Annotated in this window: 50 protein-coding genes and 15 pseudogenes; 36 read left to right on the forward strand and 29 right to left on the reverse strand. The window is 69.1% G+C overall.

What is annotated here, in order from left to right; genetic code table 11:
• The first annotated feature begins 845 nt into the window (after positions 1-845).
• Together PH203_RS42215 and PH203_RS42220 are read left to right on the forward strand one after the other, a co-directional pair.
• The gene (locus PH203_RS42215; RefSeq protein ID WP_289927418.1) at positions 846-1,136 is read left to right on the forward strand and encodes a hypothetical protein; all 291 of its coding nucleotides are present in this window, start codon (positions 846-848) and stop codon (positions 1,134-1,136) included.
• Positions 1,137-1,399: 263 nt separating this feature from the next.
• Positions 1,400-2,410: a terpene synthase family protein gene (locus PH203_RS42220; RefSeq protein WP_289927420.1), complete on the forward strand. Its 1,011-nt coding sequence runs from the start codon at positions 1,400-1,402 to the stop codon at positions 2,408-2,410.
• Positions 2,411-2,569: 159 nt separating this feature from the next.
• Here the strand turns inward: PH203_RS42220 and PH203_RS42225 are convergent.
• Positions 2,570-3,018: pseudogene (locus PH203_RS42225) on the reverse strand (transposase); the annotation flags it as partial.
• Between the two features lie 419 nt (positions 3,019-3,437).
• Positions 3,438-4,022: a helix-turn-helix domain-containing protein gene (locus PH203_RS42230; protein ID WP_289927422.1), complete on the reverse strand. Its 585-nt coding sequence runs from the start codon at positions 4,020-4,022 to the stop codon at positions 3,438-3,440.
• 119 nt (positions 4,023-4,141) lie between these two features.
• On the opposite strand from PH203_RS42230, the gene PH203_RS42235 reads away from it, so the two are divergent.
• Positions 4,142-4,819: an NADPH-dependent F420 reductase gene (locus tag PH203_RS42235; protein WP_289927423.1), complete on the forward strand. Its 678-nt coding sequence runs from the start codon at positions 4,142-4,144 to the stop codon at positions 4,817-4,819.
• A complete protein-coding gene (locus PH203_RS42240) occupies positions 4,816-5,250 on the forward strand; it encodes an ester cyclase (protein WP_289927424.1) in 435 nt (144 codons plus the stop codon). Before PH203_RS42235 ends, PH203_RS42240 begins: the two co-directional genes overlap by 4 nt.
• 173 nt (positions 5,251-5,423) lie before the next feature.
• Here the strand turns inward: PH203_RS42240 and PH203_RS42245 are convergent.
• Positions 5,424-5,907, reverse strand: a pseudogene (locus PH203_RS42245) (IS701 family transposase); the annotation flags it as partial.
• A 295-nt stretch (positions 5,908-6,202) separates the two neighbouring features.
• Between PH203_RS42245 and PH203_RS42250 the strand changes: the two are divergent.
• Positions 6,203-7,475, forward strand: a pseudogene (locus tag PH203_RS42250) (IS110 family transposase).
• Between the two features lie 45 nt (positions 7,476-7,520).
• On the opposite strand, the gene PH203_RS42255 reads toward PH203_RS42250, so the two are convergent.
• The 3 genes from PH203_RS42255 to PH203_RS42265 all read right to left on the reverse strand — a co-directional run bounded on the left by PH203_RS42255 (position 7,521) and on the right by PH203_RS42265 (position 10,454).
• Complete coding sequence (locus PH203_RS42255; protein WP_289927425.1) at positions 7,521-8,567, reverse strand: hypothetical protein; 1,047 nt, start codon at positions 8,565-8,567, stop codon at positions 7,521-7,523.
• Between the two features lie 237 nt (positions 8,568-8,804).
• On the reverse strand, positions 8,805-9,854 hold the full coding sequence (locus PH203_RS42260; protein ID WP_289927426.1) for an aldo/keto reductase: 1,050 nt from the start codon (positions 9,852-9,854) through the stop codon (positions 8,805-8,807).
• Between the two features lie 213 nt (positions 9,855-10,067).
• Entirely contained in the window at positions 10,068-10,454 is a 387-nt protein-coding gene (locus PH203_RS42265; protein WP_289927427.1) for an Atu4866 domain-containing protein, read from the reverse strand.
• Positions 10,455-10,556: 102 nt separating this feature from the next.
• Between PH203_RS42265 and PH203_RS42270 the strand changes: the two genes are divergently transcribed.
• On the forward strand, positions 10,557-11,387 hold the full coding sequence (locus PH203_RS42270; protein ID WP_354671312.1) for a helix-turn-helix transcriptional regulator: 831 nt from the start codon (positions 10,557-10,559) through the stop codon (positions 11,385-11,387).
• Between the two features lie 139 nt (positions 11,388-11,526).
• Here the strand turns inward: PH203_RS42270 and PH203_RS42275 are convergent.
• Positions 11,527-11,673: pseudogene (locus PH203_RS42275) on the reverse strand (CoA-transferase); the annotation flags it as partial.
• A gap of 27 nt (positions 11,674-11,700) precedes the next feature.
• Between PH203_RS42275 and PH203_RS42280 the strand changes: the two are divergent.
• Positions 11,701-12,179 (forward strand): annotated as a pseudogene (locus PH203_RS42280) (IS5 family transposase); the annotation flags it as partial.
• 134 nt (positions 12,180-12,313) lie between these two features.
• The gene (locus PH203_RS42285) at positions 12,314-12,571 is read left to right on the forward strand and encodes a hypothetical protein (protein WP_289927428.1); all 258 of its coding nucleotides are present in this window, start codon (positions 12,314-12,316) and stop codon (positions 12,569-12,571) included.
• A gap of 260 nt (positions 12,572-12,831) precedes the next feature.
• On the opposite strand, the gene PH203_RS42290 is transcribed toward PH203_RS42285, so the two are convergent.
• Together PH203_RS42290 and PH203_RS42295 are read right to left on the reverse strand one after the other, a co-directional pair.
• Positions 12,832-13,314 (reverse strand): zinc-binding dehydrogenase, encoded by a 483-nt coding sequence (locus PH203_RS42290; RefSeq protein WP_289927429.1) that lies wholly within the window; start codon positions 13,312-13,314, stop codon positions 12,832-12,834.
• 71 nt (positions 13,315-13,385) lie between these two features.
• Positions 13,386-13,982, reverse strand: a complete 597-nt coding sequence (locus PH203_RS42295; protein WP_289927430.1) for a peptidase inhibitor family I36 protein — start codon at positions 13,980-13,982, stop codon at positions 13,386-13,388.
• A gap of 257 nt (positions 13,983-14,239) precedes the next feature.
• Here PH203_RS42295 and PH203_RS42300 point away from each other — a divergent pair, with 257 nt between their 5' ends.
• The 3 genes from PH203_RS42300 to PH203_RS42310 all read left to right on the forward strand — a co-directional run bounded on the left by PH203_RS42300 (position 14,240) and on the right by PH203_RS42310 (position 16,790).
• The gene (locus PH203_RS42300) at positions 14,240-15,616 is read left to right on the forward strand and encodes an NlpC/P60 family protein (RefSeq protein ID WP_289927432.1); all 1,377 of its coding nucleotides are present in this window, start codon (positions 14,240-14,242) and stop codon (positions 15,614-15,616) included.
• Between the two features lie 245 nt (positions 15,617-15,861).
• Positions 15,862-16,182 (forward strand): DUF6355 family natural product biosynthesis protein, encoded by a 321-nt coding sequence (locus PH203_RS42305; RefSeq protein ID WP_289927433.1) that lies wholly within the window; start codon positions 15,862-15,864, stop codon positions 16,180-16,182.
• Between the two features lie 368 nt (positions 16,183-16,550).
• Positions 16,551-16,790 (forward strand): hypothetical protein, encoded by a 240-nt coding sequence (locus PH203_RS42310; RefSeq protein WP_289927434.1) that lies wholly within the window; start codon positions 16,551-16,553, stop codon positions 16,788-16,790.
• Here the strand turns inward: PH203_RS42310 and PH203_RS42315 are convergent.
• Positions 16,776-17,582 carry a hypothetical protein gene (locus PH203_RS42315; RefSeq protein ID WP_289927435.1) on the reverse strand — a complete coding sequence of 269 codons (807 nt, stop codon included), beginning with the start codon at positions 17,580-17,582 and terminating at the stop codon, positions 16,776-16,778. The two genes, PH203_RS42310 and PH203_RS42315, sit on opposite strands and share 15 nt — an antisense overlap.
• Positions 17,583-17,741: 159 nt before the next feature.
• A pseudogene (locus tag PH203_RS49850) lies at positions 17,742-17,912 on the reverse strand (toll/interleukin-1 receptor domain-containing protein); the annotation flags it as partial.
• A 186-nt stretch (positions 17,913-18,098) separates the two neighbouring features.
• Between PH203_RS49850 and PH203_RS42320 the strand changes: the two are divergent.
• The 3 genes from PH203_RS42320 (at position 18,099) to PH203_RS42330 (ending at position 20,290) form a co-directional block, all read left to right on the forward strand.
• Positions 18,099-18,221, forward strand: a complete 123-nt coding sequence (locus PH203_RS42320) for a hypothetical protein (protein ID WP_289927436.1) — start codon at positions 18,099-18,101, stop codon at positions 18,219-18,221.
• A gap of 302 nt (positions 18,222-18,523) precedes the next feature.
• The gene (locus PH203_RS42325) at positions 18,524-19,264 is read left to right on the forward strand and encodes a TetR/AcrR family transcriptional regulator (protein ID WP_289927437.1); all 741 of its coding nucleotides are present in this window, start codon (positions 18,524-18,526) and stop codon (positions 19,262-19,264) included.
• 75 nt (positions 19,265-19,339) lie between these two features.
• Positions 19,340-20,290 (forward strand): alpha/beta hydrolase, encoded by a 951-nt coding sequence (locus tag PH203_RS42330; protein WP_289927438.1) that lies wholly within the window; start codon positions 19,340-19,342, stop codon positions 20,288-20,290.
• Between the two features lie 94 nt (positions 20,291-20,384).
• On the opposite strand, the pseudogene PH203_RS42335 reads toward PH203_RS42330, so the two are convergent.
• A pseudogene (locus PH203_RS42335) lies at positions 20,385-20,810 on the reverse strand (hypothetical protein); the annotation flags it as partial.
• Between PH203_RS42335 and PH203_RS42340 the strand changes: the two are divergent.
• Positions 20,797-21,134: pseudogene (locus PH203_RS42340) on the forward strand (transposase); the annotation flags it as partial. The pseudogenes PH203_RS42335 and PH203_RS42340 sit on opposite strands and share 14 nt — an antisense overlap.
• Positions 21,135-21,271: 137 nt before the next feature.
• On the opposite strand, the gene PH203_RS42345 reads toward PH203_RS42340, so the two are convergent.
• Positions 21,272-22,060 (reverse strand): SDR family oxidoreductase, encoded by a 789-nt coding sequence (locus PH203_RS42345; protein WP_289927440.1) that lies wholly within the window; start codon positions 22,058-22,060, stop codon positions 21,272-21,274.
• 36 nt (positions 22,061-22,096) lie between these two features.
• Positions 22,097-22,459: a nuclear transport factor 2 family protein gene (locus PH203_RS42350; protein WP_289927442.1), complete on the reverse strand. Its 363-nt coding sequence runs from the start codon at positions 22,457-22,459 to the stop codon at positions 22,097-22,099.
• A 78-nt stretch (positions 22,460-22,537) separates the two neighbouring features.
• On the opposite strand from PH203_RS42350, the gene PH203_RS42355 reads away from it, so the two are divergent.
• Positions 22,538-23,332, forward strand: a complete 795-nt coding sequence (locus tag PH203_RS42355) for a MerR family transcriptional regulator (protein WP_289927444.1) — start codon at positions 22,538-22,540, stop codon at positions 23,330-23,332.
• Between the two features lie 296 nt (positions 23,333-23,628).
• Here the strand turns inward: PH203_RS42355 and PH203_RS42360 are convergent, their stop codons facing one another.
• The gene (locus PH203_RS42360; protein ID WP_289927446.1) at positions 23,629-24,456 is read right to left on the reverse strand and encodes a class I SAM-dependent methyltransferase; all 828 of its coding nucleotides are present in this window, start codon (positions 24,454-24,456) and stop codon (positions 23,629-23,631) included.
• Between the two features lie 72 nt (positions 24,457-24,528).
• Between PH203_RS42360 and PH203_RS42365 the strand changes: the two genes are divergently transcribed.
• The 6 genes from PH203_RS42365 to PH203_RS42385 all read left to right on the forward strand — a co-directional run bounded on the left by PH203_RS42365 (position 24,529) and on the right by PH203_RS42385 (position 29,330).
• Entirely contained in the window at positions 24,529-25,131 is a 603-nt protein-coding gene (locus tag PH203_RS42365; protein ID WP_289927447.1) for a TetR/AcrR family transcriptional regulator, read from the forward strand.
• Positions 25,132-25,297: 166 nt separating this feature from the next.
• Positions 25,298-25,630, forward strand: coding sequence for a transposase (locus PH203_RS42370; RefSeq protein ID WP_289927448.1), 333 nt, complete (start codon positions 25,298-25,300; stop codon positions 25,628-25,630).
• Positions 25,630-26,181: an IS3 family transposase gene (locus PH203_RS49855; RefSeq protein ID WP_354671313.1), complete on the forward strand. Its 552-nt coding sequence runs from the start codon at positions 25,630-25,632 to the stop codon at positions 26,179-26,181. The genes PH203_RS42370 and PH203_RS49855 overlap by 1 nt, the downstream gene beginning before the upstream one ends.
• A gap of 35 nt (positions 26,182-26,216) precedes the next feature.
• The gene (locus tag PH203_RS42375; RefSeq protein ID WP_289927449.1) at positions 26,217-27,494 is read left to right on the forward strand and encodes a DUF418 domain-containing protein; all 1,278 of its coding nucleotides are present in this window, start codon (positions 26,217-26,219) and stop codon (positions 27,492-27,494) included.
• 13 nt (positions 27,495-27,507) lie between these two features.
• Positions 27,508-28,668: a histidine kinase gene (locus PH203_RS42380; RefSeq protein WP_289927450.1), complete on the forward strand. Its 1,161-nt coding sequence runs from the start codon at positions 27,508-27,510 to the stop codon at positions 28,666-28,668.
• A complete protein-coding gene (locus PH203_RS42385) occupies positions 28,656-29,330 on the forward strand; it encodes a response regulator transcription factor (protein ID WP_289927451.1) in 675 nt (224 codons plus the stop codon). The genes PH203_RS42380 and PH203_RS42385 overlap by 13 nt, the downstream gene beginning before the upstream one ends.
• Positions 29,331-29,966: 636 nt before the next feature.
• Here PH203_RS42385 and PH203_RS42390 read toward each other — a convergent pair.
• The 3 genes and pseudogenes from PH203_RS42390 to PH203_RS42400 form a co-directional block, all read right to left on the reverse strand.
• On the reverse strand, positions 29,967-30,257 hold the full coding sequence (locus PH203_RS42390; RefSeq protein WP_289927452.1) for a hypothetical protein: 291 nt from the start codon (positions 30,255-30,257) through the stop codon (positions 29,967-29,969).
• A gap of 212 nt (positions 30,258-30,469) precedes the next feature.
• A pseudogene (locus PH203_RS42395) lies at positions 30,470-31,099 on the reverse strand (helix-turn-helix domain-containing protein); the annotation flags it as partial.
• Between the two features lie 73 nt (positions 31,100-31,172).
• Positions 31,173-31,331: pseudogene (locus PH203_RS42400) on the reverse strand (DDE-type integrase/transposase/recombinase); the annotation flags it as partial.
• A 200-nt stretch (positions 31,332-31,531) separates the two neighbouring features.
• Between PH203_RS42400 and PH203_RS42405 the strand changes: the two are divergent.
• A pseudogene (locus tag PH203_RS42405) lies at positions 31,532-31,699 on the forward strand (ADP-ribosylglycohydrolase family protein); the annotation flags it as partial.
• A 106-nt stretch (positions 31,700-31,805) separates the two neighbouring features.
• Positions 31,806-31,928 carry a hypothetical protein gene (locus tag PH203_RS42410; RefSeq protein WP_289927453.1) on the forward strand — a complete coding sequence of 41 codons (123 nt, stop codon included), beginning with the start codon at positions 31,806-31,808 and terminating at the stop codon, positions 31,926-31,928.
• Positions 31,929-32,359: 431 nt separating this feature from the next.
• Here the strand turns inward: PH203_RS42410 and PH203_RS42415 are convergent, their stop codons facing one another.
• From PH203_RS42415 to PH203_RS42425, 3 genes are read right to left on the reverse strand one after another with little or no spacing between them, the layout of a single operon-like run.
• Positions 32,360-33,043 carry a TetR/AcrR family transcriptional regulator C-terminal domain-containing protein gene (locus tag PH203_RS42415; protein WP_289927454.1) on the reverse strand — a complete coding sequence of 228 codons (684 nt, stop codon included), beginning with the start codon at positions 33,041-33,043 and terminating at the stop codon, positions 32,360-32,362.
• 33 nt (positions 33,044-33,076) lie between these two features.
• Entirely contained in the window at positions 33,077-33,403 is a 327-nt protein-coding gene (locus PH203_RS42420) for an NUDIX domain-containing protein (RefSeq protein WP_289927455.1), read from the reverse strand.
• Between the two features lie 31 nt (positions 33,404-33,434).
• Entirely contained in the window at positions 33,435-33,923 is a 489-nt protein-coding gene (locus PH203_RS42425; RefSeq protein ID WP_354671314.1) for a carbamoyltransferase C-terminal domain-containing protein, read from the reverse strand.
• Between PH203_RS42425 and PH203_RS42430 the strand changes: the two are divergent.
• Positions 33,904-34,032, forward strand: a pseudogene (locus tag PH203_RS42430) (GntR family transcriptional regulator); the annotation flags it as partial. The gene PH203_RS42425 and the pseudogene PH203_RS42430 sit on opposite strands and share 20 nt — an antisense overlap.
• Positions 34,033-34,047: 15 nt before the next feature.
• Here PH203_RS42430 and PH203_RS42435 read toward each other — a convergent pair.
• Positions 34,048-34,419, reverse strand: a complete 372-nt coding sequence (locus PH203_RS42435; RefSeq protein ID WP_289927457.1) for a fic family toxin-antitoxin system, toxin component — start codon at positions 34,417-34,419, stop codon at positions 34,048-34,050.
• Positions 34,416-34,670 carry a hypothetical protein gene (locus PH203_RS42440; protein WP_289927458.1) on the reverse strand — a complete coding sequence of 85 codons (255 nt, stop codon included), beginning with the start codon at positions 34,668-34,670 and terminating at the stop codon, positions 34,416-34,418. The genes PH203_RS42435 and PH203_RS42440 overlap by 4 nt, the downstream gene beginning before the upstream one ends.
• A 35-nt stretch (positions 34,671-34,705) precedes the next feature.
• Here PH203_RS42440 and PH203_RS42445 point away from each other — a divergent pair, with 35 nt between their 5' ends.
• From PH203_RS42445 to PH203_RS42465, 5 genes are all read left to right on the forward strand, one after another.
• On the forward strand, positions 34,706-34,837 hold the full coding sequence (locus PH203_RS42445; RefSeq protein WP_289927459.1) for a hypothetical protein: 132 nt from the start codon (positions 34,706-34,708) through the stop codon (positions 34,835-34,837).
• Between the two features lie 82 nt (positions 34,838-34,919).
• Complete coding sequence (locus tag PH203_RS42450) at positions 34,920-35,276, forward strand: hypothetical protein (protein WP_289927460.1); 357 nt, start codon at positions 34,920-34,922, stop codon at positions 35,274-35,276.
• Between the two features lie 1,174 nt (positions 35,277-36,450).
• Positions 36,451-37,752 (forward strand): hypothetical protein, encoded by a 1,302-nt coding sequence (locus tag PH203_RS42455; RefSeq protein ID WP_289927461.1) that lies wholly within the window; start codon positions 36,451-36,453, stop codon positions 37,750-37,752.
• A 585-nt stretch (positions 37,753-38,337) separates the two neighbouring features.
• Positions 38,338-38,952, forward strand: coding sequence for a phosphotransferase (locus PH203_RS42460; protein ID WP_289927463.1), 615 nt, complete (start codon positions 38,338-38,340; stop codon positions 38,950-38,952).
• 35 nt (positions 38,953-38,987) lie between these two features.
• Positions 38,988-39,665, forward strand: coding sequence for a class I SAM-dependent methyltransferase (locus tag PH203_RS42465; RefSeq protein ID WP_289927464.1), 678 nt, complete (start codon positions 38,988-38,990; stop codon positions 39,663-39,665).
• A 199-nt stretch (positions 39,666-39,864) separates the two neighbouring features.
• Here the strand turns inward: PH203_RS42465 and PH203_RS42470 are convergent, their stop codons facing one another.
• On the reverse strand, positions 39,865-40,851 hold the full coding sequence (locus tag PH203_RS42470) for an alpha/beta hydrolase (RefSeq protein ID WP_289927465.1): 987 nt from the start codon (positions 40,849-40,851) through the stop codon (positions 39,865-39,867).
• Between the two features lie 143 nt (positions 40,852-40,994).
• Between PH203_RS42470 and PH203_RS42475 the strand changes: the two genes are divergently transcribed.
• The 4 genes and pseudogenes from PH203_RS42475 to PH203_RS42490 all read left to right on the forward strand — a co-directional run bounded on the left by PH203_RS42475 (position 40,995) and on the right by PH203_RS42490 (position 46,302).
• Positions 40,995-41,600: a helix-turn-helix transcriptional regulator gene (locus PH203_RS42475; RefSeq protein WP_289927498.1), complete on the forward strand. Its 606-nt coding sequence runs from the start codon at positions 40,995-40,997 to the stop codon at positions 41,598-41,600.
• A gap of 145 nt (positions 41,601-41,745) precedes the next feature.
• A pseudogene (locus PH203_RS42480) lies at positions 41,746-41,940 on the forward strand (calcium-binding protein); the annotation flags it as partial.
• 418 nt (positions 41,941-42,358) lie between these two features.
• A complete protein-coding gene (locus PH203_RS42485) occupies positions 42,359-42,679 on the forward strand; it encodes a trypco2 family protein (protein WP_289927466.1) in 321 nt (106 codons plus the stop codon).
• 38 nt (positions 42,680-42,717) lie between these two features.
• The gene (locus PH203_RS42490) at positions 42,718-46,302 is read left to right on the forward strand and encodes a tetratricopeptide repeat protein (RefSeq protein ID WP_289927467.1); all 3,585 of its coding nucleotides are present in this window, start codon (positions 42,718-42,720) and stop codon (positions 46,300-46,302) included.
• An 18-nt stretch (positions 46,303-46,320) separates the two neighbouring features.
• On the opposite strand, the pseudogene PH203_RS42495 reads toward PH203_RS42490, so the two are convergent.
• Positions 46,321-46,762, reverse strand: a pseudogene (locus PH203_RS42495) (ISAzo13 family transposase); the annotation flags it as partial.
• A 97-nt stretch (positions 46,763-46,859) separates the two neighbouring features.
• On the opposite strand from PH203_RS42495, the gene PH203_RS42500 reads away from it, so the two are divergent.
• Complete coding sequence (locus PH203_RS42500) at positions 46,860-48,269, forward strand: M4 family metallopeptidase (protein ID WP_289927468.1); 1,410 nt, start codon at positions 46,860-46,862, stop codon at positions 48,267-48,269.
• Between the two features lie 148 nt (positions 48,270-48,417).
• Here the strand turns inward: PH203_RS42500 and PH203_RS42505 are convergent, their stop codons facing one another.
• The gene (locus PH203_RS42505) at positions 48,418-49,104 is read right to left on the reverse strand and encodes a haloacid dehalogenase-like hydrolase (protein ID WP_289927469.1); all 687 of its coding nucleotides are present in this window, start codon (positions 49,102-49,104) and stop codon (positions 48,418-48,420) included.
• Positions 49,097-49,564 (reverse strand): ATP-binding protein, encoded by a 468-nt coding sequence (locus tag PH203_RS42510; RefSeq protein WP_289927470.1) that lies wholly within the window; start codon positions 49,562-49,564, stop codon positions 49,097-49,099. The genes PH203_RS42505 and PH203_RS42510 overlap by 8 nt, the downstream gene beginning before the upstream one ends.
• 987 nt (positions 49,565-50,551) lie before the next feature.
• On the opposite strand from PH203_RS42510, the gene PH203_RS42515 reads away from it, so the two are divergent.
• On the forward strand, positions 50,552-51,025 hold the full coding sequence (locus PH203_RS42515) for a pyridoxamine 5'-phosphate oxidase family protein (protein WP_289927500.1): 474 nt from the start codon (positions 50,552-50,554) through the stop codon (positions 51,023-51,025).
• 227 nt (positions 51,026-51,252) lie between these two features.
• Here PH203_RS42515 and PH203_RS42520 read toward each other — a convergent pair.
• Positions 51,253-53,024: pseudogene (locus PH203_RS42520) on the reverse strand (GAF domain-containing protein).
• Between the two features lie 249 nt (positions 53,025-53,273).
• Positions 53,274-54,614: a phosphoribosyltransferase family protein gene (locus tag PH203_RS42525; RefSeq protein WP_289927502.1), complete on the reverse strand. Its 1,341-nt coding sequence runs from the start codon at positions 54,612-54,614 to the stop codon at positions 53,274-53,276.
• Positions 54,615-54,680: the final 66 nt, after the last annotated feature.

Consider the following 54,680-nt stretch of genomic DNA (forward strand, 5'->3'; position numbering starts at 1 on the left):
GCCGGGACTTCGCCCGTGCTCCGTTGCTGTTCAGATGGCGCCGTACGTGGACGTGCGGGCCCTTCTCCTGGCAGCCGAAGGCCTGCGCGTCGGGCAACAGGTGCATGTCCTCCCGCCGCAGTCCGAGCGCCTCGCCGATCCGCATGCCCGTGCACCACAGCAGCAGGACCAGGAACGATCCCGAGCGTGGCGCGTAGCCTCGACCAGGCGCGCGATCTGGTCGACCGTCAGCCACTCGATCGCGGAGTCCACCGACGCGAACTTGGGCTGTCGCGAGCGGACCGTGAGGTGCTGGTTGTTCCCGCCCGGGTTGAAGCTGGGCGGCAGGTAGCGCAAGTACCGTGGCTCGGTGAGCTGGTCGGTCAGCTCGTGGTCGACCCAGCCCATCCGGCTGCCGAAGGTCAGGAACTCGCAGACCGTGCCGACGATCGCGTTCGCGGTGTTCGTATCGCGGAATCGTTCCGGCCGCCGTCCGCCCGGCTCCTCTCGACGGCAGCGGCTCTTCGACGGGCCAGTGCAGGAACCGGGCCAGCTGCCACACGGTCACCTGAGCCCACGAGAGCCTATGGAACGCGCAGTACGAGAGATAGAGCGCCGTCCGACCCGCGTACGTGCGCTCGGTGTTGTACGCGTTGCCGGCGCTGCGAGGAAGAGCGAGCCCTCGTCGTGGAGGACGAAGTCGTCCACGACGACCATCACCCACGCCGTACGGCCTTGCTCCAGCGTCGCCCGCTCAGCACGGAACGGCATGACAAACGTGCCTGAAATGCCGAACACCCCTTGGATACCGATGACCAAGCCATGCGGACGGGGGCGTCTCTGACATGGCTACTTACTAGATCATCGTGAAGATAAGGCCCGCCGTCCGTTTCGCCTACGGCCTGTTCGACATCACCGCGCACCCGACGGTCGAACCGGTCGGCGTGCTCGCCCTGGGCATCCCGACCCAGGTGGCCGTGCTCACCTCGGCGTTCCGGGAACTCACCCCGTACACCGACTCGCTGGAGTTGAACCCGTTGGTGCTGCGCGACGAGGTGCAGGCAAACGCCGAGACGTGGTTCCAGGCCGCCGCCTTCCGGCTGGCTGCCGCACGAGGTGTCCGCGGGGTCGTCGCGTACAGCGATCCAGAGCTGTGACATTCAGTGATAGTTGGCCATGCGCAGCAATAGTTGGCCAGGGTTAATGGCGCACACGTAAGGCAGCCCCCTGGAGGCGGGTGTATTGGGCGTGCGTCACGGGCAGAACACTCCCGAGCAGCCTGCGGCAGAGGCAGCCCGCCGAGCACGGCGCGCAGGGGCCTACCGAGCGCGAGAGACCAGCGACCACCTGTAGACGTTGGTGTCCGCGGCGTCGAATCCACCCCACTGGACACCCGCGTCGCTCCTGCCCAGGAGGCACCATGAGCAGGCCCCCGTTACGCAACGTCTTCATGCCGTTCCCGCCGGCAGGCTCCAACCCCCACGCCCCGCAGGCGGAAGCCGCCATGTGGGCTTGGCTGGAGACCTGCGGGCTCCTGCCGACCGAGGCGGCCCGGCTGCGTGTCGAACGAACCCGACCAGCATTGATGTACGCACGGTGGTGTCCGACGGCCGAGCCGGACGTGCTGGCGTTACTGACGCAGTATCTGGCCTGGGCATTCATCGTGGACGACGAGTTCGACATCCGGAGCCCTGACCCCGCTCGCTGCATCGCTACCGTTACCGCTCTGGACATGGTGTTCGATCCGCACCGTCGGGCGGTGGGAAACGGTCCCCTCGTCGACGCGTTCGCGGACCTGTGGAGGCGGCTGTCTCTGGGACGTTCCGAAGGATGGAGGAAGGCGTTCCGGTCCGAAGTGAGGGCGTGGCTGTGGACCTACTACCGAGAGGCCGTGGGGCACCTGACAGGGCACCTGCCGGATATCGACGCCTACAGGTCACACCGCAGAGACGGAGTTGCCCTTTACATGTTCATGGACATCAGTGAGATCGCGTCGGGTGTCGATCTCCCCGAGAGCGTGCGACAGCTGGCCGCCTTCCGGAACCTCAGGGACGCCGCCGAAGAGCACATGGGCCTGTACAACGACATCTGCTCGCTCGATTCGGACGAACGCGTGGGCTATCGCTACAACGCGGCGCTGCTCCTTCAGGACAACCAGGACTTCACGCGTGAGCAAGCGGTCGATGCCGTGAACGACATGCTCACCGCATGCCTGCAACGGTTTCACACCGCGATGGAACAGCTCCCCATCCAGATGGAAACCGCCGGGATCCAGGGCCAGACGTATGCCGATGCCGTGCGGACGGCAGAGGACTACGCCCGGTACGTACGAGCGAACTTCGACTATCACCAGCAGACTCCCCGCTACACCAGCGCGCCGGAAGTCGCCCTGGAGGGCATGCTCGGGCTCCACGCACTGGATGAGCAGTAGCTACGGGCCAACTATCGCTGAAGGTCACAGGAGCCCAGGACACGCCTCACCGCCCACGGCCCCGAGCTGGTCTTCCCTGGCCACTACGGGACGATCTATCAGGCCAAGGGGATGGAGTATCTGGGCAAAACTCCCCCGCGGAACATCGTGCCGCTGCCCGGCGGCCCGGCAACGGGCCGTGTCCTCGCTCCAGGAGCGCGGGACATACAGGCCCCGCTCGATCGCCGCGTGCCCGAGCGGGGTGGAGTAGGCCAGGTAGACACGGCGACCTGGGAGTTCTCGATGCGTCCGGCGGTGCCTGTGTACTGGCGCTGCACTCCCACCGTGGCGGCGCCCTTCTTCAGGTCGCCGGTCTCATCCACTACCAGCACCGCGTCCTGGTGGTGCAGGTGCTCCACGACGAAGCCGCGGATGTCGTCGCGTACCGCGTCGGCGTCCCACTTGGCCCGCGACAGCAAGTGCTGCAGACCGTACGGGGTCGCGTCTCCGGCATGCTCCGCAAGCATCCAGCAGTTCTTGCACGGCAGATCCGACAACCACCCGAGCACAAACGCCCGTGCCCGGCGCCGGGGTTCCACCCGGACGAACCGCCCCGCGATACGCCTCATCAGGATCTCGAACGCCTCCCGCCAGCGGGCAGGATCTATGCTGTGACCTGCGGCCACCCACTGATCTTCTGTCTTCACACACCGATGATCACCGGTGGCCGCACCCGTTCCAGGACGGGTCCCAACCAGCAAGATCACGAATCCGTCGTCTGCCGGCAACTCAATCCCGCCGCCGCCCTGCACGCCGTGACCACGTGCTGAGCTGGTCGCGATGGCGCCGCCGTCACTAGACACGTGCCCGACGCTGTCACTACACGCGGCGCGGGCACCCGTTGCTGGGACGACCTGTCCAAGCCCGTGCACTTCTCGCCGATCGCGGCTACGACCACGACATGTACCGGCGCCTGCTGTGGCAGCGCAGCAGGCACCGGTCATCGGCGAAAGAGGCGTGGCGCACGGCTCAGGCCTGCTCGCGCCCCTCACCCGTTGTTTTTGATGCCGTCCAGAGCCATGGCGAGCACGCGGTCCCGCTGTGCCTCCTGGACGAAGTTCGCTCCACTGACGCCGTTGACCAGGAAGAGCACGTCGTCGAAAGTCACGTCGGTGCGGGCCTTACCGGCGCGCTGGGCGCGTTCGAGAAGCGGCCGGCCGGCCGCGTGGATCATGTCGCGGCCGCTCACGAACATCTCCGCGCGGTGCGCGATGGCGTCGTAAATGGCCTTCTTGGTGGTCGCGTAACTGACGAACTGACGCAGCCAGTTCTCCAGAGCGTCCCAAGGCTCCAGACTTTCCAGCTCGGCCGCCATGCGGGCAAGGGCCTCGACCTCGTCCAGGTAGACGGTCTCGAACAGATGCTGGCGTGTGGGGAAGTTGCGGTAGAGCGTTGCGATGTTGACCCCTGCGCGCCGGGCGATCCCCTCCAGCGAGGCACTGGCCCCCTCTGCGGCGAACACCTCACGAGCGGCATCGAGCAGGGCATCGAAGTTGCGCCGCGCGTCGGCGCGCGAGGGCCTGCTCACGATGAAACCGGTGCCGGCTTCCCTCCCGGGCTCGCTGGTGGCCATCACAAACTCCTCCTGATCTGCCGGCCTTGCTAAACGAAGGGGGTACTGCGTTAAAGTCAAGGCATGCCTTCGATTATGTGCAGGCACCCCTTAGCTTATTCCGGACCCAGCAGGAGACCATGACCACCATCGGCTTCATCGGCAGCGGCAACGTCGGCAGCACGCTCGCCCGCCTCGCAATCGACGCCGGCCACGACGTCATCCTCAGCAACAGCCGCGCCCCGGAAACCCTGCAAGACCTGGCCACGCAGCTCGGCCCGCGCGCCCGCGCCGCGACCCCCGCCGAGGCTGCGGTCGCCGGCGACCTCGTCGTGGTGACCATTCCGATCAGGGCCTACCGGCAAGTCCCCGCCGAGCCCCTCCAGGGCAAGATCGTCATCGACACCCTCAACTACGACCCCGCCCGCCAGGGGCGCGTCCCCGAGATAGACGCGGACGACACCCCGGCCCACCTCCTGCTCCGGACGCACCTGCCCGGCTCACACATCGTCAAGGCATTCAGCAACATCTTCTTCAGACACCTGGCCACCCTGGGACGCCCGGCCGGAGCCCCCGACCGCAGCGCGCTGCCCATCGCCGGCGACGACATCGCTGCCAAGAGAACGGTCGCCACCCTGATCGATTCGCTCGGCTACGACACGTTCGACGTGGGCCCCCTGGCCGAGAGCCGCCGGTTCGCACCGGGCACGCCCGCCCAGCACGCCTACCTCGACCCGGACGGCATGTTCGCCGCGCCCGGCCGGCCCGCGTCCGCAGACCACCTCGCCAAGCTCCTCGCAACACAAGGAACGCCATGACCACCACGCACAACTCGCCCCGTGTCCTGGGAGCCACCGACCAGGAACGACGACTCGTCGAAACCCTCTACCGGGCGATCGGCGGTGAGCCCGACCTCCTCGACGACGTGCTGGCACCCGACTGGGAGGACATTCCCAGCATCCCCGACCAGCCGCCGGGCCCGGCGGGCATGAAGCCGCACATCTTCGCCTTCCACGAGGCATTCGCCGACGCGCGCGTGATCATTCACGACATCGTCGCCTCCTCGGGACTCGTGGCCGTACGCGGCGTCCTGGCCGGCACCCTGCGCAGCGAGTTCCTCGGCGTCACCCCGAACGGCAGGTACGACGAGATCACCATCCACGAGTTCCACGAGATCGACAACGGCCGCATCACACGCAGCTGGCACCTTGAGGACCTGCACGGCTGGATGGGCCGGATGAAGGCCTAGCCACGCACACCGGGGCCAGGCGCCCGCGGCACCCTGGCCCCGGTCATCCCTCGCTCCAGGACCGGCCCCTGACCAGCAAGATCACGATCTACAACTGGATTAGTACTCCAGTCGCAGTTCGCTATTCCTGCTGGTCAGGGGCATGTCCGACAGCGTACTTGGCTGACATGCCGTCAGGTGGCGGGAGTTCGTGACTTCGGGTGCGGCGGCGGTAGTGACAACGGCGTGCATTGGCCTGGTGACGGCGGCGCCAGCGGGACCAGTCCAGTGCGTGGCGGGTGCGCCGTATGCGCGTCAGCGTAGGGCGGCCAACGGCCAGGAGTCCCCGGATTTCCGCCACCGTGAGCGGAGCGAGATCGCCGGAACCGATTCTGTGGCCCCCCTTATCCCCGCCCCCGCGGCGGCGGCCATGGCGGCGAGGAAGGCGTGGGCGAGCATGACCAGGGTGATGTGCCGGTACCAGCCCGGATACCGACGGACCTCGTACTGATCCAGGCCGCACTCGTTCTTCGCGGCCTGGAATGCCTCCTCGATCGCCCAGCGCGTCCCGGCGATGCGTACCAGCTCGGCGACGGGAGTGCCGGCCGGCGCATAGGCGAGGTAATAGGCGATCTCGTCCGGGCGGGCCAGGCTGCGGCGAGCCAGCACCCACCGGTCGCGGGTGGGCGCATCGCCGTCGAAGTCGTCGATCGCGGGTAGCCTCGCTGCTGCCCAGTCGTAGAACACGCGGCCCTTTCGCGCCGGCCCGCAGGAGTGGCGTTCCCAGGCGTCCTCAGGTGCCTGAGTGATGCCGGTCAGCTCGCCCAACAGGATGGCGATGGGGATCCGTTACGGGACTTCGGTTTGCGCCATGTCCGGTTTCCGGCGGCCGGGAGCGCATGCGTCAGACTCAGCGACTTCCTCGGTCCCTCCGGGCGCTCGCTGGAACGAGCGCGTGCGGAAGGACCGATCGATGGCCAGACAGGATGTGAAGGACGAGGTTCTTTATCTTCGGGCAGCGGGACTGGACTTGGGCAAGAAGTGCCTGCTGGCCTGCGTGCGGACCCCGTGCGCGAAACGACCCGGAACGTGAACGCTGGAGACCGAACGATTCGAGACGACCGGAGCCGATCTCCGGCGGCTGATGGCCTGGCTGCTCGAGCGCCGGGGCGAGGTGGTGGTACTCGAAGCCACCTCGGACTACTGGCGCCATCTCTACTACACCCTGCAGCCACACATGAACCTGATGCTGGTCAACCCCGCCCACCTCAAGGGCATCCGGGGACGCAAGAGCGATCCCAGCGACGCCGCGTTCCGGGCCCGGGCCGGCGCCTCCGGGATGGTGAGGGGCTCTTTCGTGCCCGAACGGGAAATCCGCGAATTGCGGGATCTCACCCGTCGCCGCACCCAGCTGATCACAGCCCGCGGATGGAGGGCCCAGCGCCCGGAGAAGGAACTCGAGGACACCGGAATGAAGTTGTCCTCGGTACTCAGCGACATCACCGGGGCCAGCGGACGCGCCATCCTCAATGCCCTCATCACCGGCGAGCGGGACCCGCAGGCACTGGCCGAACTGGCCATCCGCCGGGCCCGCAGCAAGATCCCGGCCCTCATCCAAGCGCTGAACGGCACCTTCACCGAGCACCACGCGTGCATGTGTCAGCACTACCTGGACGAGATCGACCACCTCACTGCCGTGGCGGGCCAGTTGAATGCGCGGATCACCTCACTGCTGGCCCGCCTGGAACGGAACACGGATGTCGACAACCTCGACTCCATCCCCGGCATCGGCCCTGCGGCCACTCAGATCACCATCGCCGAGACCGGCGGCGACATGGCCCAGTTCGCTACCGCCGGGCACCCTGCCTCCCGGATCGGGGTCTGCCCGGGGACGAACGAATCCGCCGGCCTCGCCAAGTCCGGCCGCACTCGCCCAGGCAACAGCACCCTCAAACGGCTGCTGGGCATCGCCGCGATGTCGGTGAGCCGCAGCAACGACGGTTATCTCAGTGCCTATTACCGGCGGATCGCCGCCCGCCGCGGCCGACAGCGGGCCCTGGTCGCGGTGATGCACAAACTCGCTGTCGCGATCTGGCACATCCTCCGCGACAAGGCCCGCTACCAGGACCCTGGCGCCGACTACTTCACCCCGCCGCGACCCCGAACGCGCCATGCGCCGCATGACCAAGGAAGCCAACCGCCTCGGCCTCACCATCCGCTTCGAACCCATCACCGCGACGGCCTGACCAGCACACCCACTCAACTTTTCGTGTCAGAGTCACGACATTGCCCTAAAGGTCCTGCTCGGCGGGGACGGCTGCGTCCAGTGGCACGGCGGAGAGGGTGAAGGGGAGTACCTCGGGCGGGAGTCCGTTGATCCAGCGGTTGTACTGGCTGTTGACGACCAGTGCCCGGTCGCGCGCGAGAGAGATGGAGCTGGGGTGGTGGAAGCCGCCGGGTGCGAGCAGGCGGCTTGTGTAGCGGCCGTGTAACAGGTCGGGGGACATGGCGATGACGGTGACCTGGGCGGTGAGGCCGGGGATGTTGTTGATGTTGCCCTGGACCACGTACAGCCGCCCGTCGCGGTAGGCCAGCCCGTCGCCGTTGGGAAGTCGGTGGCCGCCGAGGTCGACCTGGAGTGCCTGCCGTGTCTGCCGGTCGATGCGCCACAGCTGTCCGGTGGTGCTGTTGACGGCCAGTAAGCGGCCACCGACGCAGGTGATGCCGTTGAGATTGTGCTTACCCTCGATCCATTCGACGGGGGTCGCGGTGACATCGAGCCAGCGTTCGAGTTGCGGACCGCTGCTGGAATCGGTGAGTCGGTAGACGACGGGCCGGAAGGAGTCGGTGACATACGCGCTGCCGTCCGGCGCGACGGCGATCTCGTTGACGAAGCCGCCGTCCACGCCGTGCAACAGGGCCAGCAGTGCGCCACGCTCGGTGTCGTACACCCGCAAGGTGCCGGTGTCCGCTCCGCCGACGATGAGTCGTCCGGCGGAATCGATCGCCATCCCGGACGTGGTGCTGCGGCCGTCGGTGCCGTCGGCCGACCACGGGCGCAACGCGGGCTTGGTCAGGTGACCGCGGTAGAGGGTGCCGTCCGCAGCGCTGCCGGCATAGAGGTGTCCGGTGCGCGCGTCGTAGGCATGTCCGCTGGGGAAGGCCCGGTCCCCGGGAAGAACGTACGACGCCGGCAGCCGTCCGGGACCGGGCGGCGCGCTGCCGCCGGCCTGCGCGGTGGTCGGCGCCGTCCGGGTCCAGGCCGTCGCGGACATCGCGGCCGCGGTGCCGAAAGCGGCGGTCAGCATCCTCCGCCGTGACACAAGGTGTTGTCCCATCAGATGCTCCGTCTCGTCGGGGCAGGGCACGGTCGTGGCCGGCCGGTGGGTGCCAGGTCGTCACGGCCCGGCGGGCGGCGGGGCTCCGACGCTCCGTCGTTCCAGGGGACTGACAGGAGAGTGAACGACATGTAGGTGAGGGAGATCGCTGAAGTTTCCCCGCGGCCGCGAACCCGATGCGTCGATGGTGTTGGCGAGGGCGCCGATGGCCGACGCCGGCAGTGCGACAGGCACGATTCACCCTGCATTTCGAGCCTTGGCCGGGCCGGTTCCCGCGCCGGTGGCGGTGATGGCGGCGCCGATCTCGTCCAGGTCGGCGACAGTCAGCTCCAGATCCCCCGCACCGATCCAACCGTCGACCTGGGAGGCCGTGCGCGCGCCCACGATGGCGCCGCTGATACCCGGCCAAGCCAGTACCCAGGCGATGGCGACCTCGGCCACGCTCACCCCGTGTCGCGCGGCAATCGGCTTCAGCGCGTCGGCGAGCTGGAGATTGGCGGCCAGCCCGGCGGTGAAGTCGGCATGCGTGGACCGCCAGTCGTCGGCGCCCAGCGACGCCGCCCGCTCGGCGGTGAACGCACCGCTCAGCAGTCCGGACTGCATCGGCGAGTAGGCGATCACGCCGGTGCCATTGGCGGCTGCCCACGCCACTTCGGCCGCGGCCGACCGGTTGATCGCCGAGAACGGCGGCTGGATCGCGTCCACGTGCGCGATCTTCTCGGCCGCCTCCAACTGCGCCACGTCGTGGTTGGACAGTCCGATCGCACCGACCTTGCCTTCGGCCTTCAGGTCGGCCATGACCTGCCAGTACTCCTCCAACGGAGTGGCGTTGGGTGACACCGTGCCGAAGCCGTCACCGGCGTACTCCAGGGACTCGCCGGTGTCGGGCCAGTGCACTTGATACAGGTCGATCCGCTCCACGCCCAGCCGCCGCAGCGAGTCCTCGACCTCGCGGCGCACGCTGGCGGGCTTCATGATCCGCCGGGGCGTGGCCGACGGGTTGTCCCGGTCCCACACCAGGCCGGCCTTGGTGAAGACGTACGGCTTCTCGGAAAGGTTCGCGATCGCCTTTCCGACCAACTCCTCCGCGTGGCCAAGGCCGTACACAGCGGCCGTGTCGATCCAGTTCACGCCCGAGGCGATCGCGTGCCGGACAGCCGCGATCGACTCGGTGTCGTCGGTGTCGCCCCAGCTGAACCTCCAGCCGGACCCGGCCACCACCCAGGATCCGAACCCCACCCGAGTGATCTCCATCCCGGTACGGCCCAGCGTTTGCTTGGCAAGCATGGCTCTCTCCTTCTCTTTTCATGGCAGTGGACGGCGGCGGGATTCCCGGCATGCCGGACGGCTTCCAGCGGGATCGGCCACATGACCTGGCGCGCGTTCTCGCGCCGCCTGGCGGATGAATGACACGTGGTTCCACCCCGGTTACGGCAAGGGCTCCGCCCTCAGCGCCGAGCGCCCGCATCTGGCCGGGTGGAAGGTGCGGCTGGCAGAGCGTCAGCGCCACAGCTGGTAGCCGCTGAGCTCCAGGTGATGAGCGTCGCCAACGATGCCGCCCTCGGCCTTGGCGCCGTTGTCGGCGCTCAGGTGGAAGCTCTTCTCGCGGACCACATAACTGCCCTTGTAGGCCGCCGGGGTGCCGTTGAGATCCTCCTCGAAGGTGCCGTCACGCTCGAGCCGCAGCACGAGGTCGCCGTCCTTGCTGGCCCAGGTGCCTACGAGCGCGGCGGGTATGCCCTCGCTCCCCGTCGTGCCCGAGGTGGTCTGTGTGCGCGTGTCTGCCGGCGCCGGGGGGCGGGTGGCCGCGCCCGTCGGGGTCCCGGTCTCGGCGCTGCAGGCCGTGAGGGCGATGTAGACGGCGATCACGATGGCTTTGTGCTTCATGCCGACCACTGTCGGCCGGGCCGCGCGCGCCGTACCAGGGCAGGTCCATCCTGGGGAAAAGCTCCCCACCCTGGCGGGGTGGTATCCGCCCATAATGAGGGTGTGGATCGACGGACAGAGCTGAGCATGTTCCTGCGCTCTCGGCGGGCCCGCGTGACGCCGCAGGAGGTCGGGCTGACCACACAAGGCCGGCGCCGGGTGCCGGGCCTGCGCAGAGAGGAACTCGCCCACCTCGCCGGGGTGAGCATCGATCACTACGTACGGCTGGAGCAGGGACGCAATCCCCACGTGTCCGAGCACGTGCTCGACGCGATCGCCCGGGCCCTGCGGCTCAGCGCCGACGAGACCCGCCACCTGTGCAACCTGGCCCGTCCCGAGTCCCGCCGCGTCCCACAGGAGCCGGTGGCCAGCGTACGTGCCTCGTTACGGATGCTCCTTGACACCCTGGCCGGACCGGCCTACATCGTGGGACCGCGCGCGGAGTTCCTCGCCTGGAACGACCTGGCCAGGGGCGTGTTCGCCGACTTCCCCACACTGCCGGCAGCCCAACGCAACGCCGCCCGGCTGATCTTCCTCGACCAGACCTTCCGCCAGCTGTTCGGGCAGAGCCTGCCGCGCAAGTGTGCCGACACCGTCGCCTACCTGCGCCTGAACGCCGGCCGGCACGCTGACGACCCGCAGCTCATCGAGCTCATCGGCACGTTGTCCATGCGCAGCCAGGAGTTCCGCCAGTTGTGGGCGCAGCAGGACGTCAACGACAAGTCGCACGGCCGCTACCGGCTCGACCATCCGCTGGTAGGACCGCTCGACCTGCACTACGAGGCCGTAGACGTGGCCGAGACGGCCGGCTGGAAGCTGATCGCCTACTCGGCCCAGCCCGGCTCCCCGTCCACCGACGCGCTGCGACTGGTCGGCAGCTGGATCTCCGGCTGATCCGCCCGCTATGTCTTTTGCGGTCCTGCAACGGGGCCGCTGGCCTCCGGGCCCGGCATGGTGTGGTCCCCCCTGTCCCAGATGACGTGGAGGCTGGTGTCACCGGGCGCGAGGATGTTCGTCACAGACGCTGATGAGAGGCGTCGGGCTCGCCGGTGTGCCAGTTGGCGAGGTCGCCGGTCACGGAGATCTGGAAGGCACCCATGCCGCACGCGTCGAGGTGCCCGCCACGCACCATGGCGAAGGAGTCGGCGTGGTGGAAGTAGGAGGTCGCTTCTTTTGGCATGATCGTTCGTTGAATCGTTCATGACGGATCTGGTTGAGCGGACTGGTGCCGGACGAGTTGTGGACGTTGTTCCGGCGGGTGGTTCCGCCGACGGAGGTGAAGCGTCCGCGGGGAGGCAGCCGGCGGCGGGCAGGTGACCGCGAGACCCTGGCGGCGATCATCTTCGTGGCCACTTCAGGCTGCTCCTGGCGGCAGCTGCCGCCAGTGTTCGGGCCAGCCTGGCCCACGGTCTACAGACGCTTCGCCCAGTGGAGCTGAGCCAGGGTCTGGGCCGGGCTCCACCGGGTCGCCTTCGACGAGCTCGGCGCTCGGGGTGAGTTGGACTGGTCGCGGTGCGCGATTGACTCCGTCAGTGTGAGAGCGGCAAAAGGGGGCCCTGACTGGACCGAATCCGAACCGACCGCGGCAAACCGGGATCGAAAATCCACTTGATCACCGACCGGAACGGATTGCTTGTCCTGGGCCTGCTCATCACCGTGATCGTGGTCGCGGCGAGCGTCCACGACCACGCCATCGACATCACCCTGCTGGACCAGGTCGCCGCGGACAATCCGTCCGTGACCAACGGTCGGGTGGAAACGCCGGCTTCAAGAACGCCGTCATCGACCACGGCGCCGCCCTGGGCCTCAACATCAAGGTGGTGCAGCGCGATCCGGGCACGAAAGGGTTCACGCCGGCGCCGAAGCGGTGGATCGTCGAGCAGACCTTCGGCACGCTGCTGCTGCACCGCCGTCCGGCCCGTGACTACGAGACTCTCCCGGCCGGTGCGGCCTCATGGTTCCGCTGGTCGATGACGGATGTGATGACTCGCCGGCTCACCGGCCGCCCCGCGCTGACATGGCGCGATCCGCCGCCGATCGGCGCCAAGGCCCCGACCGGCGAGGCGGCGCATGCGTGAACTCCTGGCCCAGATCGACGAACGACAGGCCGCCGGCCGCGAGGGCAGTTCAGATCGCGTAGCGGCTGGGGCGGCATCAACGACGGTGAAACTTAGACACCATTTCAGTTGGCGTGATCTTGCGGCAGTCTGGGGTGATGGCTGCTCCTGCACGGTCAGCAGCGGCGCTCCCACCTCGACGACCTCACCCGCTTGGCGATGACGGTCGGCCATGCCCTCGACATCTCAGTCCCCAAGATCCCCGCGCTCGTCACCAGCGATCAGCTCTGCGTCTCCTCGCGGCGTCCAATAGCGGCCGCATCGGGTACGACGAGCAGCTTGCCGGTGGTACGCCGAGCCTCCAGATCGCTGTGGGCCTGGGCGGCCTCGGACAATGCGTAGCGGCCCGTTACGGTGACCCCAAGCGCCTTGGAGCGCACCCACTCGAACACATCGGCGGCCCGACGGAGCAGTTCGGACCGATCGGCGATGAAGTCCCCGAGGCTGGGCCGGATCAGGGTCAGCGAACCGCCGTGGGCGAGCCGAATCGGATCAAACGGCGGCACGGCACCACTTGCCGGGCCGAAGAGCACGAGATGGCCGCGGGTTCGCAGGCTGGCGAGGCTCGCCCGAGCAGGAGGTTGCGGGGCGGCCGGAAGGCGGTGGTGACGCACGACGCGGCGCCGCACCGTGTCGTGCCGGTGCGGCGCCGCGTCGTTCAGGCCGGTGGTGCGGTGGGGTTGTCCGGCCCGGGGGGCTGACAAGTCAGGCCCCGTGGCCGTGGTGCGATCGCCGGCCGGCGGCACAGGCGGCTTCAGGCGTTGCGGGCCCCGGGCTACGCGTACAGCTCGATCACATCGGCCCGGTCATTGTTGTCCACGCCCACATTGGACTGGGAGGACCGACCCGGCCCGCCGAAGATCCGTACCAGTTCGCCGCTGCCGCCCTCGGAGATCCAGTCCTTGGCGACCATCCAGGCACCCCCGGTCTGGTTGTTGAAGAAAGAAGTGATGTTGTCCCGCCAGCCGACACCGTCCGGCATCGAGTAGCCACCCAGGTCATAGGTGCCGTAGTAGTAGAAGTCCAGGCGATAGCCGTTGTACTGGTCGTGCTGCCACACACACGCGTAACCGTCCCGGCAGTCACTCATACCGGCAGCCGCGCGGGCCGACGCCAGGACGGTCATCTCCACGCCCGGCTCCAGGCGCACCCGGTCCTTCCCCACCCGCTCAGCACCCTCGTTGTGCCGCAGCAGACCCGCAATCTGCCGCTCCAACCTGACATCCGCCGCCTGCACGGACGAGGCCGCAGGGGCCGACGCCGCGACCGACGGCGAAGCCACCGCCGTGGTCAACACCGACACGGCCACCAGCCCCAGTGCCAGCGAGGCACAGCGCATCCGCAACGACTTCCGCGAGTTCAGTGGGTTCATGGCTCTCTCCCTTGAGTGGGCCCACGGGCGGGGCCAAGGCCGTCGTTCCTGCGACACCCTCATGGCGAGTGGCGTTCCCGACCCGCACCCGGCGTTTCGAACACGGCCGAACACCACCGGTCAACCGGTCACTTGCGCGACCAGGGACACGACCTCGGCGCGCACGCACTTGGTTGCAGTGGGGTCACTGAGAGACCACAACTGACCTTGGGACAAGGCCGTGTTGCCCCCTGCCCGGGTGAGGCAGGTCCTGACAGATGTCAGGATCCGGCGCGCGGCGAGGGCGCGTACGTTCGCGGGAGACCACCGAGACCAGGGGGATTGCCGTGGACACAGGACACAGACCTTGGAGAACGGGAAGACCGGGGCAAAGCGAGCGGTCATGGGGGCGCCGGGTACGGCTGTGGCTGGCAGCGCTTGTGGCGGTGGTGAGTATCGGCCTGCCGGTCGCCTCAGCCACTCCGGCGGCCGCCGCCACGGGATGCGCGCCGCTGCAGTCCGGGGCGAGCCAGGCAGCATATGCAGCCGTCCAGGTCGCATGCCGTTATGTCGGGCAGCAGTACGCCTGGGGCGGCGGTCACGCACAGGGGATGCCCGGTCCCAGTCAAGGCATTTACGACCGCTTCTACCCGGAGACCGCCGCGGACCCGCAGTACTGGAGCTTCGACTGCATCGGCCTGGTGCGCTGGGCCTGGTACAAGGCGACCGGGCGGGACATCATCTCTGAGCGCACGACACAGGCGACCTTCGCGGAGCCGGGGTACGCGCACACGAAGCTCCACAAAGCGCAAGGGTCGGCCGCGCTGCTGCCCGGCGACATCATGTACTTCGGCCGTGACGGCGCCGGGCCCACTCACGTCGCGCTCTACCTCGGCAACGGAATGATGGTCGAGGCACCGGAATCCGGCGCGAAGATCCAGGTCAACACCATCAACGCCCGCTGGGACCGCTACCAGGGCGCGTTCCGTCCGCACGCCGAGGCCGCACCCGTGGTCTGGAACTGGGACGGTCACGGCTCGTACCACAAGACATGGGGTCAGCCCAATCTGCGGCAGGACTCGAACACCGCCAGCCGCATCAACTTCACCAACGGCAACGGCATCTCCGTACAGGTGCGGGTGTTGTGCCAGCGGGTGGGCGAGCGGGCCACGGTCGACGGCATGGTGAACAACGTCTGGTCGTACCTGCCCGACTACAACAGCTGGATCAGCAATCTCTTCGTCCAGGGGCCCGCGTTGCTCAAGGACGTACCATCCTGCGGCGACTTCCCGGCGATCGGCGGAACCCTGGCCGGCGCAGAGAACAACACGTCCTGCGGCGACGGCACCCAACCCGACTCTGCAGGCGCCTGGACGGCCAAGTCGACCACCGTCTTCGGCCGCACCGTGGAACTGCGCTACAACAGCACCACACAGTGCGCCTGGGGCCGCATCATCGGGGGCACCGTCGGCGACGAGATATGGGTCGACCGCAGTGCCGACGGAGGCAACACCTGGCAGCCCATGCTGGGCTACACCACCGTCACCTCAGGCAACGACGCCTACACCACCCAGTGGAACGACGCCGGCCTCCTGATGCGCGCCTGCGGCACCAACGGCCGCGGCGGCAGCATCGAATGCACCGGCTGGTTCTGACCCGCGACACCCACCCTACGGCCGGACAATCACAGCGTCACGGCCCCGATCAACCGGATGCGTCATCCCGGCCGAGGACGGACTGCGGTGTATCCGACACCGCAGCAACCGGGGGCTCTTGTCCGTGAGCAGGGGCGCGAATGCCGTCGTGCACCATGCTCGTCGACCATCGCCCGCAGAGAAAGCACCTTCCCACTAGCTGATGTCGCCCCCCTTCGGCGACCTACACACGTAAGGAACCTTCCGTGCGGAAAACCACAAGCAAGCTCCGCCTCACCGCGGCCGCGTTCAGCGCCGCACTCCTCGCGGGCACGGCACTCACCGGAAGCGCCCACGCCGCACCCGAGGGGAAACCCGCCACACAGACGGGGATCAAGGCCTGCGGCTACTACGAGACCCAGACCGACGCCTACTACGGACACTGCGGCACCGCCTGGGTCAAGATCCAGGTCGACATCGACTGGTGGTTCACCGACATCAAGAGGTGCGTCCCGCCGGGCGAGACCCACCTCGGCACCACCGACGAAATCGACAACGCATGGGCCATCGAGGGCACCTGCGGCTAACGACAGTCCGTCACATCCTGCTTTGCCGGGGAGGTAGGCGCGCTCGGCGCCGGCCGGCGGAAAGGGGGGCCAGCGATACCGACGCTGGTGTCCCGCCCGTCGGCGCCAGCGCCAGCGCCGTTGGACGGGCTCGTCACCGAGTCCGACGCTCTGTCCACACACCCCACCCGACGGCGCAGGTTTCGGAAGTAACCCGACGGGGCTGCCGGCACCGCGGCAGCGGCACAAGACGCTGGCATGCCGGGCCCGGCCGGAGCCAATGGCCGGCAGCAAGGACACGGCGGTGCAGCGGCAGCAGTACGTCCTGTCGCAGTCGTGCCGGGAACCCGACACGGTCAGCGGCCGGCGTCCGCACATCGTGTCGGCGGATGAGACCACCGCGCCGCGGCGACGGGATGCTGATCATCGATGACAGCAGGGACCGCAAGGACCGCACCGCGACCGCGTTCACCGGCCCGCACTACCTCGGCCGCACCGGCAAGACGGACAACGGGAACGCCACGGAGACCGCGGTGACCGCGGTGCGGGCCGATGAGCGGGGGCACCACCCGGCGCACGCCCATCGGCCAGCGCCTGCCCGTGTTCCTGGTCGGTCATCTCTCCTTTGAGAATGTCCCGGGTGAGGCGGTGCAGCTGGAGCGTGCCGCCCTGGACACGGGCCAGACCATGCCGGGCAACCGCCTCCACCACCCCCGCCACCGCCAGCCGCGAACTCGCCGCCCCCGCAGGAGAGGAGAAGCCTGGTCGGGAAGGCGGCCGGCGCACGTCGTGAGAGGAAAAGGCTCGGGCGCCAGCAGAGCCAGCGCGGCCACCACCGCAGCCGCCCCGGGATGGTCGGCCTCCAGGCGGGTGCGGGTCAGACGGACCTGCGCCGCCAGGGCAGCCGGGTAGCCGGACGGATGCCCCTGCGCCAACACCTCCACCAGATTCGCCGCCAGCTCCTCCCTCAGATCCACCGAAGACAGCCCCCGGGTCAGGAGCGCGGCCGCCTGCGCCAAGGCGAGCGGGAGGTCGTCCAGGTTGGTGGCGATGTGGTCGGCGTCGGCATCGGTCAGGACGGCGCCCTGGGCGCGCAGCAACGCCACGGATTCGGCGAGGGAGAGGGTGGCGACGTCCAGGGGGACGGCGTAGCTGGTCCAGTGCGGGTTGCGGGAAGTGATCAGGACGTGTCCGGGGCCGCCGGGCAGGAACGGGGCGAGAGCGTCGGGGGTTTCGGCGTTGTCGAACACCAGCAGCCAACGGGAGCGGGTACGTAGTTCGGCCAACAGGGCGGAGGCCGCGTCGGCCGACGGTGTGCCTGCGGGGGCGTCGCCGGTGTGGAGGGCCAGTGCGGCGAGCTGGTCGGACTCCAGCGTCTCCCGCAGATGCACGAGCATGTCGTCGGCCGGTGAACGCCGCATTGCGGGCCGGCACATTCCACACCCGCGGCAGGCTCCCCGGCAGCCGCGGCCCACTCTCGCCTCCCACACCGGCCAGCATCCCCGGCGGCCGCACCGGCGCCTCCTGTGGCCGGGACGGGCCCGCAACCGCCCGCAACAACGCCTCACACGCGGCATGATCGTCACGAAGTTGTCGCCCGCACGCCGGTCCCAGTAATCCAGCTCCACCTGGTATCCGGCGTCGATCAGCTGCCAGGCGATCCACTCCGCCCACGCACGATCCGCACCCGCATGACTGATGAACCACGGCCGGTCCGACGTTCCGTCAGACGCCCCCGTACCCGCACTCATCGTGCTCCCGAACCCCGCACCGCGCTGAATACTCCAGCGTATGGGGCGGGAGCCCGCCCGGGCCTGGCTTCACAGCCCTCCGTCCAAGGCTGGTGCAGGTTTCCCCGTACGGCACCGGATCCGAGACCAGCACGGGGCTGACCGTGGCGATGGATCCGCTGCCGCTGCCGGGATGGACTGGGGAACGTGACGGGCTGCTCCGGGGATGACCGGACCTCGGATCTCGTCTGGCCGCAGGAGGCCGTGCAGCGCGATCGCCTCGCCGCGGACCCGGAGGAGCTCGAGCCGCTGCGCTTCCACATCGTCTGACCCGCCGGCTACTCCAGTACGAGGCGGCCGATGGTCCACAGATCGCCGGGGGCGCGGACGAACGCAGCGTGGGCCTGCATGTCCCGCGGCTCGGCCGGTACTCCTTCCAGCTTCCCGACCTGCCCGGAGGGCTGCGGCCTCTGCGTGACAAGGATGCTGCAGCTGATCCGGCCTGACCACCTGGCGGGAAGCGCAATGACCTCAGAGTGCAGCGTGACGATGGGGCGAACGGACCCTGGACCTCATATAGCGACGATAGATGCTGTACGGACTTCCGAAGCGGATTTATGTATCATCGCTACATGACGAAGGAAGCTTCATCGGCCCAGCGAACCCGCGCGCTGATCATCGACGCGGCCGCCGATCTTCTGGCGGCATCGGCCAGTGGGGAGTTCTCGACCCGCCAGGTGTGCGACGCGGCCGGCGTCACAGCGCCGACCCTGTACCACCACTTCGGCGACAAGGACGGACTGCTGCGAGAGGTGGCGGCGGACAGATTCAGCCGCTACCTGGCCCGCAAGCAGGCCCTGGAGTCGACCGGGGATCCGGTCGAGGACTTTCTTCGCGGCTGGGACATGCACGTGGAGTTCGGGGTGACCAACCCCGCGCTCTACAACATCATGTACGGCCGCCCGATTGGCGGCGGTACGACTCCGGCGGATCACGCCCAGGCCGTTCTCATGACGATGATGCGTGACCTGGAGCGAGCCGGACGGCTGCGCATGCCGATCGGGACGGCCGCGGACATGGTGGCCTCGGCCGCAGTAGGGGTCACTTTGCATCTGATCCGCACCCGCGCGGCAGCCGGCGACCACCTGTCAGCACTCGTGCGTGACGCCGTCACCGCGGCCGTCATCAGCCCGCCGGCCGTCCCTGGGGCGGCTTCGGTGACGCCGCGGCTCACGCAAGCTGCCGCGCGACTGGAAGCGGAGATGCCGCATGGCTCCGTCGGCACGCTACGCGCCTCGGAAGCCACGCTGTTGCGCGAATGGCTGGCCCAGCTGTCCGTCCCCGGCCCCACGGCAGGCGGTGCCCCGTCCTGACGGGGCCCTCCAGGGCGACTGGCCACGCCATCGGCAGGTTCCCCCGCCCTCGGACTCGACACGAAGGAGGAGTACGTGAGTACCATCCAGCACCAGGAGCAGGTCCTCAGCGAAGAGGAGATCCAGAGCGTCCTGGACGGCATCGCGCAAGGCTTCGGCCACCCCATGCGCTCGCCGATCCTCAAGACCCCGGGCGACTACGGCCTGGCCTTCCAAGAGGTGTCTTTCCCCTCCATGGACGGCGTGCCGTTGGAAGCCTGGTACATCCCCTGCGATGGATCGGACAAGCTGATCATCGCCAACCACCCCCTGTGGTTCAGCCGCTACGGCTTTCCCTCCCACCTGGAGCCGTGGAAGTCGATCGGCGCGAGCACCGGCAACGACTTCGAGGTCGACTTCGTGCCCGACTACCGCATCCTGCACGAGGCCGGATACAACGTCCTCACCTACGACATGCGCAACCTCGGCCACAGCGGAACCGGCAACGGCGGCATCGGCAGCGGTGGCCGCTTCGAAGCCCGCGACGTCGTCGGCTCTCTGCAGTATGTGCGCGGCCGCGAAGACCTCAAGGACATGACCGTCGGTCTGTTCAGCCGATGCCAGGGCTCGAACGCGACCATGTTCGCCATGCAGATGTACCCCGAGCATTTCGAAGGCGTGCGCTGCATCGTTTCCCCGCAGCCGCTGTCGGTCGGCGTGACCATGCAGCGCACCCTGGAGATGCTGGGCCTGCCCGAGCGCATCGCCGAGCTGGAGGAAAAGGTCCGCCTGATCGTCAGCTTCCCCTTCTCCGAGATGTCACCGGTCGAGGCCGCCAAAAGCGTCACCATCCCCACCTTCCTCTACCAGGTCCACGACGACCTGTTGACTCGCCCCGACGACATCCAGGCGATGTTCGACAACATCCCGACCGAAGACAAGAAACTCGTCTGGGTCCACGGAACCACCGCCCGCTGGGACGGCTACCTGCACTTCCAGCGCGAGCCCAAGGAAATGCTGGACTGGTTCGCCACCCACATGAAGTAACCCCAGCCCCCCATCGGCCGCATCAGAAAGGGGGCGGGCCACGCCGGTAACGCCTTGGCCCGCCCCCGGCGACCCAAGGCGCAAGCCAGCGCGCTCAGCGGCGGCTGTCGCCAGGCGCGAGCAGGCTGGTGACTTTGGCGATCACCTCCGGGAACGGCTTGCGCGAGCTGACGACCTTGCCAGGGCCAGGCTTTCGACAGGCAACGAACACCGGCCCGCGGGTGCGACCCTTCAGCAGCCGCGGCAACAGCCTGGCGGTGCCGGCATCCCAGTACACGGTCTCCAGCACGAAGTCCTCACGCGACTGGCCCCGGCGGCGGGCCTTGCTCCGCGCGCCCTTCGCCTTGACCGGGCAGCGGCGCCCAGCGAAGTCCAGTTCCTCGAAGTTCACACCGAGGATCTCCTCCGCCCGCCCGGCGGTCTCGTAGAGCATCCGCCACAGCGTCTTCTCCCGCAGGTACACCTCACGCCGCGCGATCAGCCGGCCGATCGCCATCTTCGATCGGGCCGGGGTCTGGCTTCGGCTGCACGAAGCCCTCCTCGCCAAGCTCCGCAGCGCCAACGCCCTGGACTTCTCCCCCTCCCACATCCGCGCGTCAAAGGAGGAGCCGAAACCGGAAGAAACCCCATCGATCGAGGTGGAACGGGCAGCAAGCACCACCTGATCACCGACGCCACCGGCATCCCGCTCACCTCCACCCTGACCGGCGGCAACCGCAACGACGTCACCCAGCTGATCCCGCTCCTCCAGACCGTGCCGCCGGTGCGGGGCGAGCGCGGCCGGCCTCGCCGCCGACCAAACGCGGTGCTCGCCGACCGCGGCTACGACCACGGCAAATACCGCTGCCTAGCGCGTCGACAGCGCCGTCGACGCGCCTGTCGGTGTTGCCGAGCAACGGATGCGAGTTCGCCTTGTGAAGGAGGGGGTGTTGCCGTCGGATCGAGCGGTTCGCGAGGGGCTGCTCGGAGCCGGTGGCCGGCTCAGACGGTCGGGACGGTGCCGCCGTCGATCACGTACTCGGCGCCTACGATGGCCGAGGCGCGGTCCGAGGCCAGGAACCCGACCAGGTCCGCGATTTCCCCGGTGTTCGCGAATCGTCCCAGGGGTACTCCTCCGAGGGAGTCATAGATGGCCTGCTTGGCCGCTTCACGTGTGAGTCCGTGGCCCTCGGCGATCCGGTCCACGAATCTTTCGTAGGCTTCGGTCTCGATTCCACCGGGGCTGATTGCGTTGACCCGTACGCCGCGCGGCGCGAGCTCATTGGCAAGTCCCTTGCTGTATGTGCGCAGCGCGGCCTTCGCTGCTGCGTAAGCCAAGGACGCGTCGTACAGGGGCAGTTCACGCTGGATCGAGGTGAAGTGCAGCACCACGCCCGACCCGGACGCGATCATCGCCGGGAGAAGAGCTCGATCCAGCCGCACCGCCCCCAGGAGGTTGAGGTTGAGCTCGGTGAGCCACTGGTCATCGGTGATGACCGCGAATCCGCCAGACGGCGTCGACGCCCCTCCGACGACGTGCACCAGGATGTCGAGGGTGCCGTCGGCCTCTGCGATTCGATCGGCCACGGCGTCGGTGCCTTCTGTCGTCAACAGGTCCGCTTCGATGAACCGGTCAGGGTGTTCATACCCGTCGGGCATCGTTCGCGCCGTCACATACACGTCGGCACCCATCTCTCGCAGTCTCTCTGCGACGGCCTTGCCCGAGCCCTTCGAACCGCCCGTGACCAGCGCCCGGCGACCGTCGAGGCGATCGCGATCTGAACTAGACATTTCTCTCCACTGAAGATCGAGGTGGCGCGGGTTCGGTCAGGCGGGGTGGTTGGCGATGACGAGTTCGGCGATGAGGTCATCGCGCAGCGCGAACCGGTAGTCGAGCTCGGCGATGCCACCCGGGAAGGTGCCCTCGAGCCGCACGGTCACCACCCAGTGGGCGTCATCGACGCGGCGAGCGCCGATCTGCTCGCTCGTGTACTCGAACTCGGACCCGGCATCCCGCAGGAACGCGTGGGCCTCCCGGCGGCCGCGGAAGGTCTCGCCCTGGTCGACGACCACCGCATCCTCGGCCAGGAACGACGACGCGGTGTCGGCGTCACGGACGATGTGGGCGGCGAAGAACTCGCGCACGGCGGCCGGGAGCAGATCGGAGGAAAGATCGGTGTGCTGTGTCATGAGCCCACCGTGTGACCTCACCGCGCGGGAAGGTCAAGCCGTGGACTCTCCCCCAAGGAGAGCGTCCACAATGAGGGCATGCTGACCATCGGGGAGTTCTCCCGGCTGACCCACCTGAGCGTACGGACCCTGCGCCGGTATCACGAGGCCGCCTTGCTCGAACCCGCCCTGGTGGACGAGACCACCGGCTACCGCTACTACAGCCTCGACCAAATCCCCACCGCACAGGTCATCCACCGGCTCCGCGAACTCGACGTCCCCCTGAGCGACGTACAGCGCATCCTGCAAACCCCCGACCCCGGTGAACGGGCGGCCCTGATCACAGACCACCTGCAACGCCTCGAGGACGCACTCGACCGCACCCGCGCCGCAGTCGTGTCACTGCGCCGCCTGCTCCGGCCCCACCCCGCCCCGATCGACGTCGAACTGCGTACGGAGCCCGCCCGCACCGTCGCGGCAGTCGAGGCCGTAGTCGGCCATCGCGACATCGCGACCTGGTACGCAGGCGCGATGGCCGAACTGGAGGCCGCCGTCGGCATCACCGCGACCGGACCGCCGGGCGGCAACTACGACAACGCCCTCTTCGAGCAGGAACGCGGCCACGCACTCGTCTACCTGCCCACCCCTGCCCCACCCCGCACCGGACGCGTACACCCCACCGTCCTGCCCGCCACCGAACTCGCCATCACCTCCCACACCGGCCCCCACGACAGCATCGACGTCACATACGGCGAACTCGCAACCTGGGTTGTGCAAAACGCCATGACGGTCGCCGGACCGGTACGCGAGGTCTACATCACCGGCCCCCGCGACACCAGCGACCCCACCGCATGGCGCACCGAAATCGGCTGGCCAGTCTTCCGCATCACCTGAAACGGCCAGTGCGGTGCGGAGCCTTGGAACGCCGGGGCGCACGCCTCAGCCTCGTGCTTTCACGAGTTGGGGCGTCCTGCACGCAACGAAGTACCCTCCAGGTGATGAAGCGATCGGGTCATGCCCGCGTGTCCGCATCGGGGGCGGCGGCCAGGCGGTGGTCTCGCAGGCCGGGACGTGCTGCGGGTGGAGTTCCGCCGACTCTCTTCGGCGGATCTGCAGCGGACCCTGGACCTGGTGCACAGCGTCGAACTGTCGCGCGGATTCCTAGGTCGTCGCCGACTTGGCGGATGGACTCAGAAGGTGTCGGCGCGTACGGCGGTCGCGGCCAGCGTGGTGTAGTTCATCGTGAAGCGTCCACCCAGGGAGTCGATGGCGCCCCCGACCGCATCCAGTATGTCGGCCAGCTGATCGGGCCGGAGTTGAGTGAGGCCGCCGGTGGTGGGCAGCAGATCCAGCCATTGGTCGCGCGTGTAGGACTGCTCCCAGCCGTATCGCCACTGTTCGGGATCGTTGAACTGTCCGGTGTCGCGGATCTTGTCGGCGAACTTCGCGTATCCCGCCTGGTAGAGATCGAGCGACCGTCGGGCCGGTTGTCCGTTGAGCGGGGAGTCGGGCACGGCCCGCCGGTAGGCAGCGGCGAACGGTTCAGCCACCTCGGCGGGCGGCTCGTACACGTGCCCGAAGATCACCAGCCGTCCCTCTGGACGTAGCACACGTGCCGCCTTTGCGGCGCCGGCGACCGGATCCACCCAGTGCCACGACTGGGCGGCGATGACCGCGTCGAACGTCCGGCCGGCTGGTTGCCAGGCTTCGAAGGTCGCCACCTCGACCTGCAGGCCACGGGCTCGCGCGAAGCCGGCCATCCGCGCATCGGGCTCAATACCGAGCACCGTGCAACCGGCAGCCTGAAACTGGCGGGCTGCGATGCCGGTGCCGCAGCCGACGTCGAGCACGTCAGGCCCGGGGATCTCGGCGACGATCCGCGTCACCAACGCGGCGGGGTAGCCCGGCCGGGCCTGGTCGTAGCGTTGTGCGTCCACCCCGAACGACTCGGCCATGCGCCGGGCCTCATACGGCTGCGATGGAGACGGTTCCGGTTGCTCTCGCGGTAAGATGGGCATGCGCCCACCTTAGTGGGCGCATGCCCACTGAGCAACGGATGCCAGCGGAGCAAGGCACGAGAGGATCTGTGAATGCCGACCGGGGTACACCTTCGTGACGCACGGCAGCAACTGTTCGACGCCGCCGAACGTGTCCTTCTGCGAGACGGACCCAACGGGCTGACCAGCCGGGCCGTCACCGACGAGGCGGGCTGCGCCAAAGGAGTCCTGCACCGGCACTTCACCGACTTCGACGCCTTCCTCACCGACCTCGTGCTCGACCGAGCCGCGCAGCTCGAAACGCAGATGAGCACGCTGCGCGAGTCCGCCGGCACCGGCACGGTGGCCAACAACCTCACCGACGCGCTGACCACCCTGCTCGGGCCGATTCCCATGGCAATCATCCCGCTCATCACCTTTCGGGACGAGCTGCGCGCACGGCTACGGCAAGCCAGCCCCGGAGGCGGAATCGCGATCCTCGGCCACGCCACGACCGTGATCTCCGCCTATCTGGCCGATGAGCGTGAACTGGGCCGCATCGCGGCCGACGCCGACATCGACTCTCTCACCCTCTCCCTGGTCGGCGGCGGACACCTCGCGTTCACAGACCGCGCCCCCGGGCCGCCAACCACGGCAGTCGTCAACAAGCTCGTGACAGCAGTCATCGCCGACGCCGTGCGACGACGACCGGCATAACGAAACCAACCGCACCCTCCGCGCGACCCCCGCTCGCCCCACAGCACTCTGAAAAGCACCGACACGTTACTTCCTGCTGTCCGAACCAGGACGGCAGGCCCTGAAGCGCTCCGGGATCGGTGGAGGTGGTACGCCCCGGTTCTGATGGAGCCGGGTTGCTGGACAATTGACGATCCAGCAGCCTTCGAAGGCCATGATGCCCCGCAGCTATCCGCCCGAGTTCCGCCGCAAGGTCCTCGATCTCGTGGCGTCCGGAAGAAAGGTCGCCGAGGTCGCCCAACTCCTCGGCATCAGCGACCAGACGATCTCTGTCCGGCGCCGCCAACATCTCATCGGTACAGGGCAGTTGCCCGGCACGACCAGCAGCGACCGGTCCGAACTCGTCGCGGCCCGCAAACGCATCGCCGAACTGGAGGCCGAGCTGACCATCCACCGGCGGGCCGCCGAACTGCTGGGTAAGGTGACGCACCCAAAAGGCGGTTCGAAGCCATCCGCGTGATGGCCGATGAGCACCTGCCGGTACAGCTGGCCTGCCGAGTGCTGCATGTCGCGAAGTCCGGTCACTACGCCTGGCGGGACCGTCCGCCGTCGAACCGCCTGGTCAAGCACGCCTGGCTGACCGAAGCCATCGTGGGCATCCACACCGCCCCTCGCGGCACCTACGGCACCCGCCGGGTGCACGCCGAGCTCCGCCTGGGCCTGCGCATCCATGCCAGCCACGGCACCGTGGAACTGCTGATGCAGCGCGCCGGCCTGCACGGCCTGCCCGGCAACCGGCGCCATCGCTGCCATGCACCCCCTTCTGGCGCACGCACACCAGCAGCAAGAACCGATCCAGCCTGGTTCACCACAACGAGCCACAACACACCGCACTCAGAAGTGAGCGCAGCTCCGGCGTCACATTCAGCCGGGACTACGACTCACCGACTGACGGCGCTCAAGCGCCAGCCCGAGCCCCGGACGAAGCCCCGAGCAGCGTCAGCCGGCGTCATCCCATCTGAGGGTCGTCCCTCCGCCGAAGTGATGAGGCGGTCTTGTACGTCGGTCTGACGTGTCCGTGGTCACCGCCGCCATAGCTTCGCCTGGTGTCCACGGAAATCAAGTCGGAAGAAGCACAGGCGAGTCGGCGCGTACAGTCGCTGGACGTGCTGCGCGGTGTCGCCATCATCGGAACGCTGCTGACCAATATATGGATCTTCACCATCGGTTCCGGAGGCGATCCTGTTTACCTGCTCGGCAAGTCCGAGGAGTTCCTGACGCCACTCTCGAACGCCATCTCGAACGGTAAGTTCCTCGGGCTCCTGTCCCTCCTGTTCGGTGTCGGCATGGCGATCCAGTTCGAGTCGGCGGTGCGGAACGGGCTGCGCTGGCCATGGCGGTACGAGTGGCGCTCGCTCCTGCTGCTGGCCGACGGCTTCGTCCACTTCGCCCTTGTCTTTGAGTTCGACATCCTCATGGGCTACGCGCTGGTCGGCATGGTGATCGCCCCGCTGCTGCTCCTGCGGACCCGCTGGCTGGTGGTGGCGACCGTGCTCGCCGGGGTACTGCACCTGGCGCTGGAGCTCAACCGCATGCTGGCGGGCCGATCCTACGGTGGGTTTGCCGGGGACGGTGACTGGGCCGGGCAGTTCGATGAAGGCTCGTTCAAAGACGGGTTCGGCGGTGCCTGGGACGGCTTCGGCATGCCCACGACCTACTTCGCCGAAGTCGCCGACCGGGTGGGGAACTTCTGGGCCCTTCGCGAGGAGGCGTTCATCATCGCCCCACCCTTGGTGGCGTTCCTCTTCCTGTGCGGTGCGCTGCTGTGGCGGGCGGGACTGTTCAGGAACGACGCGCGGGCGCACGCGATGAGCCGCTGGCTCGCGGTGGGCGGGCTGACCATCGGCGGAACGCTGACGGCGTGGGAATATCTGCCCCTGGCGGGGAAGGACGTCGTCGGGGCGCTGTCCCGCTACACCGTCGCTCCGATCGTGGCGTTCGGCTATCTGGGGCTGATCCTCGTCCTGCTGCGCCGCCGCGGCGGCTCAGGCTTCCTCAGCCACCGCCTCGCAGACGTCGGCCGCACCGCGCTGTCGTGCTACATGCTGCAGAACGTCGTCGCCATGGTGGTCTTCTCCCAGTGGGGACTTGGCCTGGGACCGCTCGGCCCCCTTGGTACGGTGCTGTCCTGGGCGGTGATCAGCTCCCTGCTGATGCTCGGCGCCTGGTGGTGGCTGCGGCACTTCAGCCAGGGCCCGTTCGAACTCGTCTGGCGCTGGGCAGTCAACGCCCCCTTCCAACGCGCCGACCGCAGGCGACAGGAAAAGCGTGATGAGGTCGAGAAGCAAGCGACGGCCGACAGGACCTCCGTCGGCGCCTCGTAGCGGCGTCGTGGCCGTGGCAGGGCTGGCGGTGGTCGCGGCCTCGATCGACCTGGGGGAGCTGCTGTGGCTCGAGCGGACGACGGCCCGAGCCGTGCTCCTGGCCGTCTCCGCGGCCGTGTTCGCGCTCGCCGTCCTGTGGCGCCGCTCGCGTCCGGTGACGGCTCTGGCCGTCGTCGGCCTGGGGTACCTGGTCACGTCGGCCTGGCCGGGTGACCAGGTCACGCCGACGCCCGCCCTGGCGCAGGCAGGTGTGTGGATCGCCGCGTTCAGCGCGATCGCAGCGGGCACGACTCGGTTGCGTCTGGCGGCCATCGCCACGCTGGTCGCGTTCGTCGCCGCGGACGCCTACCGCGTCCTGTGGAGCGCCGAGGCCTACGACTTCGGGCTGGTGGGGCTCCTCTACGACACAGCGGTCTTCGGCTTCATGCCCGTCGTGGTGGTGGCGATGGCCGATGCGGCGCGCAGCCGCGTCCAGCTGGCCGCCACGCAGGCGGAGCAGGCCGAACGACTGCGGGAGCTGGACGCCCGCGCGGCCGCTCGCGACGAGCGGCTGCGCTTGGCCCGTGAGTTGCACGACGCGGTGGCGGGCCGCCTCAGTGCGGTGGCGATGCGGGTCACGGCCGTCGGTCATGTCCACCGGGGCCGGCACACCCCGGAGGGCGAGGCCCTCGCCGAGATCGGCCGGGAGGTCGGCGCCGCGCTGGGCGAGCTGCGCGGCGCGCTGGACTCGCTCCGGGACGACGAGGCCGCCGCCGACCTCGTGGCGCGGCCGTCGCTGCGGGAGGTCGAGGCGCTGGCCGACCAGGCACGCCGGGCCGGCGCCGCGGTGGACATCGTGACCAGCGGCGAGCCGAGCCCCCTGTCCCATATGGTCGACCTCGCGGCCTACCGCATCGTCCAGGAGGCGTTGATGAACGTGGCTCGGCACGCCCGGCCACCACGCGCGACGGTCAGTCTCGACTACGGCAGGGAACGGCTGTGCATCCGCGTCGACGACGAGGGAGCGCCCCAGGGCGGGCCGCGGACCAGCCCGACCGCCGGTCATGGGCTCATCGGGATGCGGGAACGCGCCGCGCTGTGCGGAGGCTCGGCCACCGCGGGCCCCCGGCCGGACGGCGGCTGGCGGGTCGATGCGACGCTGCCCCTTCCGACGGGGGCGGCATGGCACCAGTGACCATCTCCGTGCTGCTCGCCGACGATCAGGACCTGGTGCGTACCAGCATGCGCATGATGATCGATGTCGAGCCCGATCTCGTGGTCGTCGCAGAGGCCTCCGACGGGGTGGCCGCGGTGGAGCTGGCCGCCCGGCTACGCCCCGACGTGGTGGTCATGGACGTGCGTATGCCGCGGCTGGACGGCGTCGCGGCCACTCGGCAGATCATGGCACAGGCAGATCCGCCCGCCATCCTCGCGCTCACGACCTTCGACCTCGACGAGTACCTGTTCGGGACGTTGCAGGCCGGAGCCACGGGGTTCGTGCTGAAGGACGACCCCGCGGCCACGTTGCTGGACGGCATCCGGGCGGTCGCCCGCGGTGACGGGTTCGTCTCACCGGGCCCGACCCGAAGGCTGATCGCCCGAGCATCCAGCCACAGCATCGGGATCGTCACGCTGCCCGACGGCCTGACACCGCGGGAACGCGAAGTCCTCGCCCTGGTCGGACACGCCCTGAGCAACGCGCAGATCGCCCGCCGACTGCGCGTCGAGGAGAGCACCGTCAAGACGCATGTGCAGAAACTGCTGGCCAAGCTCGACGTCCGCACGCGGGTGGAGGCGGCGCTCATCGCGAGCCGGGCCGGGCTCGTCGAGAACGGATCGGCCGAGCCAAGGAGATGAACACGCTGGGAGGGTCCGCCGAGGGCAAGCGGATCAAGCGCCTGGGTGCGACACACTCCGTCGACGCATCAGAGGGACTGCCCGCCCGCATGGTTCTCACGCTCACGCCCCACTCGGTGGCCTTCGCCTCGTATCGCTGCAACTTGGGCACCGTGGTCGCGTACTGCGGCCGGGTTCGCCAGGCTCCGCGGGTTCGTCGCTGCCCGACCGGAAGCCGGTCAAGACCTCGTTGACATGGGCTGCCCGCTCCCGAACCGCTGCAAGTTCTTCATCGCTGAGCTGAGCGAGCAGCACCGAGGCCGTCTCGGGGTCGTCGTCCGATTCCGGCCCCGGCCCGTCACGGACCGGCACCTCGTTGCCGACCGCCGAGCCGAACATCTCCTCCACCACGACGACTTCACCGTCGTATTCAACCTCGTGCCCACCCCGACACGTACAGCAGCTCCGGTCACATGTCCTCCTCCACGAGACCCCGACCTCGTGCCCTGACAGATCTGCTCGCTCTGCCCGTCGTCGAGCGCGGACTCGTCCTCGGGCTCCTCGACAGGGCGGGGCAGGTCACGTCGGCCGGCGCCAACCACCGTGGGGCGGCCCCGGCGCGCACGTGGCGTTCGGACAGCGGCTCCACCAGATCCGTCACGAAGTGCTGGCACCAGCGAACCGCAGGTTGCGTCCGTCCTCGGAGGCGGCACGGGTCGGGGAGTCCAGGATCGCGCCGCACTGCGCCGCGATCGGGGCGAGCCTGCCGTGGGTGACCTCGGGGCCGGCCGCCCGTAGCCCGGCGCGTACGGCGTGGGCGCTCGTTCCGCCGTCGGCCCGCATCGCGGTCGCCAGGACGCGCTCGTACTCGTCCGGCTGCCAGTCGGATGCTTCCAGGTCGGTGCGGAGTTCGGTCAGCGCCGCCAGCACCGCGTCGAGGGGCGCCATGGCCCGGACACTACTCGGTGCCGCGCTGACCAGCCGTGGTCAGGCCTGTGGTCGGGGTGCTCGAAGTTGTGGTCGGGCCTGTGGTCGGGGTCGGTCAAGGTGTGTCGCCGGAGTAGTAGAAGCGGCAGCTGACGCCCAAGCCCGGTGTGCGCGGCTCGCCGGGGCGCGGATCGTACAGCGCCCGCCCGCCGGTCAACTGCCCGAGCTCGGCGGGCCCAGGCCGTCACCCATCGCCGATCTGCTCGGTGGGGCTTCGTCTTGCGACCTTTCCACTCGGCAGCGTCCGGCCCCGCTACGGCTGTGCCGTCAGCGAGCCGCACGGTGCCGTCCAAGCGCTCTTGGACATACTCCCGCAGGCGGTCGTTGGTGACGGGCTTTGCGACCTTGGGGCGCTTGGCAGCCTGCTGCGCCTTCCACTGAGCGACCGTCGCGCGGTACTCCTGCTTCCCGCCGCGCGTGGCGGCGTCGCGGCGCAGCTCACGAGAGATCGTCCCGGCATCACGCCCCAGGGCGCGGGCGATCTGGCGCACCCCGGCGCCCTTCGCGCGCAGGATCGCGATGTCCTCGCGCTCCTCGAACGACAGGCAGCGGCCTGTGGGCTCAGCCAGCGAGATCGGCGGCATGCCGACAGCGTGACGAAACCACCGGAACCCACCGGCCAGGACACGCCGACCGCCAACGATGCCTCGACTGTCGTGACCCCCGTGGCGATCAGCCGCCAGAACTGGCGCTGCATCACCCGTGACGGGTCCGGCCGGCCAGGCGAGCGCGTCGCTGGCCGAAGTGCTCGATCAGCACGCCACTGCCGACGCGCCCCCCTCAGGAACATCGCTGGTCTTCAAACTCCAGTCCGCCGTGGCCACGCCGCACACCTCCGAGATCAAGGTGTTGCGACGACCAGTTGAATCCACCGCGGGCCCCGTGATCGCTGTCGAAGACGGCTCCGGCCAGACTGCCGCGAACTCGGGCGGCTGCCCGGAGTGCGGCGGCGACCAGCGAGGTGCGCATGCGGCCGGCAACCGACCAGCCCACCCGACGGCGCGAGAAGCAGTCGATCACCGTCGCCAGAGGCAACGCTGAAGACGCCGGCGACCGCAGTGCTCGGGGTGTCCGGGACGGGCCGCGTTCAGCTCGTCGGTTTTGGCGCCGCTGCGGCGTGCCGGGTGCTTGGGTCGGTCGACTGCTGCGGGCCCGGATGATCCAGCTGAGCTGGTCTGGACTGCGGGTGTCGGCGATTGCGGCGGAGCTGGACTACGGCCAGAACGCGGTCCGGTCCCCCGGCCTGGATCGCGGGGCTTGAGGAAAGGCCGACGCTCCTCGAACTCGCCGACGATTTCGCGAGGGAGACGACACAGGGGCCGGCCCGGCACCACCCTGCGGGGGCGGTGCCGGAATGGCCGGCACGCTCTCCGCGGGGTGGGGCGGAGCTGGAGCGGGGGTAGGGGTGGACGCACCCCGAGCGCCCCACCCTGATAGCTGTCAGGGTCACGACGTCCCTGGTGCGGTCTACGGTTCGAGTCGTCGGTTACGACTGCAGAGGAGATGCACATGCGTAAGGTCATATGCGGCTTGTTCGTGGCGCTGGCGGTTGTGCTCGCGGTGGCGCCGCACACCGGCGGCGGCGCCGACCAGACTGAGACCGTTGCCAATGGCAGGCCGGGCCCGCTCTGAGAGCTCCCGCAGATCCGCTTTGAACTGCCCCTTCACTACGGCGAGTTGCGCGGTGACCCCATACCCGGTTGCGACTCCAGGGGTGAGCAATGAGTCGGGGGCATAAGCAGACGGGTGACCGCAGTGCTCGGGGTGCCGTACACGAGCGGTGAACCAAGTGACAGGCAACCCACCCGTAGCTATGGGATCGAAGGTTGGCCCCCTCACCGTCGATGTGGCGAGGGGGCCAAGTGGTATGCGCTGGTGCCCAGACCGCGGCCGGCTCCGGTTCCGAGTCGGCGGGGTGGTGGCAGCGAGTTGGAGGCGGCTGCCCATACCCAGTCGCACCTCGCCGCACGGCTGAGCGCCCCTGCGCCGAGTGGCAGCCCTTCCCTGTGAACCCGCCGCATCCTGATCCAGCTGGTCCACCACATCCCCACCTATCCGAGCGGTCACCTCATCACCAGCGTCAAGGACAACCTCCACCACGACGCAATGACGGAGTCCGTCGAGGGCAGTGTCGCCGTACACATGAACGTGGCCCTGCCGAGATTTTCGTGAAGCCGCGGCGCGCTCTTCTTTCGTGCCGCCCCCGCGTACGCGGTTCGGTAGGCCCGGCGAAAGGTCCGCACTCCCCCGTTGATGAGTGGGCGGACGCGGCTGTCCTCCGTGGCATTCGCGGAACCGAGTCGGTCCAGCGCGACACCGAAGGTCAGTGCGAGGAACTGGTCGGCCGCGAGCCGGAGGGCGGCGACGTCGAGCAGGCCGGCCGCGGCAAAGGCGGCGAACCGCTCGGCGATTGCCTCGTCGGGTGCGTCGGCCATGGCGTTGTAGCCCCGGTGCGGCAGGTGGCCGGATTCCGCCCGGACCAGCCTTTGCAGCGTTGCGCACTCCGCCGAGCCGAGCATGTCGGTCGCGATGCACAGCGAGAACGTGACCAGGGCGTCCTCGAGTTCGGCAGCCTCGGTGTCGTGGGTGAGGGTGTCGTCGAGGGTGCGCCGGATCGCGGTGATCAGTGACTGGCCGACGGCGTCGACGACTGCTCGCAGCAGCGTCTGCTTGTCGCCGAAGTAGTCATACAGCCGTCTCACACGCCCTCTGCAGGACATCAACGCAAGTTTCGACGTGCCGCGCACCGAGTATGGGCGCCGGGTCATGAACGACTGCTTTCAACCGGCGTCGATGGCGGCCGCGGGAACCCGGGCGAGGAAGTACTTCTCCGCCTGGCGGACTTGGTGCCCGCCGACGAGGTGGTCCTTGCTGCGCTCCGCGAGCTGGGTGCCGAGTTCGATCGCCTCCTGGTCGACGCCGAGTTCTTCGCTCATCTCGCGGAGCACCGCGGCGGCGTGGTCTCCCCCGTCTGTGTCCTCCAGGGAGCCTCCGGGGGTCGCCCAGAATCCGCCGTTCTCGTCGTAGCGCAGGAGCAGGATGCGGTCGTCCTCGTCGAGGACGATGAAGCGGGCGGCTTCCCTCAGCGGCGGAGTGGAGGTCGTCATGTCCTCCAGTGCGGCAGTGCTCGAGGGGACGTCAGCACCGCTCGACCAGGTATTCGCCAATGCCGGCCGCGTCCAGGTCACAGGCCTGGAATGTGGCGAGCACGTGCCCGGGTGTCTCGACGATGGGTTCGCAGTCGTTGAAGGACGTGTTCAGGACGACGGGCACACCGGTGAGCTGGTGGAAGTGCTCGATGAGGGCGCCGTAGAGGGGCGCGGTGGCCGGGTCGACGGTCTGGACGCGCGCGGTGCCCTCGACGTGGACAACTCCGGCGATCTTGTCGGCGTGGTCGGCGCTTACGGGCGGGGCGAGCGGCATGAAGGGGCTGGCCACGTCGAGGTCGAACCAGGTGCCGGCGAGGACGGCTGGCGCGAATGGCCGGAACGGCTCGCGGTGTTTGATCCTCTCGTTGAGGGCGTCGGAGCCGGCGGTGGTGCGGGGGTCGGCGAGGATACTGCGGGCGCCCAGGGCGCGGGGTCCGAGTTCGCTGCCGCCCTGCCGCGGGGACCAGGTCCTCATCATCGAGCGCACCTATTTCGACAGCGACGTCCGCGCGGTGGAGACCGCCGACATCACCGTCCCCGACGCCCGCTGGGAAGTCGCCTACGAGTTCGCGGTCGACGCTCGATAGCGTCGTGGTTCGGGATCAGGGCTTCCAGGTGCGCAGCAGGGAGGCGATCCGCTCGGCTGTGCAGCGCGGGTTGTTCAGCTCGTGGGCGAGCGCGGTGAGCTGTTCGCGGGTGGGGTCGACGGGGATATTGCTGGCCTCGAGGTACATAACGGCGGCAGCGCAGGCGACGGTGAGGTTCGAGCGTTCCAGCCAGCGGCAGCGACCCAGGGTGTGCACCAGAGCAGCGGCGCGGGCGAAGGGGCCGTCGTAGACGGGAGTGTCGATGAGTTCGCCGCGATGGCGGGCGACGGCGGCGATGGGCACGCCGTAGTCGTCGGCGGCCGGGTCGCGGTGGCCGGCCCGCTCGGCGACTTCGAGGATCCAGGATTCGTCGACGTGCAGGATCACGCGGCGGCGCCCGGCTGCGGATTGGCGTACGGGGCGTCGAGCTGCTGCTCCAGATCGTCGAGGAAGCCGCCGTGCTCATCGATGAGGCGCTGGGCGGCCGCCATACCGGCGGCGCGGGCGCCGGTGGTGTCTTCGATGATGAGCCGCTCCACGTACCTGTTGAAATCCAGCGAACGGGAGCGCGCGGCGGCCTTGCCGGCCTCGAGTACGTCCTCGTCCAGCCGGACCTGCGTCTGCTTTTTTGTGGTCATACCTCATGGTAGCAGGGTGGTAGCAGGCGCGGACCGTGCCCAGGATCGGTCAGTGTCGGCGTCTGGTCAACGGGACGCACGACGAGGACGGCGGCCGGGCCCTGAGCCTCATCTACCTGTATAACCGCATCATCGAGAAGGACAAGTTCCTGGTGTGGATCAAGTAGGCATCCACCGTCCGGAATAGGTCCTGACCTGGACCGCGCGCACAACGGACTGGTCCGGGTCGCCGACGGCGTCACCATCGTCATGACCGGCATCCACACCGGAGACGTCGATGTCACGGTCACCCTGCACGAAACCGAACCCGCGCCCGACAACGGCGGCTGGCACGAGATCGTGGAGGTCTCCGCGCACTCCGCATCCGGCGAGCTTATGGTCCGCGGCATGATGGACGACCTGGACGAGGAACTCCCCGTTCTGTCGTTCAACGGTCCCGGCGACTACCGTCTGCGGGTTCATGCACGTGGCCGGGACACCGCCGTCGACCTGGCCCCGGATGAGATCACCGAGCGGTACCTCATCCAGTCCTGGCCGGCACCCGCCCAAGAGGTGACAGTGCTCCGCCGCGCCGATGCTTACGGAGTATCAGTCCGCGCACCCTGATCACAGTTGAAGCCTCTGCCCGCCCGGGCTAGCCGACGGGCAGAGGCTCGCTCATGCCGTGGTGCGTGGCGAGCTGGTCGCGATGATCTGGGAACGCCCCCTTACGGTCCAGGACGCGCTCATCGGGGTCGCGGGACTCGTGACCAAAGCCACTGGCCTGCCTGCTCAGAAGCTGGCAGGCCTGCGGACCACGGATCATCGATGCTCACATCCGGTGCTCCAGCCACAAGAAGATGAGTCCGACGGCTCCGGTGCCGGCGCCGTAACAGGCGGCCGAGCAGCAGGTGCGTGGCGGTGCGCCGCCGCTGCGCAATCCACGTCCAGGCGGTGATGAGCCGTTCCTGTCCCGTGCGTGGCGTTGAGGAGCTAGGGTCCACGGCAGACGTCCTTTTCTGGATGGCGTCCTGACGGGGAGTCCGTCCGGCCGGTGGCCTCGGAACCGGTGGCCGGGTCAAGGACTCCCCTGTTTCCTGTCGTACGGGGTTCGCGGGTGAGCGGCTTTCGGTGGGCTCCTGCAGTCGGGCCATGATGACGGAGCAGTGTGGGGCGCGGGCGGCGAGCCGGTCGACCTCGCTCTCCAGGCGGCCGGTGGGCGGGTGAGCGCCGGAGCCGTTGGCGCGCACGTACCGGTCTAAGATCTCCAGGCCGTCGGGGAAGGCGGCGTCCGGCGGGGCGGTGTCGGCCATCGAGTGGGTGAGCTGGTGGAACCAGTGCCGTGCCCGCCTTGATTCGCCCAGGCACAGGTGGTGCAGGTGCAGGCTCAACTACGTTCTCCGTACGCTCTCGCTACCTTCTGACTGCGTCCTGAGTCCGTGAGCAGGCCCCGGCTCCGAGTCCCTGCATGTGCTCACAGCGCTCGGGAATCGTCTTGCCGAGGGCGTTCCGTGCCGTGACTTTCATCTGCTGTCGGTTGTCTGCGGCTCCGTCGCTCTTCTTGAGCGTCGTGAACGTCTCCCGCTTCGAGATCCGCAACGTCCCGGAGTCCTTGTCCGCCGCCGACTTCGCGATGCGCCTGAAGATCTCAGCGTGATCTTTTCCGTTGAGTGAGGCGGAGACCGGGACTGGACCACGCCTGTGCGTGCTGGAGTACTAGCGCGGTCTGGGGGGACGGGCGACGAAGGGCGTTGTCAGTGGCCGTTCGTAGGGTGGTGGCACATCCAAACGGGAGGCAGCGATGCGCAGGCCGGTCGAGGGCGAAGTGTTCGTTCACTACGGGCAGATCTACGTCGAGAGCGACCCGGAGAGCTACGGCCCGGATCTCGCCGAGGCGTTCGCCGGACAGCGCGCCGGACTGTGCGGCGCTGCGATCCCGGGGACACTGTGGCTGTCGACCGGGCTGCACACGGGGGACGTCGGTTTCACCGTCGAAGTCCACGAGGAGCCGCCCGCGTTGGACCCGCAGTGGGAGGACGTGGTGGAGGTGTCCTTCCGACCCGTCTCGTTGGACAGCCGACTGGTGCAGTGGGCGGGCGAAGCCGTCTGGGAGCTGGACCTGGAGGAGACCGACTACCGGGTGCGGTACTGCGCGAAGGGCATGGACGAGGCAAACAGGGAGGACACCCGGCTGGACGACGAGCCGCAACTGGACTGCTATCTCCTGCAGTTCTGGCCCGCCCCGCCGGAGACCGACCGCGTGCTCAAGCAGACGTCCAAGATCGCCGCCTACTGGCACAACTACGCGGCCGAGCAACCGCCTCCGCCCACCCCCGAGGAGCGCGCCGAGGCCGAGCGCCGCGAGCGGCTCGAACAGGAGCAGGCCGAGCGGGAGCACCGGCTCGCCCTGGAACGCTGGGAGTGGGGCGGACAGCTGCCCAGCCAGGCCCTGCGTGAGGTCCTGGGCAACGTCCGTGGGCTGGTGCGCTTCGATCCGGCCCTTGTCCACGCGATCGACGCCGCCGGCGCCGAAGGACAGCGCGCGGTGGCCCTGTTGGCGGCCCGGCGAGCGTGCGAGCAGTCGGGGCTCACCGCCCTCGGCTGGGTCACCGACGGCCTGACCGCGCTGGCGGACAGGCGCCCCCTGCCGCCGCCTTTCGACGACTGGGATCGCATGTGGCAGGCCCTGGCCGACGACCCGCACGCCCCGGACCGGACCGTGGGCGAGGCCGTCCCGCCCGAGCGGCCCCCGTTCCAGCCACCCGCCGAACGGCCGGGGGTGACGGCCTGGGAGGCACCGCAGGTGGTCGGCCCCGCGGCCGCCGCCGTGGAGTGGTCGAGCCCGCAGCGAGAGCCGCGACGCAGGTCCGGGACCGCATCGTTCAGGATGGCCGTCACCGTAGGTGGGCCCGACCCGTCCTGGCGGATGTCCCAGCCGCACATGGCGCTTCCCGCGGTGACGGGAGCCGCGGAGGCGGACCCGCTGCGGGCCGCACTCGACGCGGTGTACGCCGGCGTGGTCACTTACGGGGAGCATTACGAGACGCTGCTGAGAGAGGTCTGGTCCGCGCTGCCGCCGGCGAGCGACACGCCAGCGCCGTAGCTCGCGGTACGAGAGCATCCGCGTGCGGAGGATGGTCTGACTCCACGACACTCTGATCATGGATTCACGGGTAGCCGCAGTCCTCGGAGCGGTAGTCGGCGCGTTAGGGACAGGCGTTGCACCGTTGACCAGTGGGTGGCTTGGTGCCAGCACCGCAGACCAGCAGATCGTCGCGCAGTACCTTCAGGCGGAACACCAGCGCCGGTTTGAGCATCAGCGGAACCGGAGGGAGCCGCGCAGCCAGGCGTACAGCGATCTCATCGCTCAGACGCAGGCCATCGGGGCCCGCGTCACTGAGATGAATCGCTCGGAGGCCTAGGTCGACGACGTGCGCCGGGTGATGGAGGAGATCAGTCAGCTTCTGCGCTGTCGTGCTCGCGAGGCGCTGGCGAGTACCGGCGCGGATGACACGGCTGTACCGGCGGTTCGATCCGCAGGCCGAGTCTGCCGGTGACCGCGTGTCAGGAGGGCGGGGATTCAGTGCGCTCCTGGGCAGGAGTCGTGATCGTTAGACCGACGGTCTGTGCGTTCCTGGAACGCCCGGAGCCCCGCACGAGGCGGGGCTCCGGGGGGATGATGGTCGCCGTGCACCACACGGTGGTATTCACGGAGTTGGCCGGGCGGCCCCTGCACGGCCAGACGCTGCCCGCCGTGGTGGAACGGGACGTCCACCGTCAGATCGAGGCACTCACGGCCCGCTGCCACCACGCGGCACCCGCCAGCGCGGCCCCGCCGCCCGGCCCCGGCAAACTCCACCGCCACCTGGATATCGCCCGCCCGCTGCTGGCAGACGGTGACGAGGACCTGGCCCTCGCCCTCGCCTCACGGCGCGACACGCTGCCGCCCGTCCCGTGGGTGCCCACCCACGGCGACCTCCAGCCCCGCAACATCCTCCTGGAGGCCGTCGGCGACGGCAGCCTGCGGGCCGGGCTGATCGACTTCGAACGCAGCGAACCGGACCCCGCCGTCCGCGGCTTCGTCCGACTCGCGGACACGTGGCTGGGCCGCCCGGACCTGGCCGACGCGTTCTTCACCGGCTACGGACACCGACTGACCGAGGAGGAGCTGGAACGGCTGCGGTGCGAGGCCGCCCTCGATGCCGTCAGCGGCATCGTCTACAGCCATACCCACCACGACCCGGAACTCCTCGAACGCGGCCTGAGGGCCCTGCGCGCCCTGCGCACCCACACCTTCCGCTGAACCCACCCCTTCTACCCGGCAAGGGAGTCTTCCCGGTGGCCTACACCACACCCGATGAGTGGAACACGCACTACGCCGACGGCGGTACGTTCCGGCAGCTCGGTGACGCCGAGCGCCGGCTCCTCGCCCAGCACGCCCCCGCCCCGGAAGGCGGCCTCGCCCTGGACATCGGCTGCGGACTGGGCGAGTTGGCCCGCCACCTCGCTGACAACGGCTACACGGTCGACGCCATCGACTACGCGCCCGCCGCCCTCACCCGCGCCGCAGCCGACACCACCCCAGGCACGCCAGTCACCTACCTGCTGACAGACATCGAGCATGACGGCGACGACGAACTGCCGCACCCCTCGTACGACTTGATCACGTGCCGTCTCGGCTGGGCCTTCATCCGTGACCGCACCCGCGTGCTGAACCGGCTGCGCGAACGCCTGCGCCCCGGCGGCACCCTGTGCATCATCACGCCTGTCCCTTCTGACGTACCGGACGGCAAGCGCGACATCGCCCTCGACGACGAAGAGATTGGCCTGCTGTGCGCGGGCTGGAAAACCGCCGACCGTCACGACGCCGACGGGCTCGCGTTCCTCATCCTCCGCGACCCGCTGTCCGGGTCGTGCACGCGCAGCGTCTTCGACAGGCCCGGCGCCTGCTCGGCGAGGGTCCTTCAGCTCCAACACCCGCCGCCGCGCCGACAAGCTGAGCGCGGAGCACCGTGATGCGCTCGACGCCCTCGACATGCACTGGTAGACGGGTGCAGGGGACGAAACAAGGCGGCATCGGGTGAGCCGAAGCACGGTAGTTGTCACGTAGGCACGCTTGTTGTCAGTGGAGTACGTGCGGTGTGACTGTTCGGCATCACCGAGCCGAGCGCCATGCGCTACCTCTGCGCGGCCCGCCCGCGGTAGCCCGCCTGGTTCAGCTCTGAATAGTGGCGAGCCAGTCGATCAGCAGGCTGTTGACCTCGTCGGGGCGTTCCTGCTGGACCCAGTGGCCGCAGCCGCCCAGGAGGTGGGAGGCAGACAGGGCGGGCAGGGTGATGGGGTAGGCGTCGATGGCATCGGCCATCCAGGTGGTGGAGGCGTCCAGTGCGCCGCCGACGAACAAGGCGGGCTGTTTGATGGGGGATCCGCGGTGGGGGGCGAGGTCTTCCCAGTCGCGGTCCATGTTGCGGTAGCGGTTGAGGGCGCCGGTCAGACCCGTGCGCTCGAACTCCCCGGCGTAGACGTCGAGGTCCTCCTCACTCAACCAGGCCGGGAGCGGGCCGACGGGGAAACGGTCGCGCATGTGACAGCCCAGGGCGACGAAGTGCGGGTCGGGCTCGCCCTCGGCTGGCATGGTGTCGGCGGACAGGGCCGCGTAGAAGCCCGCGAGCCAGCCCCGGACATCGGGTTCGATCTCCGCCTCGGCGCGGCCGGGTTCCTGGAAGTAGGAGACGTAGAACTCCTGCTCGGGGCCGCCGATCCGGCCGAAGATGTCGGTGGGGCGAGGGCCGCCGGGCGGCGCGTACGGGACGCTCAGCAAGCCGACCGCGCGGAAGACCTCGGGGTGGAGCAGGGCGGAGGTGGCGGCGATGTTGGAGCCCCAGTCGTGGCCGACGACCACCGCGTTCTCCTCGCCGAGGGCGTGCACCACGGTGACGTTGTCCTGCACCAGGTCCAGCATCCGATAGGCATCGGTCTCCGCAGGTTTGGAGGAGCGGCCGTAGCCGCGTACGTCGAGCGCCACTGCCCGGTAGCCGGCAGCGGCGAGGGCGGGGAGTTGGCGGCGCCAGGAGTACCAGGACTCGGGGAAGCCGTGCACGAGCAGGACCAGCGGGCCGGTGCCCTGCTCGACCAGGTGCAGGCGCCCGGCAGGGGCCTCGACGGTGCGGTGGCGGGGTGCGGCGGACGGCTCGGACTGCATGGGGTCTTCTCTCGGTTCGCGGGTGGACGCAGGCACGCATCGATCATGCGGCGCAGCGACCGTCCACCGCGATTACCCTTGCCACTCTGGCAAACTCGCAGGACAGGATGGCGGAGCGGCACGTCCGGAAGGCGGCGGAGCGGGTGACAGGCGACGACGTGGCCGACATGCTGGCGGCGATCGGCCCCCGGCTGCGGGCCGCACGCGAACACCGCGGCTCCACGCTCACCGGCGTCAGCTGCGCGACCGGCATCTCCCCGAGCACGCTGTCGCGGATCGAGACCAGCCGACGCAAACCCACCCTGGCAGTGGTGCTGCAGTTGGCGAAGGAGTACGGCGTGTCCCTGGACCAGCTGGCCGGCACCGCTCCCGCCGCCGAGTCCCGCACCTCCGCGCTCCAGCGTTTCGGCGACGACAAGGCGGTGCTGCCGCTGACCCGGTACGTCGGGGGCCTGCACGCCCACAAACACGTCCTGCCCGCCGTCCAGGAGCCGCCCGCGCGGCCCCGGCAGGTCTCCCACGACGGCTGGGAATGGCTGTGCGTCCTGTACGGGCGGCTGTGGCTCGCACTCGGCGACCAGGACCTCGTCCTGAGTGCCGGGGACGTCGCCGAGTTCGACACCCGCAATCCCCATGGGGTCGCGAACGCCGGCCCCGGCGGCCCGGTCGAGTACCTGGTCATGTTCGGGCCGCAGGGAGAGCGCCTGCGACCGCGCACCCCGTCCGCCCCCGGCCCCAGGGCCCGGTAGCAAGCACCGAACGAACGGCCTGACGTCCCGGACACGCCCAGGATGTCAGGCTTCTTCCTCGTCGTCCTCAGCGGCGTCGGGAGCGCGGAACGCGCGCAGGCCCTGGCCGGGGCCGCTGGCCTTGATGTTGAACAGGTAGCGGCCCAAGAAGGTGAAACTCCAGTTCCGCAAGAAGGGCAGCAGCACCTACACCACCGTCAAGACCGTCACGAGCGGCAGCGGCGGAGCGGTGACCGCCATGGCCACCGCCGGCTCCGACGGGTACTACCGCTTCGCCTTTGTGGGGACCGGCACCACCGCTGCCGTCAACGCGAGCGGCGACTTCGTCGACGTCCGATAGCTTCGGCGCCGATACTGCTCGGGATTGGGTCCGGCCTACGATTCGATCACGATGGCAGCCACGTCCCCCAGCGCTGATCCCGTGTTTGGCCTCGCTTCCGTTTCAAACGAATGTGCTCGGTGAGGGTTCGGTTCGTTTCACGGTCCTGCCGGGTCTATGTCATGGGGCGGGCCTCATCAGCAGTCTTTCGAGCCTTATGGGCGTCCGGGCCCGGATGGGTTCAATCGTCGGCGAGGCAGGCGATCTTCGCGCCGAGGCTGCGGACACCGACCGCAGAACTGGAAGGACCCTGTCCCGCTCCTTGGCCGACCGCATCCGCGGGAAAAGGGGCCGGACGGCCCGTCGATTTCGCCCTGGCTTCCCTCAAGACTGAGATAGGTGACGGTCCCGCCTTTGACGGCCGGATTCGGAGGCTCTGATGGGGAGCACAGACAGCGAGCAGGACGACGAGCTGGATTTGGCGGACGCGATTGCCCTACTGCGCACGCAGGTTGCCCAGGCCCAGGCGCGGATTGCCACTGAAGGCGAGAAGGGGGTGCTGTTCGTTGTCGAGGAGGTAACGCTGCAGCTAGGCGTGGAACTGGCCCGCACCAAGGGCGTGGGCGGAGACCTCCGGTTCAGCGTGATCGGGATCGGAGGCAGAAGAGAACGCGTCGACAGAACCACGCACACGGTCACAGTACAGCTCAAACCACACAAGCCGGGTGGTGGAGATGTCGACGTCTGCGACACCGAGTAGTGACAGCTGGGGCAGGCGCAGAAGGCTGGGGCACAACGATGGAGTTTGATCGCAGAGTACAGGTGCGCCGCTTTCCCCCAGGGCGCGACATCCCAGACTTCGGCTCCGGCTACCTTGTGGGGCCTCGACTGGTGTTGACCGCCGGGCATGTCCTGGGCGATGAAACCGGGCCCCAGCCAGGGACGGTGACGGTGAGCCGACCGGACGCCGATAACCGGCAGTTCCCTTCCGTCGTGCGCTGGTACCTGAAGAACCAGAATGCGGATGCCGCACTGATCGAAGTGGACGACGTACAGGGCTGGGAGGTCCCCGAGTCCCTGGCAGAGACGCACACACGCCCACCGCAGCGATGGGGCTACCTGATCGGCACCCGCCCGCACCCGGTCGACATAGCCGGCTTCCCCCGCATGCAGAAATCGCCAGACGACGACCGTCGCCTCGACGAACAACTCATCGGCCACATCAGGCCGGGAACCGGCTCCTTGGCAGGCCGGTACGAGGTCCTGAGCAGCGACCCCACTGTCCCTCTGCCCGAAGGATCGCCCGGAACCCCTTTCTCCGGGATGTCTGGGGCCGCACTACTCTCCGGGGACTTGCTGTGCGGCGTCGTACGGCGCGATCGAAGGGCCACCGGCGGAACCCGGCTGATCGCCACCCCTGCCCACGAACTCTTGGCCGACACAGCGTTTCGCACGCTGGTAGCCGAACACACCGGCTGGGAACCTCTTCTGGAACCGGCCGAGCCGGCTTCCCTGCTTGCGCCGACGGCCCCCGAACGTGACCTGCGCTCTCCCGCCATGCTCCTGCGGGCCGACGTAGAAGCCGTCGGCTTCCACTCCCGTGAACGGGAACGGGATCAACTCCTCACCTGGTGCAACGACGCACGCGATGCATTCTCGGTGCGAGTCCTCACTGGCCCGGGAGGGCAAGGAAAGACACGTCTCGCCCGCTGGCTCAGCGAAGAACTCCGCCGTCAGAGCTGGGTCACCGGGCATCTGCGCGGAGATATCGCCGATGTCAGGGCCGATCGGCCGGATCTGCACACCTTGGAAACGGCCCATTCCCTGTTCCTCGTTGTCGACTATGCCGATACCCGCCCCCGCCTCGTCCGTGATCTCATCGAGCAGTTGCGCACCACACGGCATCGTGTCCGCTTGTTGCTGGTGGCCAGGGCTGACGGCGGATGGAGGACAGATGCCCTGGGCGCCACCGCCCCTACCCGCGAACTCCTCGCCTGTTCCCCCGTTGTCGAACTTGCACCGCTCACCCCCCGTTCGTCCGAGGCCCGCGTCCATGCCTTCACCCGTGCCGCAACCGATCTCGCACGCTTGCTGAAATACGTCCCCCGGCAGCCCGAAGTCGACTGGCCGGCCTTGGCCGCGGCCCTACGACCGCCCGAAGACCTGAGCACTTCTCGCTACGACTCCGTGCTGACCCTGCAGATGACCGCCCTCATCTCGCTCCTGCAACAAGGCCCCGCCCCCGTCACTGCCATCACCGACCAACCGCCGGAGGCCACCTTGCTGCGGCACGAGCGACGCTACTGGGAGGCCACAGCCGATTCGCCTGAATTCCGGCTGAGGCTGCGCACCATCACGCTGGAGCGCGCGATCGCCGTCGCTGCCGCGTGTGGGGCCGCAGATCAGACTGAAGCTGACGCCACGATACGAAAAGTCCCCGGACTGCCACAGAAGAAGGCCCTGGACACCGCTGAATGGCTCCGGGCGCTGTATCCGCCTGGCCTTCACCGTTACTGGGGATCCCTCCAACCCGACCGCGTCGCCGAGTACCTGGCCTCTGTTGTCCTCACCGGGGACGAGATGCCACTGTCCGAACTACTGGACGACGCCTCTACCAGCCAGCAAGCTCAGATCATCACCGTCCTGGGCCGCGCCGCCACAGCCCACCACAGCGCTCAGCGTAGCTCCGACAGCCACAGAGTCCTGGAGGCCCTGGAGACTGCCCTGGACACCGTCTCCCTTGATCCCGAAGCCTTGCACAACGCCATACTCGCGCTGCCTCACCCGTCCCGAGTGCTCGCCGCGTTGACACGTCGGCTTGCCGACACCCTCGTCAGCACCGTCCGCCCGCTCGCGGAAAAGGATCCAGCCCATCTACTCCAACTCGCTTCCTCTCTGTCCGTCCTCGGCAGCAGCCTGTCGCAAGTCGGGCGGGCCGAGGAGGCACTGGCTGTGGAGCAGGAGGCGGTGGAGATCCATCGAGCGCTTGCCCTGCTTCCGGATACCTATAAGGCTGACCTTGCCGGATCACTCACCAACCTCGGCCTCACTCTGTCGCAGGTAGGACGGCTGAAAGAGGCCCTGCTTCATGGTGAGGAGGCGGTTGAGATCTACCGGCAGCTGGCCACCAGCGACCCAGACACCTACGCACCCGACCTCGCCAGCTCGCTCAGAAATCTCTGTGCAATTTCGTCCGATGCGGGGCGGCTGGACGTAGCCCTCTCCTCCGGTCGGGAGGCGGTTGAGATCTACCGGCGGCTGGCCACCAGCGACCCAGACGCCCACGCCCCTGACCTCGCCGACTCACTGACCAACCTCAACGCCACTCTGTCGCGGGCGGGACGGCCGGAGGAGGCCCTGCTTCATGGCGGGGAGGCGGTTGAGATCTACCGGCGGCTGGCCACCAGCGACCCAGACACCTACGAACCTGACCTCGCCGGCTCACTCAACAACGTCGGTGGAAGCCTGATGGAGTTGAAACGCTGGGAGGAGGCGTTGGCCGCCACCGAGCAGGCCGTGGAGATCCGTCGGCGGCTGGCCACCAGCGACCCGGACGCCCACGAACCCGACCTCGCCACCTCGATGAGCAACCTCGGCGTTGGCCTATCGGGGACGGGACGGCGGGAGGAGGCGTTGGCCGCCACCGAGCAGGCCGTGGAGATCCGTCGGCGGCTGGCCACAACCAACCCAGACGCCCACGAACCCGACCTCGCCGCCTCACTGACCAACCTCGGCAGGCGTCTGTCTCAAGTGGGACGATGGCGAGAAGCTCTGGAAGCCGAGAATGAGGCAGTGGAGATCTATCGAAGGGCCGTCGAAATCGACATGGACGCCCACGGTCCCCACTTCGTAACAGCACTCTCTAACCTCAGCATCAGCCTGTCAAAGGCAGGACAGCGGACAGGGGCGCTCGCTGCAGCACAGGAAGCAGCAAAGATCCAGCTTCGTCTGGCACAGACGAAGCTGGACCGCCCACACCACAATCCCAACCTCTCCCCCACGCTACGCGACCTCGACCCCAGCCTGTCGGGAGTACGGACGTGGGAGGAGGCCCTCTCCTCCACAGAAGAGGCGGTGAACAATTCTCGCCGTTTGGCCACCATCAACCCGGATGCCTACTCTCCCGACCTCGCAACCGCGCTGTATGCCTCGGCAAGAGTGCGGTTCAACTGCCGACAAGACCTCTCTGGAGCGCTGCGAGCAACGGGAGAAGCTGTGGAGATCTACCGCAAACTCGTGACGGAAATGCCCACACGATTCAATCCACACCTGCGCTCTGTATTGCGCCTGCAAGCGGACTTGCTTGTCAGCCTCGGGTATGTCCAGGAAGCAGAAGAAATCCGTCGCTGGCTGGCTGCGAACGCCACCGCACTCGACTCGTAGTTAAGGGCTTACAGATCATTAACATGTTGTCTTGATCATGCTTCTGGTGTTGCTGCTCAGGGCTCGAACCCGAGCCTGGAGCGCTGTGAGGGCCGAGGGCGGAGTGGCCGCCGGCGGGATGACGATGCTGTGCGCCTTCAGCAGTGTCCTGATCTTCAGCAGGGTGCGGCGCATGGCGGTTCGACTGCTGTTGAAGAGGACAGCGAGAGGTTCCGCGGCGAGGGCGACCCGCAGGTGAAGGACGGTCGCCAGGACCTGGTCGGGGAAGGCGGGCCGGGGCGGGCGGCCGCGCTTGAGGTCGCCGTGGAGGGCCAAAGTGTCGGTGAGATCGCCCAGTTGCTGCCGGGACATGCCGGTCAGGGCGGGGTCGGACAGGAGAGCATGGTCCCACTGCGGGGTCGGCTTCTGCGGAGCCCGGAGTGCTGGGATGGCTGGGGTACAGGGCGTAGTTCCAGTCGCCGTGGAGGCGTGGGAACAGGTCGTTCAGCAGGCTGTGAGGCAGAGGAGGGACGATCGGCCCCTGGGCCCGGAACGCGGGTGGGCGCCACGCTGGGGACATGGACAGCACGCTGCTGGCAGCCGCGATCGGCACGGTCGGGGGAGGGCTGGTCACCGCAGGCGGAGCGTGGCTGCGCGTTCGTTCGAGTGTACGGACTGCGGCACGGCTGGTGTACGCGGAGCTGACGAGGGACAGTGCGGCTGTTGCGTACGCCCGGTTCACCGGACGCTGGGCGCCGTCCGCGCTCTCCCGGACGGCGTGGGACACGCACGGCGCGGTCATCGCGCGACGTCGGAGCACCGCATTCTTCCAGGCGGTGCACCGGGGGTACGAGGCGCTGGAGATCGTTCCTGTGCTCGCCGAGGAGTCGCTCGACGAGGAACTGCGCGAGCGTCTGGTACGGGAGCCGCTGACCTGGCTGGTGCGGGCCATCGAGGAACTCGGCAAGGCGGCCGGGATCTCGGCCGAGCAGATCCGGGCGGTGACGGACAGGCTTGACGGACGGCGCACGACGCGCGTCGAGCGCCTCACCGTGCTGCCCCATGTGCGCACCGGCGTCGTGCCCTTGCCGTTGCTGGAGCGCCTCGCCACCGCGGGCACGGCGATCTGGCCGGATACCGGGCACGTGGTCTGTGACGCCGGGCAGCGTGAGGAAGGGTTCGTGGCAGCGCGGCGGACCGGGCAGAATCCCACGGGCGATCCCGCCGTAGACGGTGCGTACGAGGCGCTGCATGTCATCAGCGACTTCGGGCATGCCGTCCTTGGACGCGACTTGCCGGCGGACGGGCCGTTGAACCTGGTCGTCCACTACGGCGAGAGCTACTCCAACGCCTTCTGGCGCGGCGAGGACCTGTACGTGGGCGACGGGGACGGCGAGATCTTCGGGTCGTTCAGCGGGTGCGTCGACCTGATCGCCCATGAGGTGTGGCGCGGGGTGCCGGAGATGGGCCGCCTGGGAGGTGCGGGCGAGAGCGCGGCCCTGTACGCGTCGCTCTGCGATGTCTTCGCCGAGCTGATCAAGCAGTTCGGCAGAGGGGAGAGCGCCGGGGAGGCTGACTGGGTGGTGGGTGCGGGCGTGCTGGCCCCGAAGGTCAACGGGGTGGGACTGCGTTCCCTGAAGGCCCCCGGTACCGCCTACGACGACGAGGTCCTGGGCCGGGACGCGCAGCCCTCGCACATGGACGGCTACGTCTGCGATGGTCCGGCCGACATCAACTCCGGTGTCCCCAACCACGCCTTCTACCTGCTCGCCACCGAACTGGGAGGTCACGCGTGGGAGCACGCCGGACGGATCTGGTGGGACGCCCTGACCGGCGACGGCGTGCACAAGGGGCTGCTGTTCGCCGACTGGGCCCGCCTCACCGCTGCGGCCGCCGCCGCACGTTACGGCGACAGCAGCCGGGAGCACCGCGCCGTCCTCGCCGCCTGGGCAGCGGTGGGAGTCCCTGGTTCCGCCGACGCCGGCTGAGCAGAAGCTGGAGGCGCGGTCATGGGCCGTATATCGGTTGGGTGCCGGGAGCCACATCCAAGTGTGATGCTCCCCGGGGAGATCAAATTTTCCGTCGACAGTCCTGCGCGGATCCCGCACGGTCATAACGACGCCCGGGCTGCGGGGCTCAGGTGCTGGTGGCGGAGGGCAGGATGGGCCAGCCGGAGCGGCGGGCGTGGGTGGTCAGGACGGGGTCGGTGCCGATGACCGAGGGTCTGCCCACTGTGCGGAGCAGGGCGAGGGCGTCGGCGTGGCCGCCGTAGCCGAAGCACCGGTGCAGGTCGGCGCCGTGGGCGGCGGCAGTGGTGCGGGCGGCGCGGGCCTTGGCGGCGGCGGTCATCGGGCGGTGTACCGCGCCGGTGAGGCGCCCCTCGGCATCCAGCAGCGGCTCGGTGCCCATGACCAGGTCGGCCCCCAGGTCCTTGCCGAGGGGGGTGAGGCAGGGCGCGAACGCCTCCGACAGCAGCACCGTGAGGTGCCCGGCTTCCTGGTGGGCGTGCAGCGCGGCGACGGCGGAGGGGATGAACGGCCGGCTCGCCTGCCGGCCGCGGCACAGGTCGTCGTACCAGTGCTGTCCCTGTTCCATCAGATCGGTCCACACGGTGCCCTCGTAGAGCCGGTAGTGGGCGCGGAGGATGTCCACGGGGCCGATGCCGAGCGCGGTCAGGGCGCGCAACTGGCCTCTTTCATAGGCGAACTGTCGTTCGGAGAGGCGGTGGCGCAGGAAGTCTTCCAGGACGCGTGTGCTCAGCAGGGTCTGGTCGATGACGAAGAAGGCGATCACGGGAGCGTTCCGGCCGGGTGTGTCAGTCATCTCGTCCTTCCTGGTGGGCCGGGCGGTGGCGGTGCTGGGCGTGCGGTACGTAGAGGGGCGGGGCGTCGATCAGAGCCCACACTGTTTTGCCGACGTGCCGGTCGGGCCGCACGCCCCACTCCTTGGCGACGGCCTCGACAAGGCGCAGGCCGCGTCCGTTCTCCGCCTCCCCGACCTCGCCGTCCCGGACGACGACCGGCAGACCGGGGCCCTGATCGCAGACCTCGATGAGGCAGGAGCCGTCCTCCCGGGCCGTCACGGCCACCTCGAACTCCCGCACCAGGAGCGGCGCGTGGCGGACCACGTTCGCCGCCGGCTCCGAGACCAGCAGAACCGCATTCGCGGCGGTCTCGCTCTTTGCCGCATACCCCCACGCGGCCAGGTGCCGCCGGACCCGCTGCCGGGCCACACCGACCGAGGCCGGATGGCGGGGCACCCGGAAGGCAACACGTCTCAGCACACGAACCCCCCACTTCGAGCACGGATCCGACACGGCTGCTACACCTGTTTGGTAACCGCTCGCTGCCGTCGGGGACACCCGCCCCCGCCAGATCACGCCAGTCCGCGCCCGGGCCCAGCCCCGTCCCCTTGCAGGACGGCATGGCTGCGTCGCCGCCGCCCCCGGAGCAAGCCGGATCCAAGAACGGGCAGGTCAGCTTTCCGGCGCCGTCCGGGTCCACGGCGGTGCGGCCACCAGAGCCGAACGCGGCGACATGACCGCGTAACCCGGTGGCACATGCGCGTACACGAGCAGAACGGCCGAAGCCCGAGGGGTCGTCGACCGTGCGGCAGGCGGAACAGGCGCCGGCAGCGGTGAGCGGGGTGCCCGCGGCAACCGTCTTCTTGACAAGGGCCGACGGTGACGAAGTCTGCAGCGCACCGTGTTCGTGGTGTGCAGCGCACCGTGTTCGGGCGGGATCCCCAGCAGACAGGCACGATCCGGTTGGGCGCAATGGAGAACGTTCCCGAATGGCTCATGAGCTGACCCCTGACCCGGCGGTGCGGGCCGAGGAGACGTCCGGGTCAGGCCGGCCCCCGTATGCCCGTGGCGTGTGCAGACGAACGCGCGGTGGTTCGTCGAACCCGGCGGTAGCGGGGCACGACCCCGCGCGGCCTCGCCCTGGAGCAGGGCCCCGCCTGACCGAGCCGATGAGCGGGGATGCAGGCACCATGGCGCGATCGCGAGATCCGTGAAATCCGCGCGCCCAGCGGCAACAAGGGCCGAACGGCCCTTGCAGAACAGGTTCGGGGAGTTTTCGATGGGGAGCGTCAGACCTGCGAGCGGCCCCGGCCCCCGGCCCCGTGCGGCGGACAGGCACCGCCGTGCGCGAAGGACCCCTGCTATGGCTGACCAGTCACGTCCCCCCAGCACAGATCGGGTGGAACGCCGGTCCTCCGCGCCCGTGGGGGCGGCACGGTGAAAGACGAGACCGCCCGCCGTCTCACCATGGGCCGCCTGCAGGGGGCGGCAACCGCCGTCGGGCCGCGCCATACGGTCTCACTGGATCCCGACGAGGCCTTGCGGCTGCTCGGCAGTGTGCCGTTGGGCCGCGTCGTCTTCACCCAGAAGGCGCTGCCCGCCGTACGCCCCGTCAACCATGTCCTGGACGACGGCGACATCGTCATCCGCACCCACGACGGCGCCGCTCTGGTCTCGACCGCGCAGCAGGACGGCGACCACGGCGTGGTCGTCGCCTACGAGGCCGATGACATCGACCCTGCCACGCATCTCGGCTGGAGCGTCGTCGTCACCGGCTACTGCCGCCTGGTCACCGACCCCGAGCAGGTGGCGCGCTACCAGGAGATGCTGCACCCGTGGTCGGACCACCGGATGGACCACGTCGTCCGCATCCGCCCCGACCTGATCACCGGCGTCCGACTGGTCAACGGCACCCGCCCGCAGGCGCCGTCGAACGGCTGACCTGCTTCCCAGCGGCCCGGTGAACCGCCCCTACACGTACGTCGGCCACCGAAAGCCCAGGCAGAGGGGGAGATACTCCGCCTGAGCCAGGCCCCTGCGCTCCACGGACCCAGGCGAACCGTGTAAAAGACCCGCGCCATCAGGCAAGGGAGTCGACGACCAGTCCGCCTGCCCGTCCTCGTCGGGCGATAGGGGCCCCGAAAGACCTCAGCACCGGAGCGGAGCGCTCACGTCGCGTCCCGTAAACACGTATCCCACTGATCGCCCGACCCATCCGCCGGACTGGGCGGCAGGGGCACCCGCCATCGCAGGCGCGTCCCACCGCTCGGAGGGTCCTCCAGGGTGAGCGTGCCGCCCAGCACCCGGGCCCGGTCCTCCATGTCCGCCAGCCCGCCGCGCGTCACACCCCTGGGGATTCCTCCGCCGTCGTCGGTGACGCTGAGCTCCATATGACCGGCCCCGGCGACCAGACATACGTCGACGCTGCTCGCCCCGGCGTGCCTGGCGACATTGCTCAGCGCCTCGGCGAGTACGGCGATCAGGTGGTCGGGGACGGCACCGGACACGTTGGTGTCCAGCGGCCCTTCCATGCGCAGTACGGGCGTGAACCCCAGCGACGGAGCTGCCGTCTCCACCGTCGCGGCGGCGCGCGCCCGCAATGTCCAGGTCTTGGACCCGCCCTCGTGTGTACGCAGGCCGAAGGCCGCCGACCGGATGATGTTGATGGTGGTGTCGAGGTCGTCGACCGTGTGCGCCATCCGCTCGGCCGCTTCCGGATGCTGAACCAGCCGCTGCACACCCTGCAGGGCCAGGCCGGACGCGAACAGGCGGTGGATGGCGAGATCGTGCAGGTCGCGGGCGATCCGCTCCCGGTCCCGCAGGAGCACAATCTGCTCCGCGTCACGGCGCCGGTCCTCCAGTTCCATGCCCAGGGCCGCCTGTCCCGCGAACGCGAGCAGGGGCTCGGTCTCCGCGGTACCGAAGCCCGGACGTCCTTTGCCGCGAGCGAGCATCAGTACGCCGCGGGCCGCCTCACCGGTGCCCAAGGGCACCGCCACCGCAGGTCCGAGGCCGGCCCAGAGCGCCGTCTCCTCCCCGTCTGCGCGCGGGTCGTGTGCGAGGTCGGCACTGACGACGGCTCCGGTGCCGGCGAGGGCCACCCCGAGGAATCCGTCGCGTCCGGACAGCCACGAACCCGGATGCGCCTGCGCGCCCTCCCCCACGGCCAGCACGGTGCGCAGCCCGCCCGTACCAGCGTCCGGTACTGCGATGATGCCCAGGTCGGCAGACATGTTCCGCCTGGCGCATTCCGCGACCAGCCGTAGCACCTCGTCCCGGGGCCGCCCGGCCAAGAAGCTGCCGGTCACCTCGCCGACGGCGGCCAGCCATGCCTCCCGGCGCCGCCCCTCCTCGTACAGCCGGGCGTTCTCGATCGCGACCCCGGCCGCGACGGCCAGCGTGCAGACGACCGCCTCGTCCTCCGCGTCGAACTCCTTCGCACCCCGCTTGTTCGTCAGGTACAGGTTGCCGAACACCTTGTCCCGCACCCGGATGGGCACCCCGAGGAAGGAGTGCATCGGCGGATGGTGCTCGGGAAAGCCATAGAAGTCCGGGTGGTCGGAGATTTCCGCGAGCCGCACCGGCCGCGGGTTGCTGATCAGCAGCCCGAGCACACCGTGCCCTCGGGCAGCGGCCCGATCCGCTCCCGTGCCTCGTCGCTGATCCCAACCGGCACGAACGCCGACAGTCGCCCGTCCGCGCCGACCACGCCCAGCGCCCCGTACTCGGCGTCCACCAGCGCGACCGCTGTCTCCACGATGCGCCGCAGCACCTGGGGCAGCTCCAGCCCCCGGCCGACGTCCACCACCGCCTCCAGCAAGGAGTGCACCCGGTCCCGGGCCCCGCGGCTCGTGTCGAGGCGCAGCTGCAACTCCTCCAGCAGCTCGTCCAGGCGCAGCCTCGGGAGCAGCTCGTCCCCCTGCGTGCTTCCGGTACCCACGACACCCTCCGCCTTGCGCCCGGCTCGACGGCTTCCACCGTGTCTGTCTCCACCGTAGAACTGCTGGGCGCACCGGACCAGACAGTCGGCCGAGCTGCTGGTCAACGTGGGGAAAGAGGCTGTTGTGCCCGGCCGACGCCCCCTCCTCACCGACGGCCGGGCACCGGATCCCCGCCCGCCACGCGGGAGGATCGCGGGCGTGGACGGCTCAGCCGGTATCAGCCGCCCGGCGCCTGTCGCACGCCGCGCTCACGCCGACCGGCGCGGTGATGCTTGGGCCGCGGGGCGGGCGAGGTGGGTGGTGAACCAGTCCCTCGCAAGCTCGGCGACCGTAGCCAGGGCGCCGGGTTCGGTGAAGAGGTGGGTGGCGTCGGGAACGACGGCGAGTTGGTGTTCGCAGTGCATCCGGTCGGCGGCGAGCCGGTTGAGTTCGAGAACGGTGGTGTCCTGGCCGCCCACGATGAGCAGCGTGGGCGCGCGCACCCGGGCCAGTGCGGTGGGAATGACCAGGTCGGGGCGTCCGCCCCGCGAGACGAGGGCGCGGACGTCGGCGTCGGGGGCGGAGGCGGCCTCCAGGGCGGCCGCCGTGCCGGTGCCGCGCCCGAAGTGGGCAATGGGCAGGCCGGTTTCGTGGCGCAGCCAGTCGGCGGCTGCGCGTAGGCGCCGGGCGAGCAGAAGGACGTCGAAGACCTTGGCCTGGTCGTGTTCCTCGTCCTCGGTGAGCAGGTCGAGGAGCAGGGTGCCCAGTCCTGCCCGGTTCAGGGCGTCGGCGAGGTACCGGTTGTGGCGGCCGTGCCGGCCGCTGCCGCTGCCGTGCGCGAACGCCACCACCGCCGGGGCCTCGTCGGGGAGTGTGAGGCGCGCAGCCAACCGCACCCCGGCGGCGGGCAGTTGCACCTGCCGACGCCACATCCGCGGGCTCGGGGCGGCGGCGACGAGCGGCACGGCTGGCACGGGGTGAGCGGCCCGGGCGAGCAGGTCAGCTACCTCTGCGTCGGACGTCTGGCCGAAGTGGTGATACCAGGCGCCGACCGAGTCCATGTGAAGTAGGGTCTGCATGCAGATGACTTCGTCGGCCACACGGTGCAGTTCCGTGACGACGGCCGCCGATCCGACGGGCACGGCGAAGACGATCTCGGCTGCCCCTTGGCCACGTACGACCCGGCAGGCGGCCTCGGCCGTGACACCGGTGGTCAGCCCGTCGTCCACGATCACCGCCGTACGCCCGGCCAGTGGCAGGGGCTGCCGACCTGCGCTGTAGTGGCCTACCCACCAGTCGAGCTCGGCCCGCACCCGCCGTTCCACGGCCGTCTGCTCGGCGGGACTCAGTCCGGTCTTCCGGACGACGGACTCGTCCAGGACGCGCACCCCGTTCCGACCGACGGCACCGAAGGTCCACTCCGGTTGCCATGGCACACGCAGCCTGCGCACCACGAGTACGTCCAGTGGCGCGCCCAGCTCCTGGGCCACCTCGTAGGCCACCGGCACCCCGCTGCGCGCCAGTCCCAGCACCACCACGTTGTGGCCGCGCAGGAACTCGAGGTGCCAGGCCAGCTGCCGCCCGGCTTGCCTGCGGTCGTCGAAGAGCATCGCCGCCACCCCCAGTCCTGACAGAAGTTCGGCGGCACTCAACCGCCGCACCACGGGGGCGAGTTG

This window comes from Streptomyces sp. S.PB5 (assembly GCF_030403745.1).
Taxonomy (GTDB): domain Bacteria; phylum Actinomycetota; class Actinomycetes; order Streptomycetales; family Streptomycetaceae; genus Streptomyces.

What these genes read in the sequence shown, in the direction of transcription:
- PH203_RS42390 (WP_289927452.1), bottom strand. Translation starts at nt 30,257, where the DNA reads ATGGCGCCCCTCGACGCGGTGCTGGCGGCGCTGACCGAACTCCGCACC.
- PH203_RS42230 (WP_289927422.1), bottom strand. Translation starts at nt 4,022, where the DNA reads ATGGCCACCAGCGAGCCCGGGAGGGAAGCCGGCACCGGTTTCATCGTG.
- PH203_RS42365 (WP_289927447.1), top strand. Translation starts at nt 24,529, where the DNA reads ATGCCGACCGGGGTACACCTTCGTGACGCACGGCAGCAACTGTTCGAC.
- PH203_RS42300 (WP_289927432.1), top strand. Translation starts at nt 14,240, where the DNA reads ATGTCAGGATCCGGCGCGCGGCGAGGGCGCGTACGTTCGCGGGAGACC.
- PH203_RS42350 (WP_289927442.1), bottom strand. Translation starts at nt 22,459, where the DNA reads ATGACACAGCACACCGATCTTTCCTCCGATCTGCTCCCGGCCGCCGTG.
- PH203_RS42515 (WP_289927500.1), top strand. Translation starts at nt 50,552, where the DNA reads ATGGGCCGCCTGCAGGGGGCGGCAACCGCCGTCGGGCCGCGCCATACG.
- PH203_RS42355 (WP_289927444.1), top strand. Translation starts at nt 22,538, where the DNA reads ATGCTGACCATCGGGGAGTTCTCCCGGCTGACCCACCTGAGCGTACGG.
- PH203_RS42385 (WP_289927451.1), top strand. Translation starts at nt 28,656, where the DNA reads ATGGCACCAGTGACCATCTCCGTGCTGCTCGCCGACGATCAGGACCTG.
- PH203_RS42255 (WP_289927425.1), bottom strand. Translation starts at nt 8,567, where the DNA reads ATGGGACAACACCTTGTGTCACGGCGGAGGATGCTGACCGCCGCTTTC.
- PH203_RS42315 (WP_289927435.1), bottom strand. Translation starts at nt 17,582, where the DNA reads ATGCGGCGTTCACCGGCCGACGACATGCTCGTGCATCTGCGGGAGACG.
- PH203_RS42485 (WP_289927466.1), top strand. Translation starts at nt 42,359, where the DNA reads ATGGGGAGCACAGACAGCGAGCAGGACGACGAGCTGGATTTGGCGGAC.
- PH203_RS42295 (WP_289927430.1), bottom strand. Translation starts at nt 13,982, where the DNA reads ATGAACCCACTGAACTCGCGGAAGTCGTTGCGGATGCGCTGTGCCTCG.
- PH203_RS42455 (WP_289927461.1), top strand. Translation starts at nt 36,451, where the DNA reads ATGCGCAGGCCGGTCGAGGGCGAAGTGTTCGTTCACTACGGGCAGATC.
- PH203_RS49855 (WP_354671313.1), top strand. Translation starts at nt 25,630, where the DNA reads ATGGCCGATGAGCACCTGCCGGTACAGCTGGCCTGCCGAGTGCTGCAT.
- PH203_RS42360 (WP_289927446.1), bottom strand. Translation starts at nt 24,456, where the DNA reads ATGCCCATCTTACCGCGAGAGCAACCGGAACCGTCTCCATCGCAGCCG.
- PH203_RS42525 (WP_289927502.1), bottom strand. Translation starts at nt 54,614, where the DNA reads ATGCTCTTCGACGACCGCAGGCAAGCCGGGCGGCAGCTGGCCTGGCAC.
- PH203_RS42325 (WP_289927437.1), top strand. Translation starts at nt 18,524, where the DNA reads ATGACGAAGGAAGCTTCATCGGCCCAGCGAACCCGCGCGCTGATCATC.
- PH203_RS42235 (WP_289927423.1), top strand. Translation starts at nt 4,142, where the DNA reads ATGACCACCATCGGCTTCATCGGCAGCGGCAACGTCGGCAGCACGCTC.
- PH203_RS42470 (WP_289927465.1), bottom strand. Translation starts at nt 40,851, where the DNA reads ATGCAGTCCGAGCCGTCCGCCGCACCCCGCCACCGCACCGTCGAGGCC.
- PH203_RS42265 (WP_289927427.1), bottom strand. Translation starts at nt 10,454, where the DNA reads ATGAAGCACAAAGCCATCGTGATCGCCGTCTACATCGCCCTCACGGCC.
- PH203_RS42505 (WP_289927469.1), bottom strand. Translation starts at nt 49,104, where the DNA reads ATGACTGACACACCCGGCCGGAACGCTCCCGTGATCGCCTTCTTCGTC.
- PH203_RS42345 (WP_289927440.1), bottom strand. Translation starts at nt 22,060, where the DNA reads ATGTCTAGTTCAGATCGCGATCGCCTCGACGGTCGCCGGGCGCTGGTC.
- PH203_RS42220 (WP_289927420.1), top strand. Translation starts at nt 1,400, where the DNA reads ATGAGCAGGCCCCCGTTACGCAACGTCTTCATGCCGTTCCCGCCGGCA.
- PH203_RS42260 (WP_289927426.1), bottom strand. Translation starts at nt 9,854, where the DNA reads ATGCTTGCCAAGCAAACGCTGGGCCGTACCGGGATGGAGATCACTCGG.
- PH203_RS42240 (WP_289927424.1), top strand. Translation starts at nt 4,816, where the DNA reads ATGACCACCACGCACAACTCGCCCCGTGTCCTGGGAGCCACCGACCAG.
- PH203_RS42500 (WP_289927468.1), top strand. Translation starts at nt 46,860, where the DNA reads ATGGACAGCACGCTGCTGGCAGCCGCGATCGGCACGGTCGGGGGAGGG.
- PH203_RS42310 (WP_289927434.1), top strand. Translation starts at nt 16,551, where the DNA reads ATGAGACCACCGCGCCGCGGCGACGGGATGCTGATCATCGATGACAGC.
- PH203_RS42410 (WP_289927453.1), top strand. Translation starts at nt 31,806, where the DNA reads ATGCGTAAGGTCATATGCGGCTTGTTCGTGGCGCTGGCGGTTGTGCTC.
- PH203_RS42450 (WP_289927460.1), top strand. Translation starts at nt 34,920, where the DNA reads ATGACCGGCATCCACACCGGAGACGTCGATGTCACGGTCACCCTGCAC.
- PH203_RS42420 (WP_289927455.1), bottom strand. Translation starts at nt 33,403, where the DNA reads ATGACGACCTCCACTCCGCCGCTGAGGGAAGCCGCCCGCTTCATCGTC.
- PH203_RS42490 (WP_289927467.1), top strand. Translation starts at nt 42,718, where the DNA reads ATGGAGTTTGATCGCAGAGTACAGGTGCGCCGCTTTCCCCCAGGGCGC.
- PH203_RS42440 (WP_289927458.1), bottom strand. Translation starts at nt 34,670, where the DNA reads ATGACCACAAAAAAGCAGACGCAGGTCCGGCTGGACGAGGACGTACTC.
- PH203_RS42425 (WP_354671314.1), bottom strand. Translation starts at nt 33,923, where the DNA reads ATGATGAGGACCTGGTCCCCGCGGCAGGGCGGCAGCGAACTCGGACCC.